The 56,001-nt window shown below is 69.2% G+C and carries 57 protein-coding genes and 1 riboswitch (1 of these 58 only partly in view); of the genes, 38 read left to right on the forward strand and 19 right to left on the reverse strand.

Going from position 1 to position 56,001, the window contains the following annotated elements; genetic code table 11:
• A partial coding sequence (locus ACFVAV_RS31605; RefSeq protein ID WP_379039250.1) for an SRPBCC domain-containing protein occupies positions 1–568 on the forward strand: 568 nt, incomplete at its 5' end.
• Positions 569–589: 21 nt separating this feature from the next.
• Here the strand turns inward: ACFVAV_RS31605 and ACFVAV_RS31610 are convergent.
• From ACFVAV_RS31610 to ACFVAV_RS31620, 3 genes are all read right to left on the reverse strand, one after another.
• Positions 590–1,621: an ABC transporter substrate-binding protein gene (locus ACFVAV_RS31610; protein ID WP_379039251.1), complete on the reverse strand. Its 1,032-nt coding sequence runs from the start codon at positions 1,619–1,621 to the stop codon at positions 590–592.
• Positions 1,621–2,508: an ABC transporter ATP-binding protein gene (locus ACFVAV_RS31615; RefSeq protein WP_379039252.1), complete on the reverse strand. Its 888-nt coding sequence runs from the start codon at positions 2,506–2,508 to the stop codon at positions 1,621–1,623. Before ACFVAV_RS31615 ends, ACFVAV_RS31610 begins: the two co-directional genes overlap by 1 nt.
• Before the next feature lie 71 nt (positions 2,509–2,579).
• Positions 2,580–3,611: a FecCD family ABC transporter permease gene (locus ACFVAV_RS31620; RefSeq protein WP_379039253.1), complete on the reverse strand. Its 1,032-nt coding sequence runs from the start codon at positions 3,609–3,611 to the stop codon at positions 2,580–2,582.
• 54 nt (positions 3,612–3,665) lie between these two features.
• Positions 3,666–3,729: riboswitch (cobalamin riboswitch) on the reverse strand.
• A gap of 135 nt (positions 3,730–3,864) precedes the next feature.
• On the opposite strand from ACFVAV_RS31620, the gene ACFVAV_RS31625 reads away from it, so the two are divergent.
• The 5 genes from ACFVAV_RS31625 (at position 3,865) to ACFVAV_RS31645 (ending at position 9,211) form a co-directional block, all read left to right on the forward strand.
• Positions 3,865–4,956, forward strand: coding sequence for an ABC transporter substrate-binding protein (locus ACFVAV_RS31625; RefSeq protein WP_379039254.1), 1,092 nt, complete (start codon positions 3,865–3,867; stop codon positions 4,954–4,956).
• Positions 4,956–5,819, forward strand: coding sequence for an ABC transporter permease (locus ACFVAV_RS31630; RefSeq protein ID WP_379039255.1), 864 nt, complete (start codon positions 4,956–4,958; stop codon positions 5,817–5,819). Before ACFVAV_RS31625 ends, ACFVAV_RS31630 begins: the two co-directional genes overlap by 1 nt.
• Positions 5,795–6,559 (forward strand): ABC transporter ATP-binding protein, encoded by a 765-nt coding sequence (locus ACFVAV_RS31635; protein WP_379039256.1) that lies wholly within the window; start codon positions 5,795–5,797, stop codon positions 6,557–6,559. The genes ACFVAV_RS31630 and ACFVAV_RS31635 overlap by 25 nt, the downstream gene beginning before the upstream one ends.
• Positions 6,556–7,905 (forward strand): LLM class flavin-dependent oxidoreductase, encoded by a 1,350-nt coding sequence (locus ACFVAV_RS31640; RefSeq protein WP_379039257.1) that lies wholly within the window; start codon positions 6,556–6,558, stop codon positions 7,903–7,905. Before ACFVAV_RS31635 ends, ACFVAV_RS31640 begins: the two co-directional genes overlap by 4 nt.
• 109 nt (positions 7,906–8,014) lie before the next feature.
• Complete coding sequence (locus ACFVAV_RS31645) at positions 8,015–9,211, forward strand: MFS transporter (protein WP_379039258.1); 1,197 nt, start codon at positions 8,015–8,017, stop codon at positions 9,209–9,211.
• A gap of 60 nt (positions 9,212–9,271) precedes the next feature.
• Here ACFVAV_RS31645 and ACFVAV_RS31650 read toward each other — a convergent pair whose 3' ends face one another.
• On the reverse strand, positions 9,272–9,850 hold the full coding sequence (locus ACFVAV_RS31650; protein WP_379039259.1) for a TIGR03086 family metal-binding protein: 579 nt from the start codon (positions 9,848–9,850) through the stop codon (positions 9,272–9,274).
• 62 nt (positions 9,851–9,912) lie between these two features.
• On the opposite strand from ACFVAV_RS31650, the gene ACFVAV_RS31655 reads away from it, so the two are divergent.
• Positions 9,913–10,665: a DUF6597 domain-containing transcriptional factor gene (locus ACFVAV_RS31655; protein ID WP_379039260.1), complete on the forward strand. Its 753-nt coding sequence runs from the start codon at positions 9,913–9,915 to the stop codon at positions 10,663–10,665.
• 61 nt (positions 10,666–10,726) lie between these two features.
• Positions 10,727–10,864, forward strand: coding sequence for a hypothetical protein (locus ACFVAV_RS31660; protein WP_379039261.1), 138 nt, complete (start codon positions 10,727–10,729; stop codon positions 10,862–10,864).
• A gap of 7 nt (positions 10,865–10,871) precedes the next feature.
• Here the strand turns inward: ACFVAV_RS31660 and ACFVAV_RS31665 are convergent, their stop codons facing one another.
• Positions 10,872–11,456, reverse strand: coding sequence for a TetR/AcrR family transcriptional regulator C-terminal domain-containing protein (locus ACFVAV_RS31665; protein WP_379039262.1), 585 nt, complete (start codon positions 11,454–11,456; stop codon positions 10,872–10,874).
• Positions 11,457–11,606: 150 nt separating this feature from the next.
• On the opposite strand from ACFVAV_RS31665, the gene bioB reads away from it, so the two are divergent.
• The 6 genes from bioB to ACFVAV_RS31695 all read left to right on the forward strand — a co-directional run bounded on the left by bioB (position 11,607) and on the right by ACFVAV_RS31695 (position 15,606).
• Positions 11,607–12,620, forward strand: a complete 1,014-nt coding sequence (gene bioB, locus ACFVAV_RS31670; RefSeq protein ID WP_019046302.1) for a biotin synthase BioB — start codon at positions 11,607–11,609, stop codon at positions 12,618–12,620.
• Between the two features lie 26 nt (positions 12,621–12,646).
• Positions 12,647–12,856, forward strand: a complete 210-nt coding sequence (locus ACFVAV_RS31675; RefSeq protein WP_379039263.1) for a hypothetical protein — start codon at positions 12,647–12,649, stop codon at positions 12,854–12,856.
• Positions 12,856–13,503, forward strand: a complete 648-nt coding sequence (locus ACFVAV_RS31680; RefSeq protein WP_379039264.1) for a DUF2567 domain-containing protein — start codon at positions 12,856–12,858, stop codon at positions 13,501–13,503. The genes ACFVAV_RS31675 and ACFVAV_RS31680 overlap by 1 nt, the downstream gene beginning before the upstream one ends.
• A gap of 72 nt (positions 13,504–13,575) precedes the next feature.
• A complete protein-coding gene (locus tag ACFVAV_RS31685) occupies positions 13,576–14,109 on the forward strand; it encodes a DUF1353 domain-containing protein (protein WP_379039265.1) in 534 nt (177 codons plus the stop codon).
• A gap of 123 nt (positions 14,110–14,232) precedes the next feature.
• A complete protein-coding gene (locus ACFVAV_RS31690) occupies positions 14,233–15,345 on the forward strand; it encodes an AI-2E family transporter (RefSeq protein ID WP_379039266.1) in 1,113 nt (370 codons plus the stop codon).
• A gap of 93 nt (positions 15,346–15,438) precedes the next feature.
• A complete protein-coding gene (locus ACFVAV_RS31695) occupies positions 15,439–15,606 on the forward strand; it encodes a hypothetical protein (protein WP_379039267.1) in 168 nt (55 codons plus the stop codon).
• Positions 15,607–15,610: 4 nt separating this feature from the next.
• Here ACFVAV_RS31695 and ACFVAV_RS31700 read toward each other — a convergent pair whose 3' ends face one another.
• Genes ACFVAV_RS31700 through ACFVAV_RS31710 form a run of 3 tightly spaced genes read right to left on the reverse strand, consistent with a single transcriptional unit; the run spans position 15,611 to position 17,893 of the window.
• Positions 15,611–16,102, reverse strand: a complete 492-nt coding sequence (locus ACFVAV_RS31700; protein ID WP_379039268.1) for a nitroreductase/quinone reductase family protein — start codon at positions 16,100–16,102, stop codon at positions 15,611–15,613.
• A gap of 34 nt (positions 16,103–16,136) precedes the next feature.
• Positions 16,137–16,943 carry an ABC transporter permease gene (locus ACFVAV_RS31705; protein WP_379039269.1) on the reverse strand — a complete coding sequence of 269 codons (807 nt, stop codon included), beginning with the start codon at positions 16,941–16,943 and terminating at the stop codon, positions 16,137–16,139.
• Complete coding sequence (locus ACFVAV_RS31710; RefSeq protein ID WP_379039270.1) at positions 16,940–17,893, reverse strand: ABC transporter ATP-binding protein; 954 nt, start codon at positions 17,891–17,893, stop codon at positions 16,940–16,942. Before ACFVAV_RS31710 ends, ACFVAV_RS31705 begins: the two co-directional genes overlap by 4 nt.
• A gap of 96 nt (positions 17,894–17,989) precedes the next feature.
• Here ACFVAV_RS31710 and ACFVAV_RS31715 point away from each other — a divergent pair, with 96 nt between their 5' ends.
• On the forward strand, positions 17,990–18,664 hold the full coding sequence (locus tag ACFVAV_RS31715; RefSeq protein ID WP_379039271.1) for a TetR/AcrR family transcriptional regulator: 675 nt from the start codon (positions 17,990–17,992) through the stop codon (positions 18,662–18,664).
• 10 nt (positions 18,665–18,674) lie between these two features.
• On the opposite strand, the gene ACFVAV_RS31720 is transcribed toward ACFVAV_RS31715, so the two are convergent.
• Positions 18,675–19,403 carry an NUDIX domain-containing protein gene (locus ACFVAV_RS31720; RefSeq protein ID WP_379039272.1) on the reverse strand — a complete coding sequence of 243 codons (729 nt, stop codon included), beginning with the start codon at positions 19,401–19,403 and terminating at the stop codon, positions 18,675–18,677.
• Positions 19,404–19,481: 78 nt separating this feature from the next.
• Between ACFVAV_RS31720 and nadA the strand changes: the two genes are divergently transcribed.
• The 3 genes from nadA to nadC all read left to right on the forward strand — a co-directional run bounded on the left by nadA (position 19,482) and on the right by nadC (position 23,359).
• Positions 19,482–20,519, forward strand: coding sequence for a quinolinate synthase NadA (gene nadA / locus ACFVAV_RS31725; protein ID WP_379039273.1), 1,038 nt, complete (start codon positions 19,482–19,484; stop codon positions 20,517–20,519).
• 38 nt (positions 20,520–20,557) lie between these two features.
• Complete coding sequence (locus tag ACFVAV_RS31730; RefSeq protein WP_379039274.1) at positions 20,558–22,219, forward strand: L-aspartate oxidase; 1,662 nt, start codon at positions 20,558–20,560, stop codon at positions 22,217–22,219.
• Between the two features lie 279 nt (positions 22,220–22,498).
• Positions 22,499–23,359, forward strand: a complete 861-nt coding sequence (gene nadC, locus ACFVAV_RS31735; protein ID WP_379039275.1) for a carboxylating nicotinate-nucleotide diphosphorylase — start codon at positions 22,499–22,501, stop codon at positions 23,357–23,359.
• Between the two features lie 148 nt (positions 23,360–23,507).
• On the opposite strand, the gene ACFVAV_RS31740 is transcribed toward nadC, so the two are convergent.
• Positions 23,508–24,233, reverse strand: a complete 726-nt coding sequence (locus ACFVAV_RS31740) for a TetR/AcrR family transcriptional regulator (protein ID WP_379039276.1) — start codon at positions 24,231–24,233, stop codon at positions 23,508–23,510.
• Positions 24,234–24,427: 194 nt separating this feature from the next.
• Between ACFVAV_RS31740 and ACFVAV_RS31745 the strand changes: the two genes are divergently transcribed.
• The 6 genes from ACFVAV_RS31745 (at position 24,428) to ACFVAV_RS31770 (ending at position 30,359) form a co-directional block, all read left to right on the forward strand.
• A complete protein-coding gene (locus ACFVAV_RS31745; protein ID WP_379039277.1) occupies positions 24,428–24,916 on the forward strand; it encodes a hypothetical protein in 489 nt (162 codons plus the stop codon).
• Entirely contained in the window at positions 24,909–25,811 is a 903-nt protein-coding gene (locus ACFVAV_RS31750) for an alpha/beta hydrolase (protein ID WP_379039278.1), read from the forward strand. Before ACFVAV_RS31745 ends, ACFVAV_RS31750 begins: the two co-directional genes overlap by 8 nt.
• A gap of 104 nt (positions 25,812–25,915) precedes the next feature.
• Positions 25,916–26,695 (forward strand): alpha/beta fold hydrolase, encoded by a 780-nt coding sequence (locus ACFVAV_RS31755; protein ID WP_379039279.1) that lies wholly within the window; start codon positions 25,916–25,918, stop codon positions 26,693–26,695.
• Positions 26,692–27,549: an MBL fold metallo-hydrolase gene (locus tag ACFVAV_RS31760; RefSeq protein WP_379039280.1), complete on the forward strand. Its 858-nt coding sequence runs from the start codon at positions 26,692–26,694 to the stop codon at positions 27,547–27,549. The genes ACFVAV_RS31755 and ACFVAV_RS31760 overlap by 4 nt, the downstream gene beginning before the upstream one ends.
• 205 nt (positions 27,550–27,754) lie before the next feature.
• Positions 27,755–28,582 carry an esterase/lipase family protein gene (locus tag ACFVAV_RS31765; protein ID WP_379039323.1) on the forward strand — a complete coding sequence of 276 codons (828 nt, stop codon included), beginning with the start codon at positions 27,755–27,757 and terminating at the stop codon, positions 28,580–28,582.
• A gap of 37 nt (positions 28,583–28,619) precedes the next feature.
• Positions 28,620–30,359: a class I adenylate-forming enzyme family protein gene (locus ACFVAV_RS31770; RefSeq protein WP_379039281.1), complete on the forward strand. Its 1,740-nt coding sequence runs from the start codon at positions 28,620–28,622 to the stop codon at positions 30,357–30,359.
• A 216-nt stretch (positions 30,360–30,575) separates the two neighbouring features.
• On the opposite strand, the gene ACFVAV_RS31775 is transcribed toward ACFVAV_RS31770, so the two are convergent.
• Entirely contained in the window at positions 30,576–31,754 is a 1,179-nt protein-coding gene (locus ACFVAV_RS31775) for a winged helix DNA-binding domain-containing protein (RefSeq protein ID WP_379039282.1), read from the reverse strand.
• A gap of 157 nt (positions 31,755–31,911) precedes the next feature.
• Here ACFVAV_RS31775 and ACFVAV_RS31780 point away from each other — a divergent pair, with 157 nt between their 5' ends.
• From ACFVAV_RS31780 to hisH, 10 genes are all read left to right on the forward strand, one after another.
• Entirely contained in the window at positions 31,912–34,038 is a 2,127-nt protein-coding gene (locus ACFVAV_RS31780; protein WP_379039283.1) for a TRAP transporter permease, read from the forward strand.
• 33 nt (positions 34,039–34,071) lie between these two features.
• A complete protein-coding gene (locus tag ACFVAV_RS31785) occupies positions 34,072–35,061 on the forward strand; it encodes a TAXI family TRAP transporter solute-binding subunit (RefSeq protein WP_379039284.1) in 990 nt (329 codons plus the stop codon).
• A 141-nt stretch (positions 35,062–35,202) separates the two neighbouring features.
• The gene (locus tag ACFVAV_RS31790; protein WP_379039285.1) at positions 35,203–36,078 is read left to right on the forward strand and encodes an arylamine N-acetyltransferase; all 876 of its coding nucleotides are present in this window, start codon (positions 35,203–35,205) and stop codon (positions 36,076–36,078) included.
• Between the two features lie 131 nt (positions 36,079–36,209).
• A complete protein-coding gene (locus ACFVAV_RS31795; RefSeq protein ID WP_379039286.1) occupies positions 36,210–38,291 on the forward strand; it encodes an acyltransferase family protein in 2,082 nt (693 codons plus the stop codon).
• A 4-nt stretch (positions 38,292–38,295) separates the two neighbouring features.
• A complete protein-coding gene (locus ACFVAV_RS31800; protein WP_379039287.1) occupies positions 38,296–40,077 on the forward strand; it encodes a penicillin-binding transpeptidase domain-containing protein in 1,782 nt (593 codons plus the stop codon).
• A gap of 88 nt (positions 40,078–40,165) precedes the next feature.
• Positions 40,166–41,764, forward strand: a complete 1,599-nt coding sequence (locus ACFVAV_RS31805; protein WP_379039288.1) for a serine/threonine-protein kinase — start codon at positions 40,166–40,168, stop codon at positions 41,762–41,764.
• Between the two features lie 153 nt (positions 41,765–41,917).
• On the forward strand, positions 41,918–43,255 hold the full coding sequence (hisD, locus tag ACFVAV_RS31810; RefSeq protein WP_379039289.1) for a histidinol dehydrogenase: 1,338 nt from the start codon (positions 41,918–41,920) through the stop codon (positions 43,253–43,255).
• Positions 43,252–44,379, forward strand: a complete 1,128-nt coding sequence (locus ACFVAV_RS31815) for a histidinol-phosphate transaminase (RefSeq protein ID WP_379039290.1) — start codon at positions 43,252–43,254, stop codon at positions 44,377–44,379. Before hisD ends, ACFVAV_RS31815 begins: the two co-directional genes overlap by 4 nt.
• A gap of 18 nt (positions 44,380–44,397) precedes the next feature.
• On the forward strand, positions 44,398–45,012 hold the full coding sequence (gene hisB, locus ACFVAV_RS31820; protein ID WP_189033963.1) for an imidazoleglycerol-phosphate dehydratase HisB: 615 nt from the start codon (positions 44,398–44,400) through the stop codon (positions 45,010–45,012).
• Positions 45,009–45,644, forward strand: coding sequence for an imidazole glycerol phosphate synthase subunit HisH (gene hisH, locus ACFVAV_RS31825; RefSeq protein WP_379039291.1), 636 nt, complete (start codon positions 45,009–45,011; stop codon positions 45,642–45,644). The genes hisB and hisH overlap by 4 nt, the downstream gene beginning before the upstream one ends.
• Before the next feature lie 180 nt (positions 45,645–45,824).
• On the opposite strand, the gene ACFVAV_RS31830 is transcribed toward hisH, so the two are convergent.
• Positions 45,825–47,063: a DUF2786 domain-containing protein gene (locus ACFVAV_RS31830; RefSeq protein WP_379039292.1), complete on the reverse strand. Its 1,239-nt coding sequence runs from the start codon at positions 47,061–47,063 to the stop codon at positions 45,825–45,827.
• Between the two features lie 223 nt (positions 47,064–47,286).
• Here ACFVAV_RS31830 and ACFVAV_RS31835 point away from each other — a divergent pair, with 223 nt between their 5' ends.
• The 4 genes from ACFVAV_RS31835 to hisF all read left to right on the forward strand — a co-directional run bounded on the left by ACFVAV_RS31835 (position 47,287) and on the right by hisF (position 50,344).
• Complete coding sequence (locus ACFVAV_RS31835) at positions 47,287–47,889, forward strand: maleylpyruvate isomerase family mycothiol-dependent enzyme (protein ID WP_379039293.1); 603 nt, start codon at positions 47,287–47,289, stop codon at positions 47,887–47,889.
• Positions 47,890–47,961: 72 nt separating this feature from the next.
• Positions 47,962–48,693 carry a bifunctional 1-(5-phosphoribosyl)-5-((5-phosphoribosylamino)methylideneamino)imidazole-4-carboxamide isomerase/phosphoribosylanthranilate isomerase PriA gene (gene priA / locus ACFVAV_RS31840; protein WP_379039294.1) on the forward strand — a complete coding sequence of 244 codons (732 nt, stop codon included), beginning with the start codon at positions 47,962–47,964 and terminating at the stop codon, positions 48,691–48,693.
• Between the two features lie 8 nt (positions 48,694–48,701).
• Complete coding sequence (locus ACFVAV_RS31845) at positions 48,702–49,523, forward strand: inositol monophosphatase family protein (protein ID WP_379039295.1); 822 nt, start codon at positions 48,702–48,704, stop codon at positions 49,521–49,523.
• Positions 49,524–49,528: 5 nt separating this feature from the next.
• Positions 49,529–50,344: an imidazole glycerol phosphate synthase subunit HisF gene (gene hisF, locus ACFVAV_RS31850; RefSeq protein WP_379039296.1), complete on the forward strand. Its 816-nt coding sequence runs from the start codon at positions 49,529–49,531 to the stop codon at positions 50,342–50,344.
• Between the two features lie 7 nt (positions 50,345–50,351).
• Here hisF and ACFVAV_RS31855 read toward each other — a convergent pair whose 3' ends face one another.
• The 7 genes from ACFVAV_RS31855 to ACFVAV_RS31885 all read right to left on the reverse strand — a co-directional run.
• Complete coding sequence (locus ACFVAV_RS31855; RefSeq protein WP_379039297.1) at positions 50,352–50,594, reverse strand: YcxB family protein; 243 nt, start codon at positions 50,592–50,594, stop codon at positions 50,352–50,354.
• Between the two features lie 72 nt (positions 50,595–50,666).
• Positions 50,667–51,824, reverse strand: a complete 1,158-nt coding sequence (locus ACFVAV_RS31860; RefSeq protein WP_379039298.1) for an acyl-CoA dehydrogenase family protein — start codon at positions 51,822–51,824, stop codon at positions 50,667–50,669.
• Positions 51,825–51,911: 87 nt separating this feature from the next.
• Positions 51,912–52,664, reverse strand: a complete 753-nt coding sequence (locus ACFVAV_RS31865; RefSeq protein ID WP_379039299.1) for a hypothetical protein — start codon at positions 52,662–52,664, stop codon at positions 51,912–51,914.
• 65 nt (positions 52,665–52,729) lie between these two features.
• Complete coding sequence (locus ACFVAV_RS31870; protein WP_379039300.1) at positions 52,730–53,980, reverse strand: ABC transporter substrate-binding protein; 1,251 nt, start codon at positions 53,978–53,980, stop codon at positions 52,730–52,732.
• Positions 53,970–55,022 carry a branched-chain amino acid ABC transporter permease gene (locus ACFVAV_RS31875; RefSeq protein WP_379039301.1) on the reverse strand — a complete coding sequence of 351 codons (1,053 nt, stop codon included), beginning with the start codon at positions 55,020–55,022 and terminating at the stop codon, positions 53,970–53,972. Before ACFVAV_RS31875 ends, ACFVAV_RS31870 begins: the two co-directional genes overlap by 11 nt.
• Positions 55,019–55,897, reverse strand: a complete 879-nt coding sequence (locus tag ACFVAV_RS31880; RefSeq protein WP_379039302.1) for a branched-chain amino acid ABC transporter permease — start codon at positions 55,895–55,897, stop codon at positions 55,019–55,021. Before ACFVAV_RS31880 ends, ACFVAV_RS31875 begins: the two co-directional genes overlap by 4 nt.
• Positions 55,894–56,001 carry the final stretch of an ABC transporter ATP-binding protein gene (locus tag ACFVAV_RS31885; protein WP_379039303.1) on the reverse strand. The gene runs 618 nt beyond the window's last position, so 108 of the gene's 726 nt are visible here — the last part of the coding sequence; the start codon falls outside the window, past its right edge; it ends in the stop codon at positions 55,894–55,896. Before ACFVAV_RS31885 ends, ACFVAV_RS31880 begins: the two co-directional genes overlap by 4 nt.

Raw genomic sequence — 56,001 nt, forward strand, 5'->3', positions numbered from 1 at the left:
GGAACATCATTGCGAAAGGCCCTCCAACCTATGGTTGGAGGGCCTTTTTGCGTTCGTGCCCTACCGACCATTCGGCGGGTTGTGGCGCTACCGTGGAGCTATGGCGACCACGAGGATCGGCACGCACATCAATGCGCCCCGCGCGACCGTGTATCGGCTGCTCCTCGATGCCGATGCCGTCAGAGCCTGGATGGTGCCCGACGGAATGGTCAGCGAGATGCACCGGTTCGAGCCGGAGGAGGGCGGGGTCTTCTCGATCACCGTCACCCATGACGAGACGACCGATACGGGGAAGACGAGGGCGCGGCACCATGCGTACTACGGGCGGTTCCTGGCACTGATCCAGGATGAGCGGGTGGAGCAGGTCCTGGAGTTCGTCACCGATATACCGGATATGGCAGGCGAGCAGACCATGACCTTCGTGTTGGCCGACGCAGCAGGAGGTACCGATCTCGAAGTGCTGCACGAGGGTGTGCCGCCGGGCATGACCCGCGACGAGAACGAGAGGGCCTGGCAGGTGGCGCTCGCGAAGATCGCCGCGCTGGCCGAGCGCGGCACGGTCGACTGACCGGCCGCACCCGGCGCGAGGTCAGCGGACCGCGTCGTCGGCGCGGGGCGTCGTATTCGACGCAGGCACGAGGTTCCATGCTTCGAGCTGCTTGCGGATCTGCTCGGCGGCATCGATATTGAGCGGGCCGCTGGTCCACAGCGCGTACGGCAGGTTGAAGAACCGGCCGTCGCGGACCGCGCGCAGACCGTTGATACCCGGTTTGGTGCGCAGCAGCTCGACCTTCTGGGCATAGGACTGCCCGGGGTAGTCGACGAACATGATGGCGTCCGGGTCGGCGGCGGCGAGCCGCTCCCAGGAGACCTTGGTCCAGGTGTCGGCGACGTCGTCGAGGATGTTGCGGGCGCCCGCGGCTTCGAGGATCGCCTGGGGCGCACCGAATTTCCCGCTGGAGTAGATGGTGTCGGTGCCGCTGTCGAACAGGAAGACGGTCGGCGCCTTCGCCGGTTTCGGTGCTGCGGACAGGGCGGCGAGCCTGCGGTCGAGGTCGGCGGTGACCTCCGCTGCGCGGTCGGGGTGGCCGGTGATCGCGCCCAGATCGGTCAGGTCGGTGCGCAGCGCGGTCCACGGTTCGACCGTGCCGCGCGCGGCGGCGCCGTCCTGCCGGCGGCAGCTCTCGGTGAGGACGTAGGCCGCGACGCCGTCCTTCTGCAGGGAGGCCGGGGTGAGGTTGCTCGCCTCGTCATAGCCGTAGCTCCAGCCCGCCACCATGACGTCCGGGCGCTGCGCGAGCACGGTTTCGCGGGACGGGTACTCGGGGGCGACGGATTTCAGCCCGTCGACGACGGCGGCACCGTAGTGCTTGCGCAGGGTATCGGCATCGCGCTGGATGCTCGACACGGCTGTCACCTGGTCCTGGGCGCCGAGGGCAAGGACCATCGAGATGAGGTTGCCGTCGTTGACGAACAGCCGCTGCGCGGGTGCGGGGAACGGAGTGTCCTTGCCGCAGTTGCGCACGGTGATCGTCGTCGCGGTGTCTGCCGTGGTGCCGGTGCAGGCCGCCAGGACGGCGGCGAGTGCGGTGGTGGCCAGAATCCGGCCGGAGTTCTTCATCATCGCGCCTTTCGCGGGGTGATCAACAGGTGGTCTTCGCCGGTCACCGGATGCTCGACGCGGGCCGCGTCGACGCCGAACACCGTGGCGACGATGTCGGGCGTCAGCGCTTCGGCGGGCGGGGCCGGTGGTCGGGCCGAGCCGTTGTGCAGCACGATGATCCGATCGCAGTAGCGGTCGGCCAGCGACAGATCGTGCAGGGCGGCGATGACAGTGCGCCGCAGTCCGCGCACCAGGCCGAGGAGTTCGAGCTGGTGGGTGACGTCGAGGTGATTGGTCGGCTCGTCGAGGAGCAGGACCGGGGTGTCCTGCAGCAGCGCACGGGCCAGCAGCACCCGCTGCCGTTCGCCGCCCGACAACTGCTGCACCGGGCGATCGGCGAAACCCGAGAGGTCGACCGCGGCGAGCGCTTCCATGACCCGCTGACGTTCCCGCGGTGCGCCGAGTCCCCACGGCGGCAGATAGGGGGTGAGCCCCAGCGCGACAATTTCGCCGACGAGCATGTCGGCGGAGGGGCTCTCGTCCTGTGCGACCAGTGCCACGGTCGTGGCGCGTTGGCGCGGCCGCAGGTCGTGCAGGACCTGGCCGTCGACGAGCACCTGCCCGAGCATGGGCTTCCGGATACCGGCGAGAGTCCGCAGCAGTGTCGTCTTGCCGCTGCCGTTCGGTCCGACGATGCCGACGGTCTCGCCTGGCTCGATCGAAAAGTCCGCGTCGACAACGATATTGCGCCTGCCTACCGAACAGGTCAGGCCCGCTGCGCGGACACTGGCGCCACATCCTGTCAGGGACGATTCGACGGCCGGGAGTGCGGCTCGGCCGGCAGCGTCGGCGGGACCGAGGTATGGGGCAAGGCCCGCAGGTGCGGCCGCGCCGAGGTCATCCATGTACTTTCTCGGTGGGTGACTCTCGGCGACAGCATCCGGAGTCGCACGCCGACCCGGGAGTCCGCGCCCGGTCACGCGGCACCGAACTGGTAGCGGCGCCGGCCCATCAGCAGCAGGAATGTGGGCGCGCCGATCAAGCCGGTGAGGACACCGACGGGGATCTCGGTGGGGCGCACCAGAACCCTGGTGGCCGCGTCCGCGACGACGAGGAACAGCGCACCGCACAGGGCGCAGGTGGGGAGCAGGTCGCGGTGGCGCGGGCCGACGATCATCCGCGCGGCGTGGGGGACGACAAGCCCGACGAAACCGATGCCGCCCGACACCGCGACCAGCACCCCGACGAGCACCGCCAGCAGGATGAACAGTCCGATGCGCAACCGCGGCACCGGCACGCCGATCGAGGATGCGGTATCCGCGCCGAGGGTGAGCGCGTCGAGCCAGCCCGAGATGGCGATGAGCGCGCCACCGCTGACGAGCACAACGGTGAGGGGCAGCGCGATCGTTGTCCAGTCGGCGCCGGCCAGGCTGCCGAGCAGCCAGAACAGGACCGATTGGGCGGCGGCCGGATCGGTGCTGCGGAAGACGAGATAGCTGCTGAGCGCGGCGAATGCCGAACCGAGCACGGTACCGGTCAGCACCAACCGCAGCGGTGTGAGGCCACCCTGGGCGACTGCGACGAGGAATATCAGCGTGGCTGCACCGAACGCGCCGACCAGGGCGCCGCCTGACAGCGCCCAGATGCCTGCGCCCGCGAAGAGTCCTGAGGTGATCACCGCTGCGGCGCCGACACCGGCACCGGAGGACACTCCGAGCAGGAACGGGTCGGCGAGTGGATTGCGCACCAGGGTCTGCATCGCCGAGCCGGCGAGCGCCAGTCCCGCGCCGACCACCGCGGCCAGGACCGTGCGTGGCACGCGGAGCTGCCAGACGATGGTGTCGATGCCGAGGTCGGCGGGTGTCGTTCCGGTCAGGCGGGCGCCGAGGGTGTCGAGCACCGCGGACACGGGAACGATCTCGGCGCCGAAGCCGGTCGCGCCGAGCATGGCGACCAGTAACAGCGCCCCGAGCAGGGGCAAGGCGAGCGATATCCGGGCACGGATCATCGCGGGTTCACCACAGGCAAGGCGCGGCCCTTTCGGAGGGTGCCCGGCGAGGGAGGTCTGACTCTCGCCGCGAGGCGATCACAGTGGCGCGACCGTTCCGGAATTGCACCGGATTCCCACACCCGCCGGGGAGGACGCATCGACTCTAGCGCGGCACGCGGTTTCGGTTGTCGCCGAGTGAATGTAGGCCGAGGTAAAGCTCACGGTGACGCGAACGCTTCTCGACGCGACGCCCAATTGATTCAATCCCTCTATGCACCGACCGAACATCTTCCTGCCCGGCCTGCGTGGCCGCGCCACCGCCGCGCTCCTCGCGGTGGCAACCGTTGCGACGCTCGGCCTGAGCGGCTGCTCGAATGGCAGTGACGCACCGGTCGGTACCCCTGACGCGCCGCTGCCGACCGAGGTGCCGCCGGGCACCACCCTGATCGTCGCCGATCAGCAGGAGCGGTTGCAGTCGGCGTTGCGCCTGTCCGGCGAGCTGGACAAACTGCCGTTCAAGGTGGAGTTCGCCAATTTCGTCGGCGGGCCCGCCATCCTCGAGGCGTTCCGGGCAGGCGCCGCCGATGTGGGCCAGGTGGGTGACGTACCGCCGATCCACGCGCTGGCCGCCGGGCAGGACGTGCCGATCGTCGGCTCGTACCAGACCAATCCGCAGGCGCTGAAGCTCGCCGTCGCGCCGGGGCGGGCGATCACGAAGCTCACGGAGCTGAAGGGCAAGAAGATCGCCTATGCCGAGGGAACCGCGCAGCAGGCCGCGGTGCTCAAAGCGCTGACCAAGGCGGGGCTGAAGCCTACCGACGTGCAGTTGGTCCGGTTGCAGCTGGCGGAGTTCCTCGACGCTGTGCGCACCGGTCAGGTCGACGTGGCTCCGCTGATCGAACCCAATGTCACCCGCCTGCTGCGCACCCAGGGCGCGTCGCTGATCCCGGATTCGGAGACCACCGGGATCTACAGCGGACTGGCGTACCTGTACGCGCGCCGCGCGGTGGTGCAGGATCCGGCGAAGGCGGCGGCCACCCGTGCCCTCGTCGGCGCGTTCGTGCGGGCCTGGCACTGGACCAACACGCACCGTGAGGAATGGGCCACCAAGTATTACGTGGAGATCCAGAAGGTCGGCGCCGACGACGCGAAGCGGATCATCGACTCGCTCGGCACCTACACCTTCCCGCACCTGGACCAGCAGTTGATCGCCCGCCAGCAGACCACCATCGACGCGATCGATGCCGTGGGTGAGCTGCCGAAGAAGATCAAGGCCGTCGACGGCTTCGATCTGCGCTTCGATGCCGCGGTCACCGAGGCGGTCACCACCAGCGGGGCGGCGTTCGCGCCGGCGACGAGCTGATGGCCACCCTCGACGCGGGTGTGCTGCGGCGCATCCGCACCGGCACCGCCGACCCGGTCGAAGCGCTCGCGCCGCGCGGACGGGCCAGGCGCAGGCTCGGGCCCGGCCGGCCGATTCCGTTCGGCTTCGCACTCGGACCGGCATTGCTCATCGGAGCGTGGGTGCTCGGATCGGCCACGGGCGCACTGGATCCGGAGACACTGCCCGCGCCGTGGACTGTCGCCCAGACCGCGGGCGATCTGATCGCCGACGGCCGTTTGCAGTCCAACCTGCTGACCTCGCTGCAGCGCGCGGTGAGCGGGCTCGGACTCGGTGTGGTGATCGGCGTGGTACTCGCGCTGGTGGCGGGGCTGAGCCGGATCGGGGAGGCGGTCGTCGACGGCCCGGTGCAGATCAAGCGGGCGATCCCGACGCTGGCGCTGATCCCGCTGTTCATCGTCTGGTTCGGCATCGGCGAGGAAATGAAGCTGATCGTCATCACGACCAGCGTGCTGATCCCGGTCTACATCAACACTCACGCGTATCTGCGCAGCGTCGACGCCCGGTATGTGGAGCTCGCCGAGACGGTCGGGCTGTCGCGATGGGGATTCCTGCGGCGGATCGCGCTGCCAGGGTCCCTGCCCGGCTTCTTCCTCGGGTTGCGGCTGGCGGTGACCATCTCCTGGCTGGCGCTGGTCGTGGTCGAACAGGTCAACGCGACCAGCGGCATCGGCTACCTGATGACGCAGGCGCGCACCTACGGACAGATCGACGTCATCGTCGTCGGTCTGGTGATCTACGGACTTCTCGGGCTCTTCGGCGACCTCGCCGTGCGGGCGGCGGAACGGAAGGCGCTGGCATGGCGACAGACACTGGGCGACTGAACGGCGAGGAGCGGATCGTGGTGCGCACCGGCGCCCTCACCCGCGGCTTCGGCGACCGAATCGTCTTGAACGGCATCGACATCGAGATCCGGCGCGGCGAATTCGTGGCACTGCTCGGCCGCAGCGGTTCGGGCAAGAGCACACTGCTGCGGGCGCTGGCCGAACTCGACGGCGACGTACCGGGTTCCGGCGAGCTCACCGTGCCTGCCCAGCGGGCGGTGGTGTTCCAGGATTCGCGGCTGCTGCCCTGGGCGCGGGTGCTCGACAATGTGGTGCTCGGGCTCACCGGGCGCGACGCCGCCGAGCGTGGGCGTTCGGCGCTGGCCGAGGTCGGGCTGGCGGGGCGTGAGAAGGCATGGCCGCGTGAGCTTTCCGGTGGCGAGCAGCAGCGGGTGGCGCTGGCCAGATCGCTGGTCCGCGAGCCGGATCTGCTGCTGGCCGACGAACCGTTCGGCGCGCTCGACGCACTGACCCGGATCCGCATGCACACCCTGTTGCAGGCGCTGTGCGAGCGGCACCGGCCCGCTGTCCTGCTGGTGACCCACGACGTGGACGAGGCCGTGCTGCTCGCCGACCGCGTGCTGGTCCTGGACGAGGGCCGGATCGCCATCGATCAGCGCATCGACGCGCCGCGCCCGCGCAGGCACGCGCACCCGGAGTTCATCCGGCTGCGTGCGGTCCTGCTGGCCGGGCTCGGCGTCGACACCACCGAATTCGAGGAAGTGAAAGCAGCGTCATGAGTGCACCGCGGCAATTGAGTCTGAACGCGTTCATCTATCCGTCGGGGCACCACGAGGCCGCCTGGCGGCATCCGGACAGCAGGCCCGAGCGCATCTACGACGTCACCTACTACCAGGAGATCGGACGCACCGCCGAGGCGGCGAAACTGGATGCGGTGTTCTTCGCCGACGGGCCCGCCCTGCGCACCGACGTGCGCCACAATGCGGCGCCGGGTCTGGAGCCGATCACGCTGCTCACCGCGATCGCCGCGGCGACAACACATCTGGGTCTCATCGCGACCGCGTCGACGACCTACTACGAGCCCTACAACCTGGCTCGCCTGTTCTCCTCGCTGGACCACATCTCCGGCGGGCGGGCCGGCTGGAACATCGTCACCACGGGAACCGACCTGGCGGCGGCCAATTTCGGGCTCGACCGGCACCCCGATCACGCCGAACGGTATGCCCGCGCACGGGAGTTCGTCGACGCGGTGGTCGCCCTGTGGGACAGCTGGGAGGACGACGCGATCCTGCTCGATCGCGCCGCGGGCATCTACGCCGACCCGGACAAGATCCATCCGATCGACTTCGTCGGCGAACACCTGCGCGTGCGTGGGCCGTTCAATGCGGCGCGCACGCCGCAGGGACACCCGGTGCTGGTGCAGGCGGGCGCTTCCAACGAGGGACGTGCCTTCGCGGGCAGGTACGCGGAGGCCATCTTCACTGCCCACCAACGGCTTTCGGACGCGCAGACCTTCTACGCCGACATCAAGGCCAAGGCCGCCGAGTACGGGCGCGACGCCGACGAGGTGAAGATCCTGCCCGGGATCAGCCCGTTCATCGCCGACACCGAGGCCGCGGCGCTGCGTCTGGAGCGGGAATTCAACGAGCTGACCGTGCCCGAATACGGGATCAAGCAGCTGGAATCGATCACCGGCACCTCCCTGCGTGCCCTCGCGCTGGACGAGCCGGTGCCGGTGGAGGTGTTCGCCGGGGCCGGTGATGTCACCGACAACGCGCGCAGCAGGCTGCAGGTGGTGGCGGGCATCGTCGAACGGGAGCGGCCGACCCTGCGTGGCCTGCTGCATCGGCTGGCGGGCGCCCGCGGACACCGGGTCTTCGCCGGTACGCCCGAGCAGGTCGCGGACACGATCGAGGAATGGTTCACCCGGGGCGCGGCCGACGGTTTCAATGTGATGCCGCCGTACTACCCCGGTGGGCTCGAAGTGTTCACCGAGACGGTGGTGCCGATCCTGCAGGAGCGCGGGCTGTTCCGCACCGAGTACACGGGAACCACGCTGCGCGACCACTTCGGCCTCGCCCGTCCGCGGAGCCGGTTCGCGCCGGAACCCGTTCCTGTCGGATGAGTGTGCCGAGCGACGAAAACTGTTGTACTGCCGGGATATCGGATCATCGCCGATGGGACTGCGCTGGGCCGGTGCGAAATCGCGCTGTCGGTAGCGTCGGTAGAGCACGATGACCGCGGAGGTGATCGATCCCGCTCCGGTGCGGCTGCGGTCGCTGGTGTGGCCGGTGTTCGCGCCGATGGCGCTGTACGGCATCGGCGTGGGGGCTGCCGCGCCGATGTACGCGCTGCGGGCGCTGGATCTCGGTGCGTCGGCGGGTGCGGCGGGGCTGATCGTCGCCGTGGGCGGGCTCGGGATGGTGCTGACCGATCTGCCCGCGGGCCGGATCGTCGCGCGGATCGGGGAGCGGGCGGCGATCGGGGTCGGCAGTGTGCTCGGCACGGCGGGGGTGCTTGCGGCGATCTTCGCGCCGAATCTCGGTGTGCTGGCACTGGGTTTGCTGCTCAACGGGGCCGCGGGTGCGGTGTGGGGACTGGCGCGGCAGACCTATCTGGTGTCGGTGGTCGCGCCCGAGCAGCGGGGCCGGGCCATGTCGACGCTGGCGGGTGCGCATCGGCTCGGGTTCTTCTGCGGGCCGTTCCTCGGCGCCGCGCTGGTGCACGGGTTCGGGCCGGTCGGCGCGCTGTGGCTGCAACTGGTCACCACGTTGCTGGCGAGCGCGGCGATGGTGACGATCCGCTCCGGCGAGATCGATCAGGCGACGCTGCGGCCGCTGCACACCGTGCTCTCCGAAAACCGCAGGGCGCTGGGCACTCTCGGGCTCGCCTCGGTGGCGGTCGGCGCGGCCCGGGCATCGCGTTCGGCGCTGCTGCCGCTGTGGGCGGCGCATCTGGGGATCGACGCCGCGACCACCAGTCTGCTGTTCGGGCTGGCGGGCGCGGTCGATGTCCTCATGTCGTACCCGGCCGGGGTCTGGCTGGACCGGGCGGGCAGCCGGGTCACCGGCATCGCCTGCGGCCTCTGCTTCGCCGCCGGGTACGCCGTGTTGCCGTTCACCTACTCGGCGCTCACCATGGGCGCGGCGACCATGCTGCTCGGCCTGGCCAACGGGCTCAGCAACGGGCTGATCATGACCGTCGGCGCCTTCGCGGCGCCGGAGGACCGCCGCGCGGAGTTCCTCGGCGCCTGGCGGCTGACCCATGATGTGGGCATGTTCGCCGGTCCGGTCTCCGTCGGCATCGTCGGCGCGTTCGCCGGCCTGGCCGTCGCCGGCGCGCTGCTCGCCGTCGGCGTCGGCCTCGGCACGGTCGCGATCTATCGCTGGTTCCCCGGTCTGGTCCAGCCACGGGTGGTCAGCGATGAGTGATGGTGCAGCTCACGGCCATTCAGGATGTGGCGAGCGGGGAAACCGCAGTGGTGTGGCGGTCTACTTCCAGGCGGGGTCGCGGCCGGTGAGGCCGAGGATGCGGTCGAGGAGGGGAGCATCGGGGGCGACGGGGATCTCGGGTCCGTAGATGCCCATCGCGCGGCCCTGATCGGCGGTGGCGGCGGTTTCGTCGTAGGCGTAGCGGAGCAGGCCGTCGTCCCACTGGGCGGTGGCGCCGAGAGCGCGGGCGAGGTCCCAGCCGTGGACGATCAGTTCGCCGACGACCATGCCGCCGACCAGCGGCGCCGGCAGCGGCATCGGGCCGCCCATGTGCGTGACGCCCTGCCAGGCATCGGGGTTTCGCCAGGTAGTGGCCAGGTCGTCGAGCTGGGTGTCGAGGGCCGCCGCCCAGTCGCCCTCGGTCAGATCGACGTCGGATTCGGCGGCCGCGGGCGGGGTGATCGCCTCCTTGCGTGCCGCGCCGATCAGCGACGGACCCCAGAACAGCAGGTGGTTCAGCAAAGCACGGACATCGAACTCGGTGCACGGGGTCGGGGCGGCCAGACGATCCGGCGTGATGGTGCGCAGGAGCTTCGACAACGGTTCGGCGGCGCGCGCTACGCGTTCGGTTTCGGACATGGACGAAGGTAACCACCGCGATGCGGGCGCTGTCTTGAACAAACGCGACATACACTCGCCGCGTGGAGCGGGATCCGCGGGAACTCGGGGGTGCCTGGCGCGCGTCGCAGCGTCACGCGTTCGCCGCGCCGTCGGGGGAGCTGGCGCGCTACGTCGCGCGGTACTGGACAGTCACCTGGGAGTACGAGCGGCCGTACCGGCAGCTGGTGGTGCCATTGCCGAACGTCCACCTGAGTTTCCGTGACGACCGCGCCGAGGTGCACGGGCCGTCGTCGTCGCATGTGTACCGGGAACTGGCGGGAGCCGGTTCGGTGTTCGGTGTCGCGTTCCGGCCCGGCATGTTCCGGCCGTTCCTCGGTGGCCCGGTGGCGGATCTGCGGGACCGGATGGTCGATGCCGCAATGGTTTTCGGTCCCGACCTGCCGTCTCCTGGTGACGTCGAATCCGTCGAGCGGTTTCTCCTCGCGCGCCTGCCCGCTCCTGATCCGCAGGCCGACCTCGCCGCGCGGGTGGTGGCCGCGATCGCCGAGGACACCGGTGTGACCAGGGTCGACGCGATCGCGGACCGATTCGGCCTGAGCGTGCGCCGGTTGCAGCGATTGTTCGCCGACTATGTCGGGCTCGGACCGAAATGGGTGGTGCGCCGTTATCGCCTGCACGAGATCACCGAGCGCCTCGCCGGGGGAACCGACATCGATTGGGCGGAAACCGCCGCCGAGCTCGGGTACGCCGACCAGGCCCATCTCAGCCGCGACTTCCGCACGATCTTCGGTGAACCACCCACCCGCTACGCGCAGCGCTACGAACTGCGGTAACGCCGTGATCGGCTACCCCGACAGTGATAGTGAACCGAAGTAATGACAAGGAGCGGGCATTATGGGATCTACCGATGTCATCAACTGGCTGGTCGAGGGCTATCTCGCGGGTGACCCTGTGCGGGGACCGATCTGGATCGCGTTCATGTACGCGATGATGCCGTTCCAGCTGCTCGGAATGATGACCGGCAGCGGCTAGCTCGCGATCAGCGCACGCGCGTGCCCAGGATGGTGCGCACGCCCGCGATGAACAACTGCAGACCGAAGTCGAAACGGGCTGTGGGGTCTGGAGTGTCGAGCAGCGGAGAGGCTTCGTCGGACAGCGCGCCGACGGAGTCCATCTGCATGCGGGACTGCTCGTCGACGGTCTGGCCGAGGACGTAGTAGAGCAGGGTGTAGGCCGTGAGTTCGGCTTCCTCCCTTGTCATTCCGGCACGGATGACGATGCCGGCGAGGCGTTCGCGCGCCTTGCTCGTGGTCAGGCGCGAGGCATAGGTGGCCGAGACCAGTTCGGCGCCGTCGCGATAGGCGAGCAGGCAGTTGCGCAGGCGGTGGGCGAGTTCGGTGAGCTGCTCGGGCCATCCGGTGGCCGTGATCGGCTCGTCCATCGGCGCCAGGATCCGGTCGGCGACCGCGCCGAGCAGCGACTGCTTGTCCTTGACGTGCCAGTACAGCGCGCCCGGTTGCACCTGCAGCGAACCGGCGAGCCTGCGCATCGTCAGATCGGCGAGTCCGTACTGGTCGAGAATGCCGACGGCGGCATCGACCACATCCGTCTTCCGCAGCTGCACGCGCGTCCTTCCGTTCGAATTCACCGACCCGGGTGTCGTGGCTCACCCGTAGCAGCTACCCTAGCCTGAACACCGTTCAAGTTGCACGGCTACGCCGGGTGGATCACACCCGTGCCACGTGCACGCACCCCGTCGAAGGGACATCACGTCGTGACGCAGGCACCCGTCCAGACCGACATCCTGGCCATCGCCCGTGAGCAGGTGCTCGAGCGCGGCGAAGGCCTCACCGAGGCACAGACCGTCGAGGTACTGCGCCTGGGCGACGATCGCCTGGAAGCGCTGCTCGAGCTCGCCCACGAGGTGCGGATGAAGTGGTGCGGTCCCGAGGTCGAGGTCGAGGGCATCATCAGCCTCAAGACCGGCGGCTGCCCGGAGGACTGCCACTTCTGCTCGCAGTCGGGCCTGTTCCAGTCGCCCGTGCGCGCGGCCTGGCTCGACATCCCCAGCCTGGTCGAGGCGGCCAAGCAGACCGCCAAGACCGGCGCCACCGAGTTCTGCATCGTCGCCGCGGTCCGCGGCCCGGACGAGCGCCTGATGGCCCAGGTCGCCGCGGGCGTCGAGGCGATCCGCAACGAGGTCGACATCCAGGTCGCCTGCTCGCTGGGCATGCTGAACCAGGAGCAGGTCGACCAGCTCGCCGCGATGGGCGTGCACCGCTACAACCACAACCTCGAGACCGCCAAGTCGCACTTCCCGAAGGTCGTCACCACGCACACCTACGAGGAGCGCTGGGACACCCTGCGCATGGTGCGCGAGGCCGGCATGGAGGTCTGCTGCGGCGGCATCCTCGGCATGGGCGAGACCATCGAGCAGCGCGCCGAGTTCGCCGCGCAGCTGGCCTCGCTCGAGCCCGACGAGGTGCCGCTGAACTTCCTCAACCCGCGCCCCGGCACTCCCTTCGGCGACCTCGAGGTGCTGCCCGCCGCCGACGCGCTGCGCGCCATCGCCGCGTTCCGTCTCGCGCTGCCGCGCACCATCCTCCGGTTCGCCGGTGGCCGCGAGATCACCCTCGGTGACCTCGGCGCCAAGCAGGGCATGCTCGGCGGCATCAACGCCGTCATCGTCGGCAACTACCTGACCACCCTCGGCCGTCCCGCCGAATCGGATCTCGATCTGCTGGGTGAACTGAAGATGCCGATCAAGGCGCTCAACGAAACCCTCTGAGGCGGCGGCACAGTAGGGTGACTGATATGGACGAGCGCTATAACCCGTTCACCGGCAAGCGGATCGTGCCCGGACTCGACGACGCGATGCCCGCATCGGCGGCGCTCGGGCTCGAGCCGCCGCGGTTCTGCGAGCAGTGCGGCCGGCGGATGATCGTGCAGGTGAGCCCCGACGGCTGGTGGGCCAAGTGCTCCCGGCACGGGATCATCGAATCGGCGCAGCTGGAACGCCGGTAGTGGTCGCCGAGGTCGGCGTCGAGCCGCGTCCCGAGGTGCTGCGCCGCGAACTGATCGGCGTCGGCGTCGTCGTGGCCGTCGTGCTCGCGGTGAGCGCGGCGGCGGGCGTGGCCTGGGGACTGCTCGCGCCGACCGAACGGCTACGGGTGACCCAGCCCGGTCGCGCCGCGGTGCTCACCGGCGAGAGCCTGCACCTGTTCGACGCCGTCGGAATGTTCCTGTGCATCGGTGCGGTGGTCGCGATGCTGAGCGCGGTCGCCGCCTGGCGGGTGCGGAGCGTGCGCGGGCCCGCGCTGGTTGTCGGAATCCTGCTCGCCTCGGGTCTCGGTGCCGCGGTGATGATGTGGGTGGGCGAACCGGTCGCCGAGCTCAGGCATCCGCGTCCGCACGATCCCGCGGTCGGGCAGATCATCGCATTGCCCGCCGAGGTGGGCACCGATCTCGCGCTGCTGGTGCAACCGTTCCTGGCCGCGCTCGTGCTGTTGTTCCTCGCCGCGCTGCACCCGCGCACCGATCTCGGTTCCGGCACTGCGGGTTTGCTCGGCGACCTGCGTCCGGCCGAGATCGACGACTATCCGCCGGCGGTCGAGGTCGAGGAGTATCGGCGCAGCGGCGATTTCGATTCGAGTCCGCAACCGCGCGCCTGAGCACGATTCCGCTCCGGCCCGGACCTCTACCATCGTCTATAACGGCAGGTAGACGGCTCGAGAGGAGCGGTCGTGGCATTCATCGGTGGTGGTCCGGTCGTCGAGGAACTGGACGCGAAATTCTGGCGACTCACCGAGCCGCTCACGTATCAGGGTGCGGTCCAGACCTTTACGGTCCCCGCCGGTTTCCGCACCGACTTCGCGTCGGTGCCCCGCGCGCTGGTCTGGCTGATCCCGCGCTACGGGGCCTACACCCGGGCCGCGATCCTGCACGACTACCTGTGCCGCACGGATACGATCAGTCGCGCCGACGCGGACGGTATCTTCCGTCGCTGCCTGCAGGAGTTCGCCGTCTCGACGCCGCGGTGCTGGATGATGTGGGCCGCAGTGCGTCTGGGCAGCCGGCTGCGTGGCGCGACACCCGGTGACGTCGCGCGCTGGGTCGTGATCGCGGTGCCGTCGCTGGTGTTCCTGACGGTGCCCGTCGTCGTGGTGACGTTGTCGCTGTGGCTGTTCTGGGTGGTCGAGCTGGCCTTCTGGGCCGTCGGGCAGCTGGGCAGGCGAACGACGGCGCCACCGCCTGCTCCGCAGATGAAGACCGCGTAGCCGGATTCATCCAGAACGGGCGATGTGCGACGCCCGCGACCTCCCTAGCGTCGGTTCCCGGAGGGCTGGGCGACACAGCGCGAAGTCCTCTCCGGCTGAGTTCACCAGACCGAGGGAGTGTCGATGTCCGAGCCGAGCACGAGCGCCGCAGCGCCGCCGTCCTGGTCGATTCCCCGCGGACTGATCGTCCTGCTGTCGCTGGCCGCCGGCGTCGTCGTGATCGGAGGGCTGAAGGCTTTCTCCGGCATCGTCGGACCGATCTTCCTGGCCCTCATGCTCACCATCGCGGTCCAGCCGTTGCAGAGCTGGGCGCAGCGGCGCGGGTGGTCCTCGTGGGCGGGGATGATCATCGCCCTGGCCGCGGTGGTGGCGATTCTGCTCGGAATGGGTGTGGCGCTGGCGGTGTCGGCGTGGCAGCTGGCCTCGCTGCTCCCGGAATACGGCGACAAGCTGAACTCGCTGCTCGACAACGTCCGTGGGCTGCTGTCGGACCTGGGGATCAGCTCCGACCAGATCCACCAGGTGCTCGACGGCATCGATGTCGGCAAGGTGGTCGAGTTCGTCGAGCAGTTGCTCGGCGGGGTGCTCGGGGTCTTCTCGAATCTGTTCTTCGTCCTCGCGCTGCTGCTGTTCATGGCCATCGACGGGATGACGATGGCCAAGCGGATGGCCGTGGTGGCGCACCAGCGGCCCGCCATCGCGAGCGCCTTGCTCTCCTTCGCCGAGGGCACCCGCAAATACCTCGTCGTGTCCACCGTGTTCGGCGCGATCGTGGCGGTGATCGACGGTGGCGCGCTGTGGTTGATGGGGGTGCCGCTACCGATCCTGTGGGCGCTGCTGTCGTTCATCACCAACTACATCCCGAACATCGGCTTCGTCATCGGGGTCATCCCGCCCGCGCTGCTGGCCCTGCTCGACAGCGGGCCGGTGCTGATGATCTGGGTGATCGTGGTCTATTCCGTGATCAATTTCGTCATCCAGTCGATCATCCAGCCCAAATTCGTCGGTGACGCCGTCGGTTTGGGCGTGACCGTCACCTTCCTGTCCCTGGTGTTCTGGGCGTGGGTGATCGGCGCGCTCGGGGCCCTGCTCGCCATCCCGCTGACCCTGCTGGTCAAGGCGCTGCTGCTCGACATCGACCCCTCGACGCGGTGGGCCGACGTGCTGATCGGCGCGCCGCTGCCGAAGAAGGTGCCGGAAGAAGTGGCGCAGGAGCGAGAAGCAGAGCGACCATGACGACGTGCTGTTGCGCACCGGAAAACCGGTGGCGCCCAGCGCGGCGGCTCGCCTACCGTCGACGGGTCATATTCGCACCGGGGAGGACCGGCCGTGCGCGCCACCGAGAAGACCGATACCGAACAACCGACCGAACGGCCCGATCTTGCCGCGTGGCGGCGCCGCCACGCCCTGCGCAGTTCGTCGGCCGCCGTTGCGGTGCCCAGCGGGCGGACGTACCGGCGATCGCCGAAGCATCGAGATCGCCGGTACGAATCCTGAACTCCTATCCGGTGATTCGGGTCAGCACCACCAGCGGCAGCGGCTTGTCCACCTTGGCCTGATACTCGGCCAGCAGTGAATTCTCCGCCAGCGCCCAGGCGGCGAACTCGTCGTATTCGGCGCCGGTGAGCACCTCGGCCGTCGCCGCGAACTTCTCCCCACCCAACTCGATCGTCACCCGCGGGTCGGCCTTGGCATTGTGGACCCAGGCCGGATACCGATCCTCGATGAACGAGCTCACATACAAGACGTCGTCGCGATACAGCGCTCCCAGCGGAACCACATGCTGCTTACCGCTTTTGGCGCCGGTGGTCGTCAACAGCAGCAGCGTGGCCCCCGCGTAGTCGCCACCGACCCGACCGTTGTTCTCCCGGAATTCTCGGACGACCCCGTCGTTCCACCCGGCCATCTCCTCGGCCGAGTACTCCCGGTTCCACGGTGCGTCCGGGTCGTCGTAAGAAGTGATCTCTTTCGCGTCCGCCGCGTTGCTGTCCATGCGAGCAGTGTGACAGCGACCACCGACAGGTAGCTCACGCCGAACTCGCGTAGCGGCGGATCGCGAGGGGCGCGGAGACGGCGAACAGGGCCGCGATCCACAACCATGCGGCCAGGACTGGATGCTGGGTCGGCCACGCACCGGCCGTCGCGGCCGGATCGGACCCGAGCAGCGTGCGCAGCGCGCCGACGACGGCGCTGACCGGATTCCACTCGGCTATGGTCGCGACGCCGGTGGGCATGGTCGAGGCGGGGACGAACACGGTGGAGAACATCAGGGCGCCGAAGATCATCGGTGCCGCCTGCTGCAGCGCCTGTTCGTCCTTGATCGTGGCGCCGAGCGCGATGCCGAGCCAGGCCAGGACCCAGCGGAACGCCAGCAACAGTGCGATCGCCGCCGCGACCTCGCCGACTCCTGCGTCCACCCGCCAGCCGAGCAGGTATCCCGCGCCGGACATCAGCGCGAGCGCGAGGACACCGACCACGGTCTCGGCCAGTGCGAACCCGGCCGGTGCGGCGGCCGACGACAGCGGCAGTGCGCGGAGCCGATCGGTGAAACCGCTGTGCAGGTCGGCATTCGCGGTCGACGCGGTGGAGGTCAGGCCTATGGCCCCGACCAGGACCAGCACGCCGGGCACCAGGTAGGCGCGGTAGGCCGTGGCGTCGCCGCCGCCGGCGAGCGCGCCGCCGAAGACGAAGCCGAACAGCAGCATCATGCCCAGCGGCGCCGCCAGGGTGATCGCGAACAGGCCGGGGGAGTTGCGGTAGTTCGTCAGCACCCGCCCGAACAGCACCCACGCACCGGAGCAGACGGACACCTCGCGGGTGCCTGCGGCGCTCATGCCGCGATCCGATCGCGACCGGTGAGCGCGAGGAACGCGTCGTCGAGAGTGGCCGTGCGGGCGCCGATATCGCGGACGGTGATGCCGGCCGCGTCGAGCGCGCGCAGGACCGTGAGCAGCCCGGGGGCCTCACCGGCGAAGGTGAAAGACAGTTCCAGCGGCGAATCCTGCTGTGCTGGTGGGGGATCCACCGGCGAGCCGCCGAAGCTGTCGAGGATCGCCAGCACCTCGTCGTGGCGGCGTGGATCGGCGACGACCAGGTCGAGCCCGGCGGGCACGGCCGCGAGGATCTGTTGCGGCGTTCCGGTCGCGATCACCCGGCCCGCTTCCAGGATGGTGATCGCGTCGGCCAAACGCTGCGCCTCGTCGAGGTACTGGGTGGTGAGCAGCACGGTGGTGCCCTCGGTGACGAAATCGCGCACGTAGGTGTAGATCTCGTTGCGGCTGTGCGGGTCGAGCCCGGTCGTCGGCTCGTCGAGGAACAGCACGGCGGGGCGCACGATCATGCCCGCGATGATGTCGAGCCTGCGGCGCATGCCGCCGGAATAGGTGCCCGCCGTGCGATCGGCGGCCCCGGCCAGTCCGAATCGATCCAGCAGTTCCGCCGCGTGACGGCGGGCCGCGGCGGCGCGGAAGCCGTTGAGACGGGCCAGCATCACGAGATTCTGCCGCCCCGTCAGGCGCGGATCGACGGCGTGGAACTGGCCGACCAGGCCGAGTTGCCGCTTCGCGTCGTCGGCCTGGCCGACGGTGTCGAAGCCGCGAATCGTGGCGCGGCCCGATGTGGGACGCGCCAGGGTCGCCAACATGCGCACGGTGGTGGTCTTGCCCGAGCCGTTCGGGCCGAGCAGGGCGTGTACCTGGCCGGTCGGCACCTGTAGGTCCACCCCGTCTACCACGGTGTTCTTGCCGTATGTCCTGGTCAATGCAGTGGCTTCGATGGCATGCACGGCATCTCTCCCTCCATTGCTAACGGTGTTCGCAATTACAGGATACGCATCTGCTAACACTGTTCGCAACTGGCGTCGTGCGGCATGCTGACGGGTATGACGCACACCGGATCCTCGTTGTGGTCGCGCGGCGCGGCGCCCCGGCCGGGGCCGCGCCCGGCGTACACGCTCGACCAGCTCGCCGACGCCTGCGTGCGGCGGGCCGACGCGGGCGGGCTGCGCGCGGTCTCGATGCGCGGGGTCGCCGACGAGCTCGGCACCGCCGCCGCCTCGCTGTATCGCTATGTCGACGGCAAGGACGACCTGATCGCGCTCATGGTCGACCGGGTGGCAGGCGAATACGACTACCCGGCCACCACCGGTGATGTGCGCGCCGATGTGCTCGCCCTCGCCGAACAGTCCCGCGCCCTCCATCGCCGGCACCCGTGGCTGGCGCAGGCGGGCCCGACGGCCATGGGCCCCAATTCGGTGCGCTACCTGGACCGGATGGCCGGTGCGCTGGCCCCCGCCGGACTCGCCGCCGGCGCGACCATGATGGGCATCGCCCTGCTGTCCGGGTGGGGCGCGACCTTCGCCGCGCAGGAGGCGGCCGGCATGTCCGCCGCGCAGCTCGGCGCCGGGCTCACCGCGCCGCCGGGCGACTTTCCGCACCTCGCGGCGTTGTTCGCGACCGAACCCGCCACCGCGCGGGGCTCGATCACCAACGACGAGGTGTTCGTCGCCGGCGTCGACGCCCTGCTGTTCGGCATCCTCGCCGACGCCGGGAAGTGAACGGTTCCGATCAGGTCGGCGGGCGCAGGGCGGCGAATTCGTCGGTGACGCGCAGGCCGGAATCGGTGAAGCGGTAGAGGGCGGCGGGGCGGCCGCCCGCGCGGCCGGAGGGGGCGGTGTCGCCGGTGGGGGTGATCACCTTGCGGCGGGAGAGGACTCGCTGGAGGTTGGTCGTGTCTACGTCGTAACCCAGTGCTGCGCAGTAGATTTCGCGGAGTGTCGACATGGTGAAGGTGTCGGGGGCCAGGGCGTAGGCGATGTTGGTGTAGGAGAGTTTGGCGGCCAGGCGGGTGCGTGCGTGGTCGACGACGGTCCGGTGGTCGAAGGACATGTCCGGGAGTGCCGAGACCGGGTGCCAGGTGGTGTCGGGCGGGAGTTCGGGTTCGGTGGTCAGCGGGACCAGGCCGAGGTAGGCCGAGGCGATGCGGCGTGGGGCCGGGACGCGATCGGGGTCGCTGAAGACCGAGAGCTGTTCCAGATGGGCCAGCTCGCGGACGTCGACCTTCTCGGCGAGCTGGCGCCGGGCCGAGGCGTCGAGCTCCTCGTCGTCGCGTAGCCGCCCGCCGGGTAGCGACCAGGTGCCCTTCTGCGGGTCGAGTGCCCGCTCCCACAGCAGCACCGCCAGTTCCGGGTGCCTGGAACGGCCCGCGGCACCGCTACCTGCGGAAACCTCGGCGGGGAAGCGGCGAACCTGGAACACCGCGGTGAGCGATTCGTGGATGGTGTTACTATGGGGCACGTTTTCGATTCTAAGTCGAAAACCTGGTTTGGTGCGAATCGCGGCGATGGAGCCGTTCGCACGAGGAAGGGAGCCACCATGGCGACGACGACCGTACAGCCGACGCTGATGGGTTCGGTCTTCGACGGACCCGCGGGGTACACGGGTGTCGAAGCGACGCCGGAGTGGGCGCAGGAGGTACGGCGGCTGGCGCGCGAGCGCAACGCCACGATCCTCGCGCACAACTACCAGCTGCCCGAGATCCAGGACGTGGCCGACCACGTCGGCGACTCGCTGGCCCTGTCGCGGATCGCGGCCGAAGCCGAAGAGGACACCATCGTGTTCTGCGGCGTGCACTTCATGGCCGAGACCGCCAAGATCCTCAGCCCCGCCAAGACGGTGCTCATCCCGGATCAGCGCGCGGGCTGCTCGCTGGCCGACTCCATCTCCGCCGAGGAGCTGCGCGCCTGGAAGGCCGAGCACCCCGACGCGAAGGTGGTGTCCTACGTCAACACCACCGCCGAGGTGAAGGCGCTCACCGACATCTGCTGCACGTCCTCCAACGCCGTCGACGTGGTCGCCTCGATCGACCCCGACACCGAGGTGCTGTTCCTGCCCGACCAGTTCCTGGGCGCGCACGTCAAGCGCGAGACCGGCCGGGAGAACATGCACATCTGGGCGGGCGAGTGCCACGTGCACGCCGGCATCAACGGTGACGAGCTCACCGAGCAGGCGCGCACCCACCCCGACGCCGAGCTGTTCGTGCACCCGGAGTGCGGCTGCGCCACCTCGGCGCTCTACCTGGCGGGCGAGGGCGCGTTCCCGGCCGAGCGGGTGCACATCCTGTCCACCGGCGGCATGATCGACGCGGCGAAGAACTCGACGTCGAACCAGGTGCTGGTGGCGACCGAGGTCGGCATGCTGCACCAGCTGCGCAAGGCAGCGCCCGGCATCGACTTCCAGGCCGTCAACGATCGCGCCTCCTGCAAGTACATGAAGATGATCACCCCGGCCGCGCTGCTGCGCTGCCTGGTCGAGGGCGCCGACGAGGTGCACGTCGACCTGGCGATGGCCGAGGCCGGTCGCGCCTCGGTGCAGCGGATGATCGCGATCGGCAACCCCGGCGGTGGGGAGTGACCGCGCTGTTCGCCGCGTGGTCGAGCCGGTAGACGACCATGACGGCGACGGTTCCGGTCTCCTGGGAGGCCGAGGTCGACCTGGTGATCATCGGCGGGGGTGTCGCGGGGCTGACGGCCGCGCGCACGGCGTCGCTGCGCGGGCTGCGGGTGCTCATCCTCAGCAAGGGCGGGCCCACCGACACCTCGACGCAGTACGCCCAAGGCGGCATCGCGGTCGTTGCGCCACAGGGTGATTCGGTCGATTCCCACGTGCGCGACACCGTCGAAGCCGGTGCCGGGCTGTGTGAGGCCGACGCGGTGCGTTCGATCGTGGCGGGCGGGCAGGCGGCGGTGGCCGCGCTGACCGACCTCGGCGCGGTCTTCGATCTCGGTCGCGACGGCCAGATCTCGCGCACCCGCGAGGGCGGGCACAGTACCCGCCGGATCATCCACGCCGGTGGTGACGCCACCGGTGCCGAGGTGCAGCGGGCGCTCAATGCGGCCGGGCTGCCGGTGCTGTTCGGCGCCGCCGCGCTGCGCGTGGTGACCGGCCCCGACGGCGTGCGGGGCGTTGTCGCGGTGTCGGACAACGGTTTCGGCGTCGTGCACACGCCCGCGGTGCTGCTGGCGACCGGTGGGCTCGGGCAGCTCTACGCCTCGAGTACCAATCCGCCCGGCGCGACCGGCGACGGTGTGGCGCTGGCACTGTGGGCCGGGGCGGCGGTGGCCGATCTCGAGTTCGTGCAGTTCCATCCGACGGTGCTCTACACGCCCGGCGGAGTGGGCAGGCGGCCGTTGATCAGCGAGGCCGTGCGTGGTGAAGGCGCGATTCTTGTCGATACCGACGGCAACTCGGTGACGGCGGGGGTGCATCCGCGGGGTGATCTGGCGCCGCGGGATGTGGTGTCGCGAGCCATCGCGGAGCGGATGCGGGCGACGGGGACCGATCACGTGTTTCTCGACGCACGCCGGATCGACGGCTTCGCGCAGCGGTTCCCGACGATCACCGCGTCGTGTCTGGCCACCGGGATCGATCCTGCGGCGCAACTGATTCCGGTCGCGCCCGGCGCGCACTACCAGTGCGGCGGGGTGCTGACCGACACCCACGGGCGGACCGGGGTTCCCGGGCTCTATGCCGCGGGCGAGGTCGCCAGGACCGGGCTGCACGGTGCGAACCGGCTGGCCTCCAACAGCCTGCTCGAGGGCCTGGTGGTGGGCGAACGGGCCGGTGCGGCGGCGGCCGAGCGGGTCGGTGTGCGATCGCGCATCGAGGAGATCCCGTCGTGGACGGTGGAATTCGCCGATCGGGCCCTGGTGCAGCAGGTGATGACCGAGCACGCCTCCGTCGTGCGTGACGGTGTGGGGCTCGGTAGCGCACTGGCCCGGATCGAGGCGGCGCGGTCGGTGGCCTCGCCGCTGGACGCCGCGTCGCCGCGGGCTGTTCACCCGATCGACGGAACCGGCTCCGGCGAGGGGGTTTTCGACGCCCCGTGCTCGCTGCGCCGGATCGAGGACGCCGCGCTGACGCTGACCGCCCGTGCGCTGCTGGTCGCGGCCGCCGATCGCGCCGAGAGCCGGGGCTGCCATACGCGCTCGGAGTATCCGGTCCCGGTCGAGGACCGGCGATACAGCACCGCGGTGCGGCTCGGCGCCGACGCTGCACTCGAATTGTCCACCGTTGCTGTGGATGTCGTCGCGGTGCCGGCCTGTGTGCGGTGAACACCGGACGGCGCTGTCGCTGGGGATGTCGTCGCCGTGCCGACCGGTGCGCGGCGAACTCCGGACGCAGTCGCCTGCGGCAGGGTGTCGCGTGGCGGTGAAGGGCGCGGTATCGGTCGCCTGCGTGGTCGAAGGTGCCCGTCGCGGCGGTGGTCGCCGCCCTGTCCGCTGCCGTCGTGCCGTGGAAATCGGTTGCCGTACAAGCAATGCCGACGGACGGATCTTGTCCGCCGCTGGATCGAACCGGCGCACGGTGCGCCCGAGAACAGGAGTGCAGTGATGGCTCTGGATGACGCCTTGGATCGTGACGAGCTGCTGACGCTGATCCGTACCGCGCTCGACGAGGACCTGCGTTACGGACCCGACGTCACCACGGTCGCGACGGTGCCCGCCGACGCGGTGAGCAAGGCTTCGGTGGTGTCGCGCCAGCACGGGACCGTGGCCGGGCTCGATGTCGGGCTGCTGGTGCTCGACGAGGTGATCGGCGCCGGGAACTACACCGTCACCGACCGGGTCGCCGACGGCACCCAGGTGGAGCCCGGCACCACCGTACTGAGCATCGAGGCACCGACCCGCGGCCTGCTCACCGCGGAACGGACCATGCTGAACCTGGTGTGCCACCTGTCCGGCATCGCCACCGCCACCGCGGCCTGGGTCGACGAGGTCGACGGCACCGACTGCAAGATCCGCGACAGCCGCAAGACCCTGCCCGGGCTGCGGGCACTGCAGAAGTACGCCGTCCGCGTCGGCGGCGGCGTCAATCACCGCATGGGACTGGGCGATGCGGCGCTGATCAAAGACAACCACGTCGTCGCCGCCGGCTCGGTCGTGAATGCCTTGCGCGCCGTCCGCGAGCTCGCCCCCGACATCGCCTGCGAGGTGGAGGTGGACAGCCTCGAGCAGCTCGACGCGGTCCTGGCCGAGAACGTCGAGCTGGTCCTGCTCGACAACTTCCCGCTGTGGCAGACCCAGGCCGCTGTCCAGCGCCGCGACGCGACCGCGCCGAATACGAAACTCGAGTCCTCGGGCGGCCTTTCGCTCGAGCAGGCCGCCGACTACGCCCGCACCGGCGTCGACTACCTCGCCATCGGCGCACTCACCCACTCGGTGCGCGTTCTCGACCTCGGCCTCGATATGTGAGCAGGTGGCCGGGCGCTCGACGCCGTGTGGGCCGGCGCTCGGACTACGTCGGATGTCGTCGGGGCCGGGGCTCGCAACTTCGGCCCGTGGCTGACCGACCAGGCGTCAGAGCAGCCCGCCCCGCGTTGCTCCAACCGACAGACCTCGATCAGTGCTGCGGTGACGAATAGCCGACCAGGAATACCCGCACTGCGCGCTGCACCACGCCCTCGATGTGCTGCTGGGTAACGGTCTCACCTAGCAACGCTCGTTCACGAAGTTCGCCGTAGACGAGCATCCCGAACTGACGGGACGCGGCATCGGGGTCCGGAACCGACAGAGTGCCCTGTGCGCATTGCTCACGCAGGTAGTCGGCCAGCGTCGTTCCGAATCGCTCCATCACCTGCCGGTACACCGCTGCCAACTGGGGAAAGCGCGGAACCTCGGCGATGATCAAGCGGTAGAAGCCCAGATGTTCGGGCGCGACCCAATTCTGAGCAACCTCGCGGCCGAAACGAGTCAACACCTGCTGCGGATTGTCCCCGCACTCGGACATCGCGGTGGTCGTCGCCGCATGCGACCGTGACGCCAGGTCGTTCACCACCGCGATCAACAGGTCATCCTTGCTGGGGCAGCGCGCGTAGATCGTCTTCTTGGAAACACCCGCGGTGTTCGCGATCCGCGCGATGTTGGCCTGGGCGTATCCGTGTTCGACGAACTCGCCCGCAGCGATCTCCAGGATATTGCGCCACCGCGCGACAACCGCAGCCTTCGGTGGCCGACCCGGACTGACAGTCCGCGCACGAGGCCGCTCCGGCGTTCCCGTCCTTGTTGCCATGTCTCCGACCATCCCACATCGCACCCTTCGCAACCAACGCGTGCGTTGCTGGAACACACCCTTGACAAATGGAACCCATGGGTTCCTATACTAGAAAGGAACCCAGAGGTTCCAATAATTGCCCCCTCGGAGGGTCAACTCGGCCGAGGTAGGGACACGTGCTCCACATCTGCCGTGAGGGTCGCGCATCCGCGAGACCACTCCGAATTTCTGAACATCCGGCCGGTTCGGCCGCGAAGGAGGATCCCGCCATGGTTGACGATCTGTTGTCGGCGGCAAGCGTCGAAGTACAGAACTGGTTCTTCGAGGACTATCTACCGCGGTGGGTCGCGGTCGCCGCCGGTCTGTCTCCAGACGGACCCGAATTCATTCACGACTATTGGGGCACCCCGATGCACGTCGCCGCGTCGGGTCAGTCGCTCTGGTGCATGGACAACGCGTCGGTGCTCGCATTCCTGGAAATCAATCACGCTCCCCTGCGCGATTCGGGCTACACCCACACCGTCGTGCCCGATCGCCGTGTCACCGTGTATCACCCCGCCGGTGCCTCGATCGAGGTGATCTGGTCGCGTCGACGCGCCGACGAGAGCGAAGTCCAGCGTCTGGCAGTGCATTTCGAGGTCGCGAAGTCCGGCGCCGGCTGGCGGGTGGTCGGGATCCAAGCCACCGACACCGACAAGAACACGCTGGCCGAGACCTGGCCACTGCACTCACTGAAAGCGATTGTCAGCCATGGCTGAACCGAAGTACCCACCGCTGGTGATGCCCGAGGGCATCGTTCGTGACACGGTGACGATCTGGAGCAACGGCATCGCCCTGGACGCCGATGTGTACCGGCCCGCCACCCTTGCACCTGATGCCCGTCGACCGGGTGTCGTCCTGGGCCATGGCTGGGGAGGTAGCAAATCCACTGCCGAGCGTTACGCCGCCCTGTTCGCCGCCTCCGGGATGATCGCCGTGACCTTCACCCATGGCAGTTGGTTCGGTTCCGGATCGCCGCTGCAATTGGTCGATCAGGACCCCGAGCTCGATGAGAACAACGAAGCCACCGTGCGGGTCCGATTCATCCGCGATCTGATCGATCCGTGGGCATGGACCCAGAACGTCCGCGCTGCGCTGGACTACCTCGAAGGCGAGCCGAACGTCGACCCCGACCGTATCGGGTTGTGGGGCACCAGCTTCGGTGGTGGCATCGCGATCTACGTCGCCGCGAACGATCCGCGCGTCAGCGCGCTGGTCGTGCAGGTCCCGGCGATCGCCCTGTCCAGGACGCCTGCGTGGGGGCTTGCCCAGCAGCGCGCGATTGCCACCGCGCGTGGCGATTTCCCGGCTATTCCACAGGATGTCGACCGGTTCCCCGACTCGGATGGCACCCCGTATCTGGCGGCGCTGGCACGTTTCGATCCGCTGACACAGGTTGACCGGTTGCGGATGCCGACCCTCATCATCGACGCCGGACAGGAGGAGCTGTACCCGACCGCCGACAATGGTCAGAACGCCGCGACGATCCTCCGAGCCAACGGTGTCACCGTCGATTATCACGTCGTGCCCGCAATCACGCACTACGGCATCTACTTCGACGGGTATGAGTTCGGGAGCAGCACAGCACTGAACTGGTTCGAGAGTTACCTGTGATGCCGACACCAGCCCGCTCTCTGCTGGTACCGACAGCGCTCGGCGAACTCCACGTGCACGACGCAGGCCCAGCGGATCGGCCTACGACGTTGCTGTGGCCGAGCTTGTTCACCGATGGCCGGACCAGTTGGGGCGCACAGCTCGCCGGTCTGCACCGTCTCGACGCACGTACCTTGCTTGTCGATCCCTATGGCACCGGGGAGAGTGCACCTGCCGCGCGCCGCTTCACCATGGAGGAGTGCGCCGATGCGGCGTTTCAGATCCTCGATGCTGCCGACGTGGACCGCGCCGTGGTCCTGGGATTGTCGTGGGGAGGTTTCGTCGCCTTACGGATGGCGCTGTCGGATCCCGAACGTGTCACCGGGCTCGTGTTGTCCAATACCAGCGCACTCCGGATGCCGTTGGCCGCGCGCGAGCGCGATCGGCTCATGGCCGCACTTGTCCGGGTCGGAGTACCCGGAGGTCCCGGCAGACTCGTGGCGGCCGGCATGCTCGGCGAAACCACCCAGCGCCGGGGCCCAGAACTGGCCGGTGAGATCGCCGCAGGCGTCGATCGTCTCGACCGCATCGGACTGTCCCGGGCGATGCGGTCGGTCCTGGCCGATCGCACTGACGTCTCCGCCAGGCTTCACGAAGTCTCCGTGCCCACCCTGGTCCTCGACGGCGCAGAAGATCGCCAGTTCGGCCGTCACCATGCCCAGGAACTGGCTCGACGCATACCCGGCGCCCGGCTGAAGATCCTTCCCCACGCCGGACATCTGGGCCCGCGCGAATCTCCCGACGAGGTCATGACCCATATCGAACAGTTCCTGACCGAACTCATTCCCTACCAGCTCGACCACCAACGCTCTCCCGAGCCCGCTGAAAAGGACCCAACATCATGACTGCCTTGCGTTACGAAGTGTTCGTCAGCGACGGCGTCGTACGCTCGCGCCCCGAACGCCTGCCGGACGGCAGCGCCATCACCTCCTCTCCACTGGCCACAACCTTGATCATCGGCGAGAACGATGCGGCGCTGGTCGATCCGCCGTTCACCTACGACCAGATCCAGCAGGTAGGCGACTGGATCGCCGGGTTCGGCAAGAATCTGACCCACATCTACGCCACCCACGGCCACGGCGACCACTGGTTCGGCACCGCCGCCCTGCTCGAACGATTCCCGAGCGCGATCCCGTATGCCACCGAGGGCACCATCGAGGTGATGGCCAGAAACGTCCAATTGCGCGAATACGTGTGGGATTCGGATTTTCCCGGCCTCATCCCGGAGTCCCCGCTCATCTACCGGCCGATCCACGAGAACGGGATCGACCTCGAAGGTCACAAACTCGTCCCCGTCGAGGTCGGTCACTCCGATACCGACGCCACCACTGTGCTCCACGTACCTTCGATCGGCTTGGTCGTCGCCGGCGACGTCGTCTACAACGGTGTTCACCAGATGCTGCTCGAAACCGGCTCCGACGGGCACGGATTCGATGCCTGGCTGGCTGCGCTGGACCTCGTCGACGCCCTCGCACCACAGGCGGTGGTCGCAGGCCACAAGAATCGGGCCCTGCCCGACGACCCCGCCATCATCGACCAGACCCGCCGATATCTGCGAGATGCACGAGCGCTGCTCGAACAAAAACCGACCCCACAAGAGTTCTTCGACGAGGTGACCGCTCGCTATCCCGACCGGCTCAACGTCGGCCCGGTCTGGTATGGCGGCCACGGCTTGCTCGGCGTTCCACTCCCGAACTGATCCAGGTCAGAGAACCTGCCTCCAAGCTTCGGGGGCAACAGTTCTGAGCAACGACGCTACAGGATTCCTGATGACAACCACCCCTTTTCACCGCCGTGTGCTGTCGTGCGGGCTCGCCCTGGCCGCAGTGTGTTCCGCTGCCGTCGCACTCGCCGGACCCGCTACCGCAACACCTTCCTATCCAGTGCCTTACGGCCTCGCGGGCATGTCGTTGTTCAACGACCACTCGTCCCCGGCCGGCGCCAACGATTGGAACTGCCGTCCGGGGCCCGAGCACCCGGAACCGGTCATCCTGCTGCACGGGATGACCGCCACTCAGGCCGCGAGCTGGGTCACCATCGCACCGTTGCTGGCCAACAACGGATACTGCGTCTTCTCTCTCAACTACGGCATGGATTCACGACTCCCCCCACCGCTGAATACCGTGCCGGGTATGCGGTCCATGATCGACTCGGCCACTACCGAACTCGCTCCGTTCGTGGATCGCGTGCTCGCCGAGACCGGCGCCCACCGCGTCGACTTCGTGGGGCATTCCGCCGGCACCCTGATGCTTCGCTGGTACATCAAGTTTCTCGGCGGTACGGACAAAGTCGCCAAGTCGGTGAACGTGACACCACTCAACAATGGGACGCACGCAAACGGAGGCGCCATGCTGGGTGCAGCGCTGGCACAACGCGGTCTGCGGGACGAGGCAGAACAGCTGTTGACGGATCTCGGCCTCACCACGCTGACGCAACTCACCGCAGGGTCGGACTTTCTCGACATGGTCAATTCAGCTGAAGCGTATTCGGCGACCGTCGACTACACGTTCATCATGACCCGCTACGACCAGATCGTCCTGCCGTTCACGAGTGGATTCGGTCCGGTCACACCCAATGTCACCAATGTTGTCGTCCAGGACCAGTGCCCGCTATCGATCTTCGAGCACCTCGGTGCGGCCGGAGATCCCGTTGTCGCACAGCACGTTCTGAATGCGCTCGACCCGGCGAATCAGGTGCCGATCGACTGTTTCGGGCGGCCCCGCAACGGGTGATCCGCCTGCGTTCCAACAGCCAGGAAAGGGCCCTGTGATGGCCGACGACCAACCGCACCACCAGAATGCCATGCCCTCGTCCACGGAGCCTTCCCGACACCATCGGTGCCCGAAAGCGACACCCATCGAACATCGCAGCTTACCCGCCACCCTCGTGCAGGCGTGGAACGAGCGTGTTCGCGACGAACCCGATTCGACGGCCCTGATCTACTTCGACGGCTGTGTGACCGTCGGCGATCTCGATACCCTGTCGAATGCGCTCGCTATCGCCTTTCAAGCGCGTGGCCTCGGTCCCGGAAAAGTCGTGGGGATTTACCTGCAGAACATTCCTGCGTTCGTGATCAGCCTACTCGCGGCATGGAAGGTCGGTGCCGCCGCACTGCTTCTCAATCCGATGTATCGGCGTGCCGAACTGCGCCGGCTGATCGACGATTCGAGGGCCGTCGGTCTCATTTGCCGAGACGTCGATCATGACGAAACACGGCAGACCGTCGAGGGAAGCGGAGTCGGCTGGATCCTCACCACCTGCGAGAGAGACTTCCAATCGGAGAACGACCCTCGCGCCTTCCCTGATCAAGGCGATCTCGGGACCATCGGAGACGCTGACCTCACCTCGATCTTCGACACGGCGAGCGGAGAAGCACCCACTCCTACACCGCTGCGCCCGAACGATCTTGCGCTGCTGTGCTACACATCCGGAACGACGGGGCCTGCCAAGGGATCGATGGCCACCCATCGCAACATTCTGGCCGCGGCCCAGAACTTCGCGCGGTGGCAAAACGTGAACGATACCGATCGACACCTCGCTGTCGCTCCGCTGTTCCACATCACCGGTGCAGTCGCCAGCGCCGTGACCGCGCTTCTACACCGAATGCCGTTGGTGCTCATCAATAGAACACGTCCGGAACTGGTCCTGGATGCGATTCGTCGGCATCGAGTGACAACCACCATCGGCTCGATCACCGTGTTCAACGCAGTGCTGGCTCTTGCCGATGCCGCGCCCGAGGATCTTCAGTCCTTGCGGCTCGTCTACTCCGGCGGAGCCCCGATCCCGCCCGCGACTATCGAGATGTTCGCGCGGCGCTTCGGGATCTACATCCACAACGTCTACGGCATGACCGAGACTGCCTCGACTGCCATTGCTGTGCCCGCGGGCGCAATCGCACCCACCGACCCAGGTAGCGCGACCCTGGCCATCGGTGTTCCCATGGCCGCGATCCAGACCCGCATCGTCGGACGCGACGGCGTCATCCTGGGCACAGGAGGCGTCGGCGAGCTGCAGTTGCGGGGACCCCAGATCACGCCCGGATACCTGGGTAATCCGCAGGCCACCGCCGAAGCCTTCGATGACGGCTGGCTCCGAACCGGCGATGCCGCGATGCAGGACGACTCCGGCTGGATCTATCTCGTCGACCGGATCAAGGATCAGATCAACGTTTCGGGCTTCAAAGTCTGGCCCCGCGAGGTGGAGGACATCCTGTACGAACACCCAGCAGTACGAGAGGCCGCGGTAATCGGTGAACCCGACCCCTACCGAGGAGAGATCGTCGTGGCATTCGTATCCCTCAACCCCGATGCCGTAACCAGCCCCGCAGCGTTGCTGGCCTTCGCCTCGGAACGGCTCGCGGCCTACAAGAAGCCCCGCACGATCCGCATCGTCGACGAACTCCCGAAGACGGCCACAGGCAAGATTCAGCGTCGCGAGCTGAATCGAACACATCGACTCGAACCCGGTGACGGACACCGTGAGCACAGCTACCTCGCCGACGATCGGTAGCTACCCACTGCAGATCGATCGGCTTCCACTCCGGCCCGAAACCCGGTTGATGCCCTGGCTGACACCGTTTCTGCCGTTGCCGTTGCCGGATTCCACGGATCGTGGGGGAGACGCCGCTGGTCGTGCGTCATGCTCTCGTGCCCGGCCAGGCGATCGAGTCACCGGAGGCCGAGGAAGGACTCGCGATCGGGAAGTTCCTGCTCGGTGAGGTGCAGATCAGGCGGTCAGTTCACGTTGTAGCGGCGTGCGGAAGCGGGGAATGGCGCGTATGTCGCCGAACCATGTTGTGGTGCGGTCTATTTCGGCGTCGATCAGCTTCCGGGTGTCGGCGCCGACATCCTCGAGGAGCCGGGTGACCACTTCGCCGTCGGAGCGTTGGGCCCAGCCGCCGACGATGCGGCCGTCGGCCCAGATGGTGGGGCCGATGTTGCCGTTACGGTCGAAGAGGGCGGGGGCGTGCGGGCCGAGGAACCAGTCGCGGGACTGCCAGCCCATGGGCGTGGGGTCCAAGGCGGGGAGCAGGGTGGCCCAGGGCTCGGGGTCGGGGACCGGGGCGAGGTCGTCGGCGAGAAGGATGCCGGTGACTCCGTCGAGGTCTACCTCGACGGTATCCAGGTCTGCCAAGGCTTTTCGGACCTCGCCGAGGGTCCAGCCGGTCCACCACTTCAGGTCGGTGATCGGGGCGGGGCCGAAGGCGCGCAGCCACTGCCGCACCAGCTCCACCCGGGCCTGCTCGGCCGGCATGGGGGAGAACCCTTGCGGCAGCCAGGTTTCGACCGGCGCCCAGGTGTACTGGCTGCTGGCCCAGCTGCCGTTCGGTCGCCCGCGCACGATCCGGCCCTCGGCCCCGAGCACCACCAGAACCCAGGTGGTGATGCTGGTCGGCTTCGAATACGACTTGCCTGGCGACGTGTCGATCTGGGTGCGCAGGCGCGGCACGTCCTTGCTCAACTGCACGCCGGTCGCCGTCCCGCGGGCGAGCAGCGCGGCGTGCGTCTCGGCCTCGACATCGCTGAGCCAGGACTGGATGTCGCCGTCGACGACCCCGGCCTGCTCGATATAGCGGCCGTAGGCGCGCCGCTGCTTGTGGGCGAGCGCGTCGCAGGTGCTTGCCTGCAGGACCGGCAGCAACTCGGTCGGCGCGACGAACATGGTGCGGCGCATGGCGAGCAGCCGCAGCAGGGTGCGGTCGTCGTAGAGCGCCTTCTCGACATTCGCCGGAGTGAGATCGATGCCGCGCGCGCCGACCGACAGGTACACCGTCGCCGGATCGGTGGCGTGCAGCACCACCATCGAGCGGGCGATATCGACGGGGTCGGTCGAGCGGGCCGATGGCGCGAGACGATGCCGGGTCGCCAAGCGTGCGCGTCGCTGCGCGACGTCGATCGAGAGCATGCCCGGATCGTAGGCGTGGGCACCGACAGTCTTGCCGTGCGCAGGTGCGCGGCGTTGATCGGCAGCCGAATCCACCGATGCGAAATGTCCATTTTGTGCAGACCGTGCGGTCGTCGTTTCCACTCCGACGCGCGAATCCCGTTGCTATGGTCCGCTCATGAGCTCAGCGCCACCGGTCGTCACTGCCGCTGATCTGGGCGTGGACGACGAGGAGCGGCCCGCGCGGGTGCTGTCCGGGTTCGCGGGCGGGCTGGTCGCCGTGGTCGCGCTCGGGCTGGCACTGCTGGCGGTGTGGCAGGTGTTCCGGCCGCTGGCGCAGGGCAGTCAGTACTACCTGGTGGTGTTTCTCGCGGTCGCGCTGCCGCTGGTGTATCTGAGTTACCGGTCCTGGTGGGGCAGGCTCGATCGCGCCGACGGTCCCGCCGTGCTCGACTGGGTGCTGGCCGCGATCGCGCTGCTGGTGTGCCTGTACCCGATCCTGCCGCTGCGGATCGGTGACGCGGGCGGTGGCTACAACGCGTTCCTCGACCGGCAGGGGATGCTGGCGCCACTGGATGTGGTGATGGGCGCGCTACTGCTGGTGCTGGTGCTCGAGGCGTGTCGGCGCACCACCGGGATCATCCTGCCCGCGGTGTGCCTGGTGTTCCTCGCCTACGGCTACTACGGCGGACTGCTGCCACAGAGTTGGGCGATCGCGCACGCCGGACTCGACGTCGACCAGATCGTCGACGCCCTCTACAACTCCGGCAGCGGCTTCTACGGCACGCCGCTGGACGTGGCGGCCAGCTACATCGTGTTGTTCACCCTCTACGGTGCTGTCCTCGAATTCTCCGGTGCCGCACGGTTCTTCGTCGATCTGTCGGTCTCGCTGTTCCGGCGCTCGCACAGCGCGGCGGGACGCACCGCGGTGGTGTCGGGGTTCCTGCTCGGCACGGTCTCCGGGTCGGGTACCGCGACGGCGGTGAGCACCGGCGCCGTCACCTGGCCGATCCTGCGCCGGGCGGGCTACCGGCCCGAACAGGCGGGCGGCATGCTCGCCGCGGCGGGTGTCGGTGCGATCCTGTCGCCACCGACACTGGGCGTGGCGGCGTTCATCGTCGCCGAGTACCTCGACGTGTCGTATGTGACGGTGCTCGGCTGGGCGCTGATCCCGACGCTGCTCTACTACCTCGGCATCCTGCTGTCGGTCGAGATCGATGCCCGGCGCATCCACGCCGAGGGACGCGCGCCCGCCGACCTCGCCGACGGACCGCTGCCGACGCCGTGGTGGAAACTGCTGGGGCGCTTCGGGTATCACTTCTCCTCGCTGATCGTGATCGTCGTGCTGCTGCTGGCCGGGATGAGTGCGACCCGCGCTGTCGTCTACGCCACGGTGCTCGCCCTGATCCTGGCCGTGCCGGACCGGATGCTGCGCGCACGGGCGGCATCGGGCGGCGAGAACGCGAAAGTGCCCGGCGGACAGGCTGTTCCGAGCGCCGACTCGAACATCACGCAGGGGCAGGAGGCCGGGCAGTTCGTGCTCGAGGCCCTGCGGGCACTGTCGCTCGGCATGCGCTCGGCGCTGCCCGTGGTCGCGGTGTGCGCGGCGGCGGGCGTGATCACGGCGATGACCACCAAGACCGGCCTCGGCGCGCAACTGGCGTCGTTGCTGGTGCGGGCCGGTTCGGTGCTGTCCGACGACCCCGCCGTCGTCCTGGCGACCACCGCGGTGCTGGCGGCGATCGCCCTGTCGCTGCTGGGGCTGGCGGTGCCGGTGACGGCGTCGTTCGTCATCGGCTGGGTGATCATCGGGCCCGCCCTGCTCGACCTGGACGTCGCCGCGCCCGCGGCCGCGATGTTCGTCTTCTACTTCTCGGTGCTCTCGGAAGTGACGCCGCCGACCGCGCTGGCCGCTGTCGGCGCGGCCGCGGTCACCGGAGCGAAGGCCATGCCGACCATGTGGGCGGCCCTGCGGTACGCGCTGCCCGCGTTCCTGGTGCCGCTGATGTTCGTGCTCACCGACTCCGGCCAGTATCTGCTCGGTCGCGGCGCCCTGCTCGACGTGCTGTGGGTGAGCGCGGCCGCCTGTGTCGGGGTGGCGGCGCTGGCGGCGGCGACGGGTGGCTGGCTGTTCGGTATCGGCGCGGTCGGGCCTGTTCCGCGCGGGCTGGCCGCGGTGGCCGGTCTGACCTTGCTCTACCCGGATCCGACCGCGACCGGAATCGGGCTCGCGATGCTGCTCGTCGCCGTGCTCGCGGGCGTCGTCGACCGGATGCGACGCCGAACAGCCACGGGCACACCGTGATCTGTGGACATCAGCTCCGACGAGAGGGACCCCATGGTCAGAACAGTTGTCGCCGTGGTCGCGGTATCCGCCGCGGCCGCCTTGCTCACCGGATGCGGTGGGCGTCAGGACACCCCGACTGCCGACGCCGGTGGCGAGGTGACCTGTGAAGTGAAGCAGGACACCAGGATCGGCATCGCCACCGGCAACGCGACCGGCGTCTATTTCGCGCTGGGCAATGCCTATGCCGAGCAGGTCTCGGCCGCCACCGGCGGCACGGTCAAGGCGACCGCCGCCGAGACCGGCGCGTCGGTGCAGAACATCCAGCAGGTCGTGGGCGGCACCTACCAGGTCGGTTTCTCGCTGGCAGACTCCGCCGCCGACGCCGTGCAGGGCAAGGGCAGCTTCACCAGCCCGCAGCCGGTGCGCGCGCTGGCCCGGCTCTACGACAACTACACCCAGGTGATCGTGCGCGCCGACGCGGGCATCAACTCGTTGGCCGACCTGCGCGGCAAGCGGGTGTCCACCGGGTCGCCCAAATCGGGCACCGAGGTCATCGCGCAGCGCGTGCTGCACGCCGCGGGGCTCAACCCCGACAGCGATGTCTCCGCGCAGCGCCTCGACCTGACCAAAACCGTCGACGGGCTCAAGGACGGCTCCATCGACGCGATGTTCTGGTCGGGCGGCCTGCCGACCCCCGGCATCACCGACCTGTTCACCACCGCCAGGGACAAGGTCCGTTTCCTCGACATCACCGGGGTGCTGCCCAAGCTGAAGGAGATCAACCCGGTGTACGAGACGGCGGCCATCCCCGCCGCCACCTACGGCCTCGCCGCCGATGTACCGACCATCGTGGTGCCCAACCTGCTCGTCGTCCGCGACGACCTCGACGCGAATCTGGCATGTGTGCTCACCACGACGTTGCTCGATCGCAAACCGCAACTGGAACAGGCGAATCCGGCCGCGAAGGGCATCAACGCCGACACCGCGAACAAGACCGCCCCGGTGCAGCTGCACCGCGGGTCGGAAGTCGCGCTGGGCTGAGTGGAGGACCGTCGCGTCCGCGGGCGCGGTCGCGACGGTCGCGTGACGGGCCGGCCCGGTGGGTCCGGCGTACCAGGACGGCGGGCAATCGGGGCATGAGGCAAGGGGAACAAGGATCGCCACACTGCGGTTGTGCGAAATATGACCGAGGCTGATACGCGACGAGATGACCGCTGGCTGGGTGAGGACCTGGACCTGGATGCCTACCTGGCCCGGATCGGCTACGACGGACCGCGCACCGCCTCCGTCGACACCCTGCGCGCGCTGGTTCGCGGCCACACCACGACGATCCCGTTCGAGAATCTCGAGATCATTCTCGGGCGCGGGATCCCGCTCGAGCTGGACGCGCTCCAGGACAAGCTGATCCGGCGCCGCCGCGGCGGCTACTGCTTCGAGAACGTCGGCGTGTTCGCCGCCGTGCTGGAACGGTTCGGGTTCGGTGTCTCCGGGCTGAGCGGCCGGGTCACCTACGGCGCGCTCGCCACCGGGGCGATCCGGCCCGCCACGCACGCCCTGCTGCGGGTGACGACACCGGACGACGATCGCGTCTGGATCTGCGACGTCGGCTTCGGCTTCGGCCCGCTCGAGCCCTTCGAACTGGTCGACGGGCGTGGTGAATTCACCCTCGGCGACTGGCGCTACCGGCTCGAGCGCCGCGCCGACGACACCGACGGCGCCCTGTGGGTGCTGTTCCAATTCGGCCGCGACGGCTGGATCGATCGCTACACCTTCACCGAGAACCCGCAGTACCGGATCGACTACGCCGTCGGCAACCACTTCGTCTCGACGTCGCCGCGATCGCCGTTCACCACCCGCCCCTTCCTGCAGCGGTTCCTGCCCGAGGTCCATCACGTTCTCGACGATGTGACCCTGACCGCCGAATATCCCGACGGCACCGCGCATTCGCGGGAACTCGAACCGGGCGAACTGCCCAAGGTGCTGACCGAGGTATTCGACATCGACCTCGACGAATCCGACGCGGCCATCCTGGTGACGATGCCCTGGCGAGCGGACTAGCGACCCACATCGCGGGTCCCGGACACGGCCCGGCGGTTTGCTTCCCACGTGACGCTACGGCAAATTGATGGTTACTTGCCGGGAAACAACCTCCGCTGTGTGCTGTGGGGGCCGAATCGTTGGGGTCGTTCGTGCCGAAAGTTCAGTTCGCGTCCGCGGGTGCGCCGGAGACGGCGGTCCCACGTCGACCCGTCGTCCCCACGGCCGGGCGGCGGCAGGACCTGGACGGATTGCGTGGCGTCGCGATCGCGCTGGTCGTGGCGTTCCATGTGTGGGCGGGCCGGGTGTCCGGTGGGGTCGACGTTTTTCTCGTGCTGTCGGGCTTCTTCTTCACCGGCGCGGTGGTGCGCGGGGTCGAACGACGTGGTGGTGTGTCCGCCCGGGTGACCGCGCGGCGAACCACGCGCCGGCTGATGCCCTCGCTGGTGGTGGTGCTGGCGGCGATCGTGCTCGCCACGGTCGCCCTGCGCCCGTACACCCAGCTGGGTGAGACGGCGGCGCAGACGCTGGCCTCGATGTTCTATGTCCAGAACTGGTATCTCGCGACCGCCGAACTCGACTACCTGGCGCCCGATCCGTCGGTCAGCCCGTTGCAGCACCTGTGGTCGATGTCGGTGCAGGGCCAGTTCTATCTGGTGATCCTCGCGGTCCTGGCCGGGTGGGCGTGGCTGCGACGGCGCGGCGCGGCCGGTCGGCCCGCGCTGCTGATGGTGCTGACCGGGGTGGGATTGCTCTCGTTCTGGTACGCCGCGTCCGGCTCCGCGCAGCATCAGGCGTGGACCTATTACGACAGCGTCGCGCGCGGCTGGGAACTGCTGGCCGGTGCGGCGCTGGCCGTCGCCGCGCCGTGGCTGCGGTTGCCGCGGCGGGTGCGTGGACTCGCCGCCGCGGTGGGTCTGCTGATGGTGCTGTCCTGCGGTCCGATCTTCGACGGCGCCATCCAGTTTCCCGGGGTGGCGGCGCTGTGGCCGGTGGCCGCGGCCTGCCTGGTGATCGCCTCCGGATTCGGTGTCGCCGGTGCGGCGGCGTGGCCGAATCGGGTGCTGGCCGGGCGGGTCTGCACCGAACTCGGTGCCATCGCCTATCCGCTGTATCTGTGGCACTGGCCGATTCTCATCTTCTATCTGGCCGAATCCGGCCGCGCGCATGCCGGGCTGGCCGACGGACTGGTCGTGATCGGCGTCTCGCTGGTGCTCGCCTACGTCACCACCCGCCTGATCGAGATGCCGTTGCGGCTGCCGCCCACCGGTCAGGACAGCCCCGTCGGCAGCCATCGGCCGACGGGTGTGCTGGTCGGCGCGCTCGCCGTCGCCGTTCTCGCCTCGGCCCTGGGCTGGCAGCTGGTGCTGCGGGCCAATCCGGCGGTGCCGCCGCAGGCACTCGACGCGGACCGGTATCCGGGAGCGGCCGCCCTGCTGTCCGGCGCGGAGTACTCGCCGGAGCCGATGCGCCCCACCGTGTTCGAAGGGCAGGCCGACTCGCCGCCGCCGACGACCGACGGCTGCATCACCCCCAACCGCGAGGTCCGCACCTGTACCTACGGCGACCACACCGCCACCCGCTCGATCGCGGTGGTCGGCGGATCGCACTCCGAGCACTGGATTCCCGCGCTGGAACTGCTCGGCGCCGAGCACGGCATCCGGGTGGTCTCCTATCTCAAGGAAGGGTGCCCGGTCACGCTCGCCGATCAGCCGTCGTATGCCGAATGGCCGTTCCCCGAATGCCACGAATGGTCGGTGGAGGTGCTCGACCGGCTGGCCGCCGAGCCACCGGACTGGGTGCTCACGCTGTCGACGCGGTATCGCAAGGACGGTCTGGGAGACGAGGTGCCCGGCGAATACCTCGAGGTGTGGTCGGCGATGCAGGACCGCGGCCTGAATGTGCTGGCGCTGCGCGATACTCCGCGGCTGCGCCGCGACGGCGTGCTCTACCGCGCCACCGACTGCCTGGCCCACCGCGGCGATCCCGACAGCTGCGGGCTGGACCGCGCCGACGCGCTCGCCGACCGTGACCCGGCCGAGGAACCGGCGGCCGGGTACCCGAACGTCTACCTGCTCGACCTCTCCGATGCCGTGTGCAGGCCACAGCGGTGCCGGGTCGTCGAGGGCAATGTGCTCATCTACCGCGACGAACACCACCTGACCGCGAGCTACGCGCGCTCGCTCGCCCCCGAGCTCGGCCGCCAGATCGGGGCGATCACCAGCTGGTGGTAGCGAGATGCGCACGGACGCCGTGACTCCGGCTACCCTCGCCCCTGTGCGCATCTCCCGCAAGACACCGGTCCTGCTCCTCGCGCTCGCCCTGGTGCCGGTCGCGTGCTCGTCGGGACCCGATCAGCCACAGACCGTCGCCGACGCTTTCGCCGCCGCCCTGAGCAGCGGTGACGCGGCCGCAGCCGCGGCACTCACCGACGTACCCGACCAGGCCCGCCCGGCCCTGACCACGCTGTTCGAGAACCTCGGAAAGAACGACTCGGTCCGGGTGTCGGCCACCGGCGACAGCTCTTTCACCCTCGAATCCACCTGGAGATTCGGTCCGGACGGCCGCAACGAGTGGACCTACACCACGACGGGCACCGCCGCCGACACCGACGGCTGGAAGATCGACTGGAATCCCGCGACGGTCGCCCCCGGGCTCGAACTCGGACCGCTCAGCTACAGCCCCGTCTACCCGAAACCCGCGCGCGTGCTGGACTCCTCGGGCGGTGACCTGATGACCCAGCAGGTCGTGACGCTGGTGAACGTCGCCCCTGACGCCGACCTGGCCGCCGCGGCCGCGCAGCTCGCACCGCACGGTGTCACCGAGGCCGCGTTGCAGGCGGATCTGGCTGCGGCGCAGGGCAAACCGATCGCCGCGGTCGCCTTGCGCGAGGCCGACATCGCCCCGGGCCGGCAGGCGCTGAGCGGAGTGCGCGGCGTGACGCTCGCACCGCAGACCAGGCTGCTCACCGTCGACAAGACCCTGGCCGGACCCACGACCTCGGGTCTGGCCGAACTCTGGCAGCAGCAGGCCGACAGCGCGGCGGGGTGGGCGGTGCGCGCGCAGACCGCCGAGGGCACCCAGCGCGTCGCCGGACCCGACGCGACCCCGACCACCGATATCGCGACCACCGTCGACATCGACCTGCAGAACGCGGCCGAGGCCGCCCTGACTCCGCTGACCCAGCCCGCCGCGATCGTCGCCCTGCGGCCGTCGTCCGGGGAAGTGCTCGCCGTCGCGCAGAACGCGCAGGCCGACGCCCAGGGCCCGATCGCGCTCACCGGCCTCTACCCGCCCGGCTCCACCTTCAAGACCGTCACGGTCTCGGCCGCGTTGCAGGCGGGCGGCGTGACTATCGACACCGTGCTGCCCTGCCCCGGTCGCGCGACCATCGAGGGCCGCACGATTCCCAATGACAACGGCTTCGATCTCGGTCCGGTGCCGCTGCACACCGCGTTCGCGCGCTCGTGCAACACCACGATGGCCGAACTCGGCGTGCGATTGCCCACCGACGGGCTCACCGCGGCCGCCGCGCAGCTGGGTCTGGGCGTGGATTATGTGACACCCGGCTTGACGACCGTCACCGGGAAGGTTCCACCCGCGCAGAACCCGGCGCAGCGGGTGGAGTCGAGCATCGGGCAGGGCAGCGTCACCGCCTCGCCGTTCGGGATGGCGCTCGTCGCCGCCTCGCTCGCGCACGGCTCCGCGCCCGCGCCCGCCATCGTGCGCGGGCGGCCCGGTACCGCGGACCGGGCGTCCGCAGCGGTCCCCGCAGACGTGACGTCGCAGATAGAGACCATGATGGGAGAGACGGTGACCGCCGGAACCGCCACCGCGCTGCGCGATATTCCGGGGCTGCTCGGCAAGACCGGCACCGCCGAATACCTCGACGACAAGCACGCGCACGGCTGGTTCGTCGGCATCGACGGCGACCTCGCGTTCGCGGTCTTCGTCGCCGACGCCGGCAGTTCGGGCCCCGCGGTGGAGGCGGCCGGACGGATGCTGCGAGCCAAACGATGATCTATGTCACGCTCTGTGGGCGAGCAATACCCACGCTGCCGCACGCGGTCCACACCGGGCCAGCTACACTCGTCGACGGACCATATCCATGGTCAATACGCGGGATGTCACAATTTCGAGAAGGTTCGGAGTAGGCGCCATCGATACCGGTCAGAAGATCGCGGAGCATTACCGCCTGGTCGAGCGTATTGGTAGCGGCGGCACAGGCGTTGTATGGCGCGCTGTCGACGAACGCCTCCAACGCTCCGTGGCTGTGAAGCAGATCCACATCAAGCCCAGCCTGCCCGAGGGTGAGCGGGATGTCTTGCGCCAGCGTGCGATTCGGGAAGCCCGCAACGCGGCGCGCTTCCAGCATCCCAACGCCATCGTCGTCTTCGACATCACCGAGCACAACGGTGACCCGTGCCTGGTGATGGAGTACCTCAAGTCGGTCAGCCTGGCCGCCGAGCTGGGGCAGAAGGGTCCGCTGCCGCTGACCGAGGTCGCCCGCATCGGTGAGCAGGTCGCGTCCTCGCTGATCGCCGCCCACCAGGCCGGCCTGGTGCACCGTGACGTGAAACCGGGCAACATCCTGCTCGGTGACCACGGTGAGGTGAAAATCACCGACTTCGGCATCTCCCGCGCCGCCGGTGACGTCACCCTCACCGAGACGGGCCTGATCTGCGGCACCGCCGCCTACCTGGCGCCCGAGGTCGCGCGCGGTGCCGATCCGACGCCGGCCGCCGACGTGTTCGCGCTGGGTGCGACGCTGTTCCACGCGCTCGAGGGTGAACCGCCCTACGGCGCCAACGCCAACCCACTAGCCGTGCTCTACGCCGCGGCCAACGGCCAGGTGCGCGAGCCGCGCAATGCGGGCCAGGCCACCGATTTCCTGCTCGACCTGCTCAGCCCGGAACCGCTGGACCGGCCGACGATGACCGAGGCCCGCGACGCGCTGGCCGCGTTCGCCGACGACGACGCCGTGCCCGCCGGGTTCGTGCCTGCCAGCGAGGCCTACGGCCGCCGCAACTCCGCGGCCGCGACCCAGGTGATCCGGCAGTCGGGTCACCGGACCTCGCATGCGGGCGCGTCCACCGCGACGACCCGGCAGATCCGGTCGAACCCGCGCCCGCCGGTGCGGCACGACACCGCCGCGCATCCGCCGACGACCACCCAGCCCGCACCTGTCCCGCGCAAGCAGGCGGGCAAGGGCCGTGCGGTGCTGATCGGTTCCGGCGTCGGCGCCGTGGTCGCGGCGATCGCCGTCGCGATCAGCGCGATGAGCAGCTCGGACTCGAATTCGCCGCAGGTGCAGGCAAACCCGTCGACCTCGGTGCGGGTCTCCGCGGGTCCCGCGTCGCCCAGCGCGGCCCCGGCCGCGCTCGGCCAGACCGCCAATGTCGGCACGGTGGACATCGGCTCAGCCGGCCTGCTGGTGGAGGACTTCTTCTCCAACCCGGCCGGTTCGTGGTCGCTGCTCACCCCGGCCGCGCAGAAGGTCTACGGCAGTGAGTCCGCGTTCCGCGAGTACTGGAACGACCGCACCGTCGACACCTTCGCCAGCATCACCGCGGTCAAGGGCAACAATGCCGACGGCTCGACCGACATGCGCCTGGCCAGCATCACCATCAACGGCCAGACCAAGGCCATGGTCATGCGGGTCGTGAACTCCAACGGCAGCCTGCGGATCGACGGCGACACCCGCTGACGTTCGGCTTCCGACGACCGATCGAGACGGACCCGGCAGGGACAACCCTGCCGGGTCCGTCGTCTTCGGCGGGATGTGCTGGAAAACCGATAGTGGGCGCCCATTAGGCTGGTACTTGACCTGAGCCACGCACAGACAGGACTGCACCCCGATATGACTTCCCGCATCGAGCTCGCCCGCGTCGATCTGCGCGGTCGTACTCCCTCCGCTGCCGAGCTGCGCACCGCGCTGCCGCGCGGAGGGGTCGACGTCGACTCGGTGCTGCATCATGTGCGGCCGGTCGTCGAGGACATCCGCGACCGGGGCGCCGAGGCCGCGCTGGACTACAGCGAGAAGTTCGACGGCGTGCGCCCGAGCGCGGTGCGCGTCCCCGTCGCCGAGCTGACCAAGGCGCTCGACGAGCTGGACCCGGCCGTGCGCGCCGCGCTCGAGGTCGCCATCGAGCGGACCAGGAAGGTACACGCCGACCAGCGCCGCACCGACACCGTCACCGAGGTGGTGCCCGGCGGCACCGTCACCGAGAAGTGGGTGCCGGTCGAGCGGGTCGGTCTGTACGTGCCCGGCGGCAATGCCGTCTACCCGTCCTCGGTCGTGATGAACGTCGTCCCGGCCCAGGCCGCGGGCGTGGAGTCGCTGGTCGTGGCCTCGCCGCCGCAGGCCCAGTTCGGCGGCCTGCCGCACCCGACGATCCTGGCGGCCGCCGCGCTGCTCGGCGTCGGCGAGGTGTGGGCGGTCGGCGGCGCGCAGGCCGTGGCGCTGCTGTCCTACGGCGGCACCGACACCGACGGCGCCGCGCTGGAACCGGTCGACCTCATCACCGGTCCCGGCAACATCTACGTCACCGCGGCCAAGCGGCTGTGCCGCGGCCTGGTCGGCATCGACGCCGAGGCGGGCCCCACCGAGATCGCGGTGCTCGCCGACGCCACCGCCGATCCGGTGCATGTGGCGGCCGACCTGATCAGCCAGGCCGAGCACGACGTGCTCGCCGCCAGCGTGCTGGTCACCGACTCCGTGGCGCTGGCCGATGCGGTCGACGCGGCGCTGAATGCCCAGCTCACCGTGGTCAAGCACGACGCGCGGGTGCGGGAAGCGCTCAGCGGCAAGCAGTCCGGGATCGTCCTCGTCGACGACATCGCCCAGGGTCTGCGTGTCGTCGACGCCTACGCCGCCGAGCACCTCGAGATCCAGACCGCCGACGCCGCGGCTGTCGCGGCGCGGGTGCGCAGCGCCGGCGCGATCTTCGTCGGCCCGTGGGCGCCGGTCAGCCTGGGCGACTACTGCGCCGGTTCCAACCACGTGCTGCCCACCGCGGGCTGCGCGCGGCACTCGTCCGGGCTGAGTGTGCAGACCTTCCTGCGTGGCATCCACATCGTGGAGTACACCGAGGCCGCGCTGAAGGATGTCGCCGGACACGTCGTCGCCCTGGCCAACGCGGAAGACCTGCCCGCCCACGGCCAGGCCGTGCAGGCGCGTTTCGAGGCACTGTCGTGAGTACTCCCACCGTGCCCGGCGCCTCGGCGACCCTGGAGCAGCTGCCGCTGCGCGACAACCTGCGCGGCAAATCCCCGTACGGCGCACCGCAATTGACGGTGCCCGTGCAGCTCAACACCAACGAGAACCCGCACCCGCCGAGCAAGGCGCTGATCGACGACGTCGCCGAATCGGTGCGCGCGGCCGCCGCCGACCTGCACCGGTACCCGGATCGTGACGCCGTCGCCCTGCGCGCGGATCTCGCCGCGTACCTGACCCGTCAGACCGGCGTCGCCGTCGACACCGCCAATGTGTGGGCGGCCAACGGCTCCAACGAGATTCTGCAGCAGCTGCTGCAGGCCTTCGGCGGACCCGGCCGCAGCGCACTGGGTTTCGTGCCCTCGTACTCGATGCACCCGATCATCTCCGAGGGCATCGACACCGAGTGGATCGAGGCCAAGCGCAGCGGCGACTTCTCCCTCGACATCGACTACGCCGTCGCGCAGATCACCGAACACCACCCCGACGTGGTGTTCGTGACCAGCCCGAACAACCCGACCGGGCACAGCATCCCGATCGACGAGCTCGAGCGACTGCTCGCGGCGGCGCCCGGCATCGTCGTCGTCGACGAGGCGTACGGCGAGTTCTCGGCCGCGCCGAGCGCGATCACGCTGATCGACCGGTTCCCGACCAAGCTCGTGGTCACCCGCACCATGAGCAAGGCGTTCGCCTTCGCCGGCGGCCGCCTCGGCTACCTGGCCGCCTCGCCCGCCGTGATCGACGCGATCCTGCTGGTGCGCCTGCCCTACCACCTGTCGGTGGTCACCCAGGCCGCGGCGCGCGCCGCCCTGCGGCACGCCGACGAAACCCTGGGCAGTGTCGCGGAACTGGCGGCGCAGCGGGACCGGGTCGCCGCCGCGCTGGCGGAGCAGGGCTTCGAGGTGATTCCCAGCGACGCCAATTTCATCCTCTTCGGCCGGTTCACCGACGCCGCACGCGCCTGGCAGCACTACCTCGACGCCGGTGTGCTGATCCGCGACGTCGGCATCCCCGGCTACCTGCGCGCCACCGTCGGGCTCGCCGCGGAGAACGACGAGTTCCTGCGCGTGAGCCGCGACATCGCGAGCACCGACCTCACCCACTGACCGCTGGAGGCAATTGATATGAGCAGAACAGCGCGGGTGGAGCGCGTCACCAAGGAATCCAGCATTCTGGTCGAGCTGAACCTCGACGGCACCGGGCAGACCGAGATCTCCACCGGTGTCCCGTTCTACGACCACATGCTGACGGCGCTGGGCGCGCACGCCGGGTTCGACCTGGTCGTGCGGGCCGAGGGCGACATCGAGATCGAGGCGCACCACACGGTCGAGGACACCGCGATCGTGTTCGGTCAGGCGCTGGGCAAGGCGCTGGGCGACAAGAAGGGCATCCGCCGCTTCGGCGACGCGTTCATCCCGATGGACGAGACCCTCGCGCACGCCGCCGTCGACGTGTCCGGCCGGCCGTACTGCGTGTTCACCGGCGAGCCGGAACACCTGGTGCACACCATCATTCCGAGCGCGGGCCCCGGCGCCTCGTACTCGACCGTGCTCAACAAGCACGTGTTCGAGTCGATCGCGCAGAACGCGCGGATCGCGCTGCACGTGCGCGTGCTCTACGGCCGCGACCAGCACCACATCACCGAGGCCGAATTCAAGGCGGTGGCGCGGGCTCTGCGCGCGGCCGTCGAGATCGACCCGCGGGTGAGCGGCGTTCCGTCCACGAAAGGCGTGCTGTGAGTTCGAAATCCGTCGTCCTGCTGGATTACGGCTCCGGCAACCTGCACTCCGCCGAGCGCGCGCTGGTGCGCGCGGGCGCGCAGGTGGAGGTCACCGCCGACCCGCAGGCCGCGCTCGCCGCCGATGGACTGGTCGTCCCCGGTGTCGGCGCGTACGCGGCCTGTATGGCCGGGCTGCGGGAGGTGCGCGGTGAGCGCATCATCGGCCAGCGCCTCGCCGGTGGCCGCCCGGTTCTCGGCATCTGCGTCGGCATGCAGATCCTGTTCGACCGCGGCGTCGAGTTCGACGTGGAAACCGAAGGCTGCGGCGAATGGCCGGGCACGGTCGCCCGCCTCGACGCACCCGTCCTCCCGCACATGGGCTGGAACACGGTCAAGGCCCCCGCCGACAGCACCCTGTTCGCCGGCCTCGACGCCGACACCCGCTTCTACTTCGTCCACTCCTACGCCGCCCAGCAGTGGGAACTTCCCGAGAACGAGCACATCGCGCCCCCGAAGCTCACCTGGGCCGAGCACGGCGTCCCCTTCCTCGCCGCCGTCGAGAACGGCGTCCTCTCGGCCACCCAGTTCCACCCGGAGAAGTCCGGCGACGCGGGTGCTCAGCTGCTGCGCAACTGGATCGGGTCGCTGTAGTTCGGGTGCTGCTGTTCCCCGATCGGCTCCGCCGGGCAGGCGCAGCGGTAGGCGGTGCAGGTCGAGCACCGGTCGAGGCACGGTCGGTGAGGAACCGGGTCGTGACAGCGAATCGGCCTGCCCACGTTGCCGTTTCGGCCAGTTGCTCGCGCAGCAGCGTGGCCGCCGTTCCCCAGACGGTCAGTGGTTGTCGAAGCGGGCTCGGTCGGCGGCCTCGGTGCCCGCGTCCCAGCCCTGCTCGCTGCGGATCGTGATGCCCTTGGTGCGGACGGTGGGGAAGTAGGTGTCGAAGGCCTGGTCCACTCGCTGCTGGTGGGAGGCGAGGACCGGGAGCAGGCGTGCGGGATCGGCGGATTCGGCGATCGTCGCCTCGGCGGCCTTGGTGAGGCGCTCGCCGATTCTGGCCGCGTAGGCGGTGAGGAAGGCCTTGCGGTAGTGGCGGGAGCGGGATTCCTCGGTGGTCGTGGTCTCGATCATCGCGCGGGTGGCTTGGACCAGGAGCGATGTGGACAGGAGTTCGACGGCGTCGAGGTCGGTGTCGTCGCCGACGATCGTGACGAAGCCCCAGTCGGCGACGAAGATCGCGCGGGAGCGGTTGGCGCGGGTGACCATGTCGATCAGGAGGGCTTTGGCGTCGGTGTAGGGGGTCTCCAGCCAGATTCGGCGGGCGGCGGGGCGGTCGTGGCCGGTGGTTCCGTGGTCGAGCAGGGCGCGGTCGATCGCGTATTTGGTCATGAGTTCCTGCGCCTTGGCCGAGAGGGTTTCGGCCTCCTCGGCGAAGGAGGTCGACTCGGCTTTGGCCAGGAGGCCGCGGACCCGGCCGAGGGTCTTCTCGTCGACATGGTGGTGGGCCTGCCGGCGCGCGGCGCCGGGGAGCGGCAGGATCTGTTCGAGTTTCGGCAGGCGGATGAGCAGGGACAGGGCGGTCAGCGCGGCGGCGAGGGCTTCCTGGCCGGTGAGCAGCGCGCGGTCGGCCCACTGCGCGAGGTGAGGGCGCTCCGCTGTCCACCACACCGTGGCGCTCAACTCGTCCAGCTGCGACTGCCAGATCTCGTCGACAGCTTCGGCGGCGAAGTCGACGCGGTGCGCGGCCATCAGATCGGTCAGATAACCGGCCGCGAACTCGTCCACCCGCCTGCGCGCGGCCGCATGGATGTCGGCGGGCAACCAGCCGAACTCGAACGCCCGGTCGATGATCCGCGCACCGGCGAGCTGCACTCCCTGAGCCAGGTCCGCACCGGCCACCTGCTCGGCGAACCGCTCGATCGCGGTGGTGTCGCCCTGGGCCGCGAGGAAGGCGACGGTCGCGATCGCGTCGGCGACCTGCGACGGATCACCCGACAGTGCGGCCTCGACCGGAAGTCCGACGGCGGCCGCCGGTCGCCGTCCGGTGCGCCGACGACGATTCTGCTTGGCCACGAGCTGCGGGATCCTTGTCCGTCGAGGAAGCTGCCCGGCGGGCAGCAGCGAACTTTTCGCGTCTCCCATTGTCCCGTACGGCCTCGGTAGGGCGGCGTACCCATCCGGTCGATCAGCAAAGTTCGGGAGTGTCCGGCGGCGGCGAATCGACGTCGTTTCTCGCCCACAGGAGTCCGAGCCGAACCGGTTCCAGACTGCGCCACGCTGGCTTAGGGTGGGCCACATGAGCTATCGGGGGATGCTGGCCGACGAACGTCGGGAACTGATCGACCTGCTACGCGGGCTCACCGAGCAGGAGTGGGAGACACCGTCGCTGTGCGCGGGCTGGCGGGTGCGCGATGTCGTCGGTCACCTGCTGACGGACACGCTCGGCCCACTCGACTACGCGGCCGCCGCGGCGCGCAACCGCGGTTCGGTGGACCGGATCAACAACGCGCTCGCCGCCTCGTTCGCGGACTTGCCGACCGCGCAGCTGGTGCACAAGTTCGAACACGAATCGGGCAGGCTGTCGAGATTCTCGCCGCGGCTCATGCTGTCGGACCTGATGGTGCACCAGCAGGACATCCGACGGCCACTGCATCGCCCGCGCACCATTCCCGCTGATCGGCTGATCGCCGTCCTGTCCTATCCGGACCCGTTCGCCTCCCCGGGTAAGCGGACCAGGGGCCTGCGGTTCGTCGCCACCGATATCGGATGGTCCTGGGGCGACGGCCCGGAAGTCCGCGGCCCCGGCGAGGCCATCGCCCTCGCTGTCGTCGGCCGCACCGTCGTCCTCGACGAACTCACCGGCGGCGGCGTTCCCGAACTCCGCCGCCGCTGCGCCTGAGCGCAGTGACACGGACCTCACCCGCACGGACCGGTGGCGGGATCGGCGGCGCAGACCTACTAGTCTGATCATGTGAGTCTTGTGCTGTTGCCCGCTGTCGATGTCGCCAATGGTGAGGCTGTGCGCCTCGTGCAGGGGGAGGCCGGTAGCGAAACCAGCTACGGGTCGCCGCGGGACGCGGCGCTGGCATGGCAGCAGGCCGGTGCCGAGTGGGTGCATCTGGTCGACCTGGACGCGGCATTCGGCAAGGGGAGCAATCGGGAGCTGATCGCCCAGGTCGTCGGTGAGCTCGATGTCAAGGTCGAGCTGTCCGGCGGTATCCGCGACGACGACTCGCTGAAGGCGGCGCTGGCAACCGGGTGCGCGCGGGTCAACATCGGTACCGCGGCGATCGAGAACCCACAGTGGTGTGCGCGGGTGCTCGGTGAGTACGGCGACCGGATCGCGGTCGGGCTCGACGTCAAGCAGATCGACGGGGAATGGCGGCTGCGTGGTCGCGGCTGGGTGACCGACGGCGGCGACCTGTGGGAAGTGCTCGAACGCCTCGAGCGCGACGGTTGCGCGCGCTATGTCGTCACCGACGTCTCCAAGGACGGCACGCTGACCGGCCCCAACCTCGAGTTGCTGAGCGAGGTCGCCAACGCCGCCGAGGCGCCGGTGGTCGCCTCCGGCGGTATCTCGGTGCTCGACGACCTCGTCGCCATCGCAGGCCTGGCCGCCGACGGCGTGGAGGGCGCGATCATCGGCAAGGCGCTCTACGCGGGCAGGTTCACCCTGCCCGAGGCCCTGGCCGCGGTGCGCTGACACCCACGATGACCGCCGCACCGAGCACCGCCGAACTGACCGACCTGCTGGCCGTCGCCACCCAGGTACTGGACGGGGTCGTCCCGCGCTTCGTCGAGGGGATCGGTGCGCCGAGCGCGGTCACCAAGGGCCGCAACGACTTCGCCACCGAACTCGACCTCGAGCTGGAACGCACCATCACCGCCGAACTGCAGCAGCGCACCGGCATCGCGGTGCACGGCGAGGAATTCGGCGGTCCCGCGCTCACCTCGGGCACGGCCTGGGTGCTCGACCCGATCGACGGCACCTTCAACTACTCCTCCGGCCACCCCATGTCGGGCACGCTGCTCGCGCTGGTGCACGAGGGCGAACCGGTCATCGGCCTGACCTGGTTGCCCCTGCTCGGACACCGCTATTCCGCGGTCGCGGGCGGTCCGCTGCTCGTCGACGGCGTCGCGATGCCGCCGCTGGAACCGGGCAAGCTCGCCGACGCGATGATCGGGTTCGGCGCCTTCAACCTCGACTCGGCGGGCCGTATCCCCGGTCAGTTCCGGTTCGATCTGCTCGGCGCGCTGAGCAGGCTGTCCTCGCGGGTGCGCATGCACGGCGCCACCGGCATCGACCTCGCGTTCACGGCCTCCGGCGTGCTCGGCGGCGCGGTCGTGTTCGGGCACCATCCGTGGGACAACGCGGCCGGTGTCGCGCTGGTGCGGGCCGCGGGCGGCGTGGTCACCGACCTGGCGGGCGCACCGTGGACGATCACCTCCGGTTCGGTGCTGGCCGCCGCGCCCGGGGTGCACGAAGAACTCCTGGACATGATCTGCACCGTCAGCGAAGAGGAACGAGGGTGAACACCATGACACCGCGCACTGACGAACGGCCGGACACGGCGGCGCCGAGCACCTTGGCCGTCCGCGTGATTCCCTGCCTGGATGTCGACGCGGGCCGGGTGGTCAAGGGTGTCAAGTTCCAGAACCTGCGCGACGCGGGCGACCCGGTCGAGCTGGCCGCCACCTATGACGCCCAGGGCGCCGACGAACTCACCTTCCTCGACGTCACCGCGTCCACCGGCGATCGCGGCACCATGCTCGACGTGGTGACCCGCACCGCCGAGCAGATCTTCATCCCGCTCACCGTCGGTGGCGGCGTGCGCACGGTCGAAGACGTCGACCGGCTGCTGCGCGCCGGCGCGGACAAGGTGTCGGTGAACACCGCCGCCATCGCCCGCCCCGAGGTGCTGTTCGAGATGTCGCAGCGCTTCGGCGCGCAGTGCATCGTGCTCTCGGTCGACGCGCGCACCGTGCCCGACGGCCAGCCCGACACCCCGTCCGGCTGGGAGGTCACCACCCACGGCGGCAAGCGCGGCACAGGCATCGACGCCGTCGAATGGGCCATCCGCGGCGCCGAACTCGGCGTCGGCGAGATCCTGCTGAACTCCATGGACGCCGACGGCACCAAGGTCGGCTTCGACCTGCCGATGATCGCCGCGGTCCGCGCCGCCGTGAGTGTCCCGGTGATCGCCAGCGGCGGCGCGGGCGCGGTCGAGCACTTCCCGCCGGCCGTCCACGCGGGCGCCGACGCGGTCCTGGCCGCCAGCGTCTTCCACTTCGGCGACCTCACCATCGGCCAGGTCAAGGACGCCATGCGCGCGGACGGCATCACCGTCCGCTGACACATCCTCAGGCGAGGGCGCCGCGCAGGCGGGTCAGCGCGGCGTCGGGCACGACCTCGCCGGGGACGACGAATCCCTGAGTGCCCTTGGGCTGCAGGAACACTACGTCGCCCTGGGTGATCACCCGTTTGAAGTCGGCGTAGCGGATGGTGACCTGTCCGGTGGTCTGCTGCAGGTGCATCGCGTCGTGGGTGTAGTGCGCGCTCATCCGATGGCCGGGGGCCGCGACGGCCGTGAACTTCGGATTCACCGCTGCGGATTCGTCAATCCCCCCTCGTATGAAAATGTCGGACTGATTGTAGACAACCGCCGATGTCGGGAACTACAGCCCCATTTCGGCGGCGATGATCGTTCGCAGCACATCGCTGCTGCCGCCCTGGATGCGGTCGATGCGGTGGTCGGCGTAGAGGCGGGCGATGGGGGAGTCGGTGAGATAGCCTGCGCCGCCGTGCAATTGCAGGCAGCGGTCGATGACCCGGCCCGCGGTTTCGGTGGCGAACAGTTTCGCCGAGGCGGCGTGGGCGTCGCCGAGTTCGCCGCGGTCGTGCGCGGCGAGCGCGCGATCGACGACCGCCTCGACGGCGTCGACCTCGGTCTGGCAGGCGGCGAGTTCGAACTTGGTGTTCTGGAAGGCCGAGACGGGGTGGGTGAAGGCGATGCGTTCCTGGGTGTGCTTGCGCGCGAAGCGGATCGCGGCCTTGGCCTGGGCGTAGGCGCCGACGGCGATGCCGAGGCGTTCCTGCGGCAGCTGTCCGGCGAGATGTTCGATGGCCTGGTGTGGCGTGCCGAGCAGGTCGGCGGCGGGCACCCGCACATCGGTGAAGGTGAGTTCGGCGGTGCCGCTGACTTTTCGGCCCAGCGTGTCGAGCTGGCGCCCGACCCGGAAGCCCGCGGCGGTCGCGTCGACGACCAGCAGGGACAGACCGTAGGACGGGTCGCCGGGGCGCGGCGCGGCCGTGCGGGCGCACACGATGACCCGGTCGGCGTGCACGCCACCGGTGACGTAGGTCTTCGATCCGTTCACCACGTACGTGCCGGCGTCGACGGACAGTGGCGCGGTGGTGCGCATGCCGGTCGGCTCCGCACCGGTGCCGGGCTCGGCCACCGCCAGCGCGAACATCGTGTCGCCGGTGACGATTCCGGGCATCCACCGTGCCTGCTGCGCCGGTGTCGCCAGCGTCTTGACCAGCGGCAGGCACCGGGTGACGTGGGCGCTCGAACCCCCGAAGGAGACAGCGGCCCGCGCGATCTCCTCGGCGAGCACGGTCCGGTAGCCGAACGACTCGCGACCGGCCCCGCCGAACTCGACCGGCGCCTCGAGCCCGAAGACGCCGAGTTCGCCCAGCCGGTAATAGAATTCGCGCGGCACGAGACCGTCCTCGTACCACTTGCCGAAACTCGGCACGACCTCGGATTCGATGAACGCGCGCATCGTCGCCCGGAACGCGGCGTGATCGGCGTCGAAAACTGTTCTGCGCATCAGGAATTCCTTACCGGCCGGGAACGGCCACGAGCCGGCCCGCCCGAACGTGGATCGGGCGGGCCGGCGGGGTGCGGTGGGACGGTGCTACTTCGCGGGGGCGGGCACCGCGGGGTCCTTGCAGTACGCGCCGAGTTCGGCCGGGCACGGCGCGACGATCGTCGAGAAGTACTGGTACGCCGCGAACAGCGCCAGCGGCCCGCCGACCGTGACCAGCCCGACCATGCCGCCGACCGCGCCGAGGGTGGCCGCGCCGAGCACACACCCGGCGACCGTGGCGCCGACCCACGGGACCAGCAGCACGATCACCGGGCTGGCGATGGCCGCACCCGCCGCGCCACCGACCAGGCAACCGATACCGCCGCCCAGCACGGCGCCGATGATGGCCGCCACGGCGCTGCCGATGGTCAGGCGCTGGGCGAAGATGCCGAGCGCCGTCTGGTCACGCGGGGTGAAGGATTCGGCGACCTGCTTCACGGCCGAGTCCTGGGTGATCACGTTCGTCGCGGCGGCCGCCGTGGCACCGTTGTCCTTGGACGGTGTCAGGGTGGCTTTGCCGCCGTCGATCGTGGCGGCGATCGGGAAGACCTTGTCGTCCATGCGGTAGGACAGCGGCAGCGCGGCGACCGGGACGTCGGCGCCGGTGGTGAGCACCAGCTGGTCGCCGACGACCTGGAGTTTGCCGTCGGTGGTGGTCAGGACGGCGGCGTCGCCCTGCCTGCTGACCTCGTAGTGCACGTCGGTCTGCGCCGGTGCCGGGTCGGCGTGGCTGGTGCCCGCGCCGATACACAGGGTCAGCGCCGTCATGGCGGCGGTCGCGAGTGTGGTGGACATCTTCATCGGTGATCCTCATCGATCGGAGGTGTACTTCGGGTGTTTCGCGGCGTGCCGCGGAACGATGGGGGCTACTTGCCGGTGTCGATCAGGCCGTCGGTGAGCGACCAGTGGTTGCCCGAGAAGGTCTGGATGCCGACGGCTTCGAGCGGATAGCCGTCGCTCGCACCGGTTTTCATCGTGATGCCGGGCAGCAGCAGGTCGACCGAGACGTTGTCGAGGGAGCGCATCGCGTCGCGCAGGCCCTCCCTGGTCGGGCACTCGGCCGATTCCATGGTCTTGCGGAAGCTCTCGGCCATCGTCCAGCCGGCCATGGCGTGCTGGTTCTCCGGATCGGCGCCGGGCGCGTACTGCGCCAGCTTCGACTTGAAGGTCTGCATGCCCGCGTCCTGGGCCCAGCGCGGGTCGGCCGGGTCCTTGAGGAAGGCCGCGGTGACCGTGCCCTGGACGTTCTCCAGGCCGACCGGCCGCAGCGTGGCCATCGTGTTCGACACCTGGGTCACCACGTGCAGCGGATTCCAGTCGGTGTTGCGCACATCGGCGGCCAGCGCCTGCGAGGCGAACTTCGGGGTCGAGAAGTTCAGCAGCACATCGGCTTTCGAGTTCGCCAGATTGCGGACCTGCGCGTCGACGGTGGGATCGGTGACCTCGAAGCTCTGCTGCGCGACCACCTTGACGCCGCTGCCTGCGACGCCCTCGGTGAACGCGGCGAGCAGGTCCTTGCCGAAGTCGTCGTTCTGGTACAGCACCGCCACCGTCGCGTCGGGGCGCTGCGTCTTCACGTACTGGGCGTAGGCCAGGCCCTCGGTGCGATAGCTGGGCTGCCAGCCCATGGTCCACGGGTGCTCGGCGTCGGCGCCGAACTTCGTCGCGCCGGTGGCGACGAACACCTGCGGCACCTTGCGCTGGCCGAGGTAGTCCCACACCGCCGAGGACGTGGCGGTGCCGAGGGTCTGGAAGACCGCGAACACCTGGTCCTGCTCGACGAGGCGGCGCGTCTCCTCGACGGTCTTGGGTGGCTGGTAGCTGTCGTCGCGCACCAGGTACTCGACCTTGCGGCCGTCGATGCCGCCCTGTTCGGCGTTGACGTAGTCGAAGTAGGCCTTGATGCCCTTGGGGACTTCGCTGTACGCCGAGGCCGGACCCGACAGCGGGTACACCCCGCCGAGTTTGATGGTGGTGTCGGTGATGCCCGTGGTCTGCTGGCCCTGGCAGTCGCCGAGGCCGACGGTGCCGGTATCGGCGCCACGACCACCGCAGGCGGTGAGTGTCGCGAGCAGCGCCGCCGCGATGCCGAGCGAGTGAATCGCCTTAGTGCGCATGTTTTTTCCCTTTCCGAACGAGATGTTCGAGCCGTTGCGCCAGCCGGCCGGCCAGACCGGCCAGTCCCGTGGGCGCGAGGTACATGACCGCGATGATCAGCAGTCCGAAGATGACGCCGGGCGCCGCCTGATTGACGTCCTGGGCGAAGCTGGGCACGAACATCACGAACAACCCGCCGAGCACCGGGCCCCAGGTGGTGCCGAGCCCGCCGACGACCAGCCCGGCCAGCAGCGTCACCGACAGGGTCAGCGCGAACGAATCCGGCGAGACGAAGCCGATCACCCACGTGTAGACAGCGCCCGCGACACCGGCCAGCAGCGCGCTCCAGGCGAAGGCGAGGGTCTTGTAGTGGGCGAGGTTCACGCCGAGCACCTCGGCGGCGATCTCGTTGTCCCGCACGGCATGCAGCGCGCGCCCCACCCGGGACCGCAGCATCCCGGCGACCAGTACGAAGCTGACAACGGTGGTGACCAGGGCCAGGAAGTACAGCCACTGGTCCTCGGCCAGTCCGGTCCACGCGGGCGCCACCGGCTTGGTGATGGTGAGCCCCATCGAGCCGCCGGTCAGCCCGTCGAACCGCTTGAGCAGCGGCACCAGGAAGATCGCGATCGCCAGGGTGACCAGCGCCAGGTACAGCCCGCGCAGCCGCAGCGCCGGGATGCCGAGCGCGAATCCGAGCGCGAAGGTCACCGCGGCCGCGATCGGGATGGTAGCGAAATACGGTGTGTCCCAACGTTCCATCGCCACCGCCGCGGTGTAGGCGCCGACCGCGAAGAACGCGCCGTGGCCGAGCGAGATCTGACCGGTGTGGCCGACCAGCAGGTTCAATCCGAGCAGGGTGACCGCGTAGACCATCGCCATGGCGAGCTGGAAGGTGTGGAAGGGCACCAGCTGGAAGGGGGCTGCACAGGCGAGCACCAGCAGTGCCGCCGTCGCGAGCAGCGGCCACCGGAATGCGCTCACCCTGGTCAGGACTGAAGTCGCTTGCGGGACAGCGGAAGCGGCCGTCACTGTCTTGTCGGAGAGTTCTACTTCGCTCATACTCGTTCCACCGCCGCGTGTCCGAACAGACCTTGCGGGCGCAGCAACAGCACGCCCAGGATGATCACCAGCGGCACACCGATCTTGAGTTCGGTGCCGATCGCGTCGACATAGGCGCCGGTGAGGGTTTCGGCGACGCCGACGATCAGGCCGCCCGCCACCGCGCCGCCGGGGGAGTCGAATCCGCCGAGGGTGGCCGCGGCGAAGGCGTAGATCAGGACGCCGCCCATCATGTTGGGTTCGAGGAACAGCAGCGGCGCCGACAGCACACCGGAGACCGCGCCGACCAGTGCGGCCAGGCCCCAGCCGAGCGCGAGCACCGTGCCGACCCGGATGCCGACCAGCCTGGCCGACTGCGGATTACACGCCACAGCCCGCATCGCCAAGCCGATCCCGGTGTAGCGGAACAGCAGATACAGCAGTCCCATCACCACACCGACGACGGCGAAGATGCCGAGGCTGCCGTAGCCGATGCTGATGCCACCGGTGCGGAAAGCACCGTCCGGGAACGGATTCGGGAACGACTTCACCTGATACGACCAGATCCAGCCGGCCACCGCGTGGACGGTGAAGAACAATCCGACCGTGACGATCACCAGGGTGATCTCGGGGGCGCCCTCGACCGGACGGATGATCACCCGCTCGATGAGCATGCCCGCGGCGAAGGAGATGGCCAGGGTGAGTGGCAGCGCCGCCCAGAACGGCATGGTCTGGCTGAGCTGCCAGGCCAGGAACGCCGAGAACATGGCCAGCTCGCCCTGGGCGAAGTTGACGATCCCGGTGAACCGGTAGATCAGGACCAGCGCCAGCGCCAGGCCGGCGTAGATCGCGCCCGCCGAAAGTCCCTCGACGAGCTGCTGCACGAATTCGGTCACGGCTGCACCCGGATTCCGAGGTAGGAGCGGGTGACCTGATCATCAGCCCTGATCTGTTCCGCGGTGCCCGACAACACGATGCGCCCGGTCTCGAGCACATGCGC

The organism is Nocardia sp. NPDC057663, from assembly GCF_042799895.1.
Lineage (GTDB): Bacteria > Actinomycetota > Actinomycetes > Mycobacteriales > Mycobacteriaceae > Nocardia.

Coding starts and splice junctions, on each gene's coding strand:
- ACFVAV_RS31785 (WP_379039284.1), top strand. CDS start 34,072: ATGGTCAGAACAGTTGTCGCCGTGGTCGCGGTATCCGCCGCGGCCGCC.
- hisD (WP_379039289.1), top strand. CDS start 41,918: ATGACTTCCCGCATCGAGCTCGCCCGCGTCGATCTGCGCGGTCGTACT.
- ACFVAV_RS31630 (WP_379039255.1), top strand. CDS start 4,956: ATGGCCACCCTCGACGCGGGTGTGCTGCGGCGCATCCGCACCGGCACC.
- ACFVAV_RS31800 (WP_379039287.1), top strand. CDS start 38,296: ATGCGCACGGACGCCGTGACTCCGGCTACCCTCGCCCCTGTGCGCATC.
- ACFVAV_RS31750 (WP_379039278.1), top strand. CDS start 24,909: ATGGCTGAACCGAAGTACCCACCGCTGGTGATGCCCGAGGGCATCGTT.
- ACFVAV_RS31700 (WP_379039268.1), bottom strand. CDS start 16,102: ATGGACAGCAACGCGGCGGACGCGAAAGAGATCACTTCTTACGACGAC.
- ACFVAV_RS31660 (WP_379039261.1), top strand. CDS start 10,727: ATGGGATCTACCGATGTCATCAACTGGCTGGTCGAGGGCTATCTCGCG.
- ACFVAV_RS31770 (WP_379039281.1), top strand. CDS start 28,620: ATGGCCGACGACCAACCGCACCACCAGAATGCCATGCCCTCGTCCACG.
- ACFVAV_RS31625 (WP_379039254.1), top strand. CDS start 3,865: ATGCACCGACCGAACATCTTCCTGCCCGGCCTGCGTGGCCGCGCCACC.
- ACFVAV_RS31835 (WP_379039293.1), top strand. CDS start 47,287: ATGAGCTATCGGGGGATGCTGGCCGACGAACGTCGGGAACTGATCGAC.
- ACFVAV_RS31875 (WP_379039301.1), bottom strand. CDS start 55,022: ATGAGCGAAGTAGAACTCTCCGACAAGACAGTGACGGCCGCTTCCGCT.
- ACFVAV_RS31765 (WP_379039323.1), top strand. CDS start 27,755: ATGTCGTTGTTCAACGACCACTCGTCCCCGGCCGGCGCCAACGATTGG.
- ACFVAV_RS31745 (WP_379039277.1), top strand. CDS start 24,428: ATGGTTGACGATCTGTTGTCGGCGGCAAGCGTCGAAGTACAGAACTGG.
- ACFVAV_RS31615 (WP_379039252.1), bottom strand. CDS start 2,508: ATGGATGACCTCGGCGCGGCCGCACCTGCGGGCCTTGCCCCATACCTC.
- ACFVAV_RS31635 (WP_379039256.1), top strand. CDS start 5,795: ATGGCGACAGACACTGGGCGACTGAACGGCGAGGAGCGGATCGTGGTG.
- ACFVAV_RS31715 (WP_379039271.1), top strand. CDS start 17,990: ATGACGCACACCGGATCCTCGTTGTGGTCGCGCGGCGCGGCGCCCCGG.
- ACFVAV_RS31760 (WP_379039280.1), top strand. CDS start 26,692: ATGACTGCCTTGCGTTACGAAGTGTTCGTCAGCGACGGCGTCGTACGC.
- ACFVAV_RS31610 (WP_379039251.1), bottom strand. CDS start 1,621: ATGAAGAACTCCGGCCGGATTCTGGCCACCACCGCACTCGCCGCCGTC.
- ACFVAV_RS31805 (WP_379039288.1), top strand. CDS start 40,166: ATGGTCAATACGCGGGATGTCACAATTTCGAGAAGGTTCGGAGTAGGC.
- nadC (WP_379039275.1), top strand. CDS start 22,499: ATGGCTCTGGATGACGCCTTGGATCGTGACGAGCTGCTGACGCTGATC.
- ACFVAV_RS31705 (WP_379039269.1), bottom strand. CDS start 16,943: ATGAGCGCCGCAGGCACCCGCGAGGTGTCCGTCTGCTCCGGTGCGTGG.
- ACFVAV_RS31780 (WP_379039283.1), top strand. CDS start 31,912: ATGAGCTCAGCGCCACCGGTCGTCACTGCCGCTGATCTGGGCGTGGAC.
- ACFVAV_RS31650 (WP_379039259.1), bottom strand. CDS start 9,850: ATGTCCGAAACCGAACGCGTAGCGCGCGCCGCCGAACCGTTGTCGAAG.
- ACFVAV_RS31620 (WP_379039253.1), bottom strand. CDS start 3,611: ATGATCCGTGCCCGGATATCGCTCGCCTTGCCCCTGCTCGGGGCGCTG.
- ACFVAV_RS31790 (WP_379039285.1), top strand. CDS start 35,203: ATGACCGAGGCTGATACGCGACGAGATGACCGCTGGCTGGGTGAGGAC.
- nadA (WP_379039273.1), top strand. CDS start 19,482: ATGGCGACGACGACCGTACAGCCGACGCTGATGGGTTCGGTCTTCGAC.
- ACFVAV_RS31860 (WP_379039298.1), bottom strand. CDS start 51,824: ATGCGCAGAACAGTTTTCGACGCCGATCACGCCGCGTTCCGGGCGACG.
- ACFVAV_RS31690 (WP_379039266.1), top strand. CDS start 14,233: ATGTCCGAGCCGAGCACGAGCGCCGCAGCGCCGCCGTCCTGGTCGATT.
- hisF (WP_379039296.1), top strand. CDS start 49,529: ATGACACCGCGCACTGACGAACGGCCGGACACGGCGGCGCCGAGCACC.
- ACFVAV_RS31645 (WP_379039258.1), top strand. CDS start 8,015: ATGACCGCGGAGGTGATCGATCCCGCTCCGGTGCGGCTGCGGTCGCTG.
- ACFVAV_RS31870 (WP_379039300.1), bottom strand. CDS start 53,980: ATGCGCACTAAGGCGATTCACTCGCTCGGCATCGCGGCGGCGCTGCTC.
- hisB (WP_189033963.1), top strand. CDS start 44,398: ATGAGCAGAACAGCGCGGGTGGAGCGCGTCACCAAGGAATCCAGCATT.
- ACFVAV_RS31640 (WP_379039257.1), top strand. CDS start 6,556: ATGAGTGCACCGCGGCAATTGAGTCTGAACGCGTTCATCTATCCGTCG.
- ACFVAV_RS31675 (WP_379039263.1), top strand. CDS start 12,647: ATGGACGAGCGCTATAACCCGTTCACCGGCAAGCGGATCGTGCCCGGA.
- ACFVAV_RS31730 (WP_379039274.1), top strand. CDS start 20,558: ATGACGGCGACGGTTCCGGTCTCCTGGGAGGCCGAGGTCGACCTGGTG.
- ACFVAV_RS31845 (WP_379039295.1), top strand. CDS start 48,702: ATGACCGCCGCACCGAGCACCGCCGAACTGACCGACCTGCTGGCCGTC.
- ACFVAV_RS31775 (WP_379039282.1), bottom strand. CDS start 31,754: ATGCTCTCGATCGACGTCGCGCAGCGACGCGCACGCTTGGCGACCCGG.
- ACFVAV_RS31865 (WP_379039299.1), bottom strand. CDS start 52,664: ATGAAGATGTCCACCACACTCGCGACCGCCGCCATGACGGCGCTGACC.